The following is a 45,089-nucleotide window of genomic DNA, read 5'->3' as shown; positions in this document are numbered from 1 at the left end:
TGGCGAGCGAAATCGGAGCAGCCTGTGCGTGATAGTCGATTAGCTAGTGGAACGGTATGGAAAGGCCGGCCATAGAGGGTGATAGCCCCTTACACGAAAGCGAATCGGTGGTACTGAGCGTACGACAAGTAGGGCGGGACACGTGTAATCCTGTCTGAAGATGGGGGGACCATCCTCCAAGGCTAAATACTCGTAATCGACCGATAGTGAACAAGTACTGTGAAGGAAAGGCGAAAAGAACCCCGGGAGGGGAGTGAAATAGATCCTGAAACCGCATGCATACAAACAGTCGGAGCCTCGCAAGGGGTGACGGCGTACCTTTTGTATAATGGGTCAGCGACTTACGTTCAGTGGCAAGCTTAACCAGATAGGGGAGGCGCAGGGAAACCGAGTCCGAATAGGGCGCCATAGTCGCTGGGCGTAGACCCGAAACCAGGTGATCTATCCATGGTCAGGATGAAGGTTGGGTAACACCAGCTGGAGGTCCGAACCGACTAATGTTGCAAAATTAGCGGATGAACTGTGGATAGGGGTGAAAGGCTAATCAAACCTGGAAATAGCTGGTTCTCCCCGAAAACTATTTAGGTAGTGCGTCATGTATTGCTCCAGGGGGTAGAGCACTGTAATGGTTGTGGGGGCCATCGCGGCTTACCACGCCATAGCAAACTCCGAATACCTGGAAGTATGAGCATGGCAGACAGTCGCCGGGTGCTAACGTCCGGCGGCAAGAGGGAAACAACCCAGACCTACAGCTAAGGTCCCAAAGTGTGGCTAAGTGGGAAACGAAGTGGGAAGGCTAAAACAGTCAGGATGTTGGCTTAGAAGCAGCCATCATTTAAAGAAAGCGTAATAGCTCACTGATCGAGTCGTCCTGCGCGGAAGATGTAACGGGGCTAAGCCATGCACCGAAGCTTAGGCTGCACTCTTTGAGTGCGGGGTAGGGGAGCGTTCTGTAAGCCTGTGAAGGTGTCTCGTAAGGGATGCTGGAGGTATCAGAAGTGCGAATGCTGACATGAGTAGCGTTAAAGCGGGTGAAAAGCCCGCTCGCCGTAAGCGCAAGGTTTCCTACGCAACGTTCATCGGCGTAGGGTGAGTCGGCCCCTAAGGTGAGGGCGAAAGCCATAGCTGATGGGAAGCTGGTTAATATTCCAGCACCGATTTCTAGTGCGATGGGGGGACGGATCGTGGAAGGTTGTCCGGGTGTTGGAAGTCCCGGTTCCTGACCTGTAGGTGTCTGGTAGGTAAATCCGCCAGGCGTATGCCGAGGGGTTGGGACGAGCGAGCTTGCTCGCGAAGCAACTGGAAGTGGTTCCAAGAAAAGCCTCTAAGCTTCAGCTAGAAACGACCGTACCGCAAACCAACACTGGTGCGCGAGATGAGTATTCTCAGGCGCTTGAGAGAACTCGGGAGAAGGAACTCGGCAAATTGACACCGTAACTTCGGAAGAAGGTGTGCCTTGGTAGCTTGAGTGTGAACAACACAAGGGCAAAGAGGTTGCAAAGAATAGGTGGCTGCGACTGTTTATTAAAAACACAGCACTCTGCAAACACGAAAGTGGACGTATAGGGTGTGACGCCTGCCCGGTGCCGGAAGGTTAAGTGATGGGGTGCAAGCTCTTGATCGAAGCCCCGGTAAACGGCGGCCGTAACTATAACGGTCCTAAGGTAGCGAAATTCCTTGTCGGGTAAGTTCCGACCTGCACGAATGGCGTAACGATGGCCACACTGTCTCCTCCCGAGACTCAGCGAAGTTGAAATGTTTGTGATGATGCAATCTCCCCGCAGCTAGACGGAAAGACCCCATGAACCTTTACTGTAGCTTTGCATTGGATTGCGAACCGACTTGTGTAGGATAGGTGGGAGGCTTTGAAGTCAGGACGCCAGTCTTGATGGAGCCATCCTTGAAATACCACCCTGGTTTGTTCGCGGTTCTAACCTAGGCCCGTCATCCGGGCCGGAGACAGTGCATGGTGGGCAGTTTGACTGGGGCGGTCTCCTCCTAAAGAGTAACGGAGGAGTTCGAAGGTACGCTTGGTACGGTCGGACATCGTGCCTAAAGTGCAATGGCAAAAGCGTGCTTAACTGCGAGACTGACAAGTCGAGCAGGTGCGAAAGCAGGACATAGTGATCCGGTGGTTCTGTATGGAAGGGCCATCGCTCAACGGATAAAAGGTACTCTGGGGATAACAGGCTGATACCGCCCAAGAGTTCATATCGACGGCGGTGTTTGGCACCTCGATGTCGGCTCATCTCATCCTGGGGCTGTAGCCGGTCCCAAGGGTATGGCTGTTCGCCATTTAAAGAGGTACGTGAGCTGGGTTTAAAACGTCGTGAGACAGTTTGGTCCCTATCTGCTGTGGGCGTTGGAGATTTGACGGGGGCTGCTCCTAGTACGAGAGGACCGGAGTGGACACACCTCTGGTGTACCTGTTGTCACGCCAGTGGCATCGCAGGGTAGCTAAGTGTGGAAGAGATAACCGCTGAAAGCATCTAAGCGGGAAACTTGCCTGAAGATGAGATCTCCCTGGGGACTCGATCCCCCTGAAGGGTCGTCCAAGACCAGGACGTTGATAGGCCGGGTGTGGAAGCGCAGTAATGCGTGCAGCTAACCGGTACTAATTGCCCGTGAGGCTTGACCCTATAGTTTTGCGAGATCCAGCATGCTGCTGGGCCGCCATCAGTTGACTCGACATGACTCTGCACGCAGACTCGTTCGAGACTCAGTCACATCGTCGTCGGAAACCATGGACTCCTCATGAAACTTCCGATACACTCGTCGACTCCTATCAGACAACGGCAGCAAGCCTTGGCAACTCGCTAGGCTCGCCGCCAACAAGCTTTGTCTGACGACCATAGCGAAGTGGAACCACTCCTTCCCATCCCGAACAGGAACGTGAAACGCTTTTGCGCCGATGATAGTGGGCCCGCGCCCGTGAAAGTAGGACATCGTCAGACACCCTATTCATGAAAAAGCCCGTACATCGTACGGGCTTTTTTTTTCGTCTGTATGTCTCCTACGCCCCTCTCAATTAGTCCTCTGTATCTCATACGCCCCCTTCACATTCTGTTTGTCTCTTTCTGTATGTCTCCTTCGCCAGCCTGTTTTAAGTCAGCGGCGTAACTCCGAGGCGCGCTCCCGTCGGCGGTGCCCTTGTCTCCCCCTGTTTCTTTGCATGGCTCCCACGTCCGGTTTGGACGTGGGCCGTTTGCCGCGTTTTGCCTGCTCACCTTCGATCTGTTCTGCGCTGTCAGGACGTTGCGATGTCTTCGAACTGGATCCCCGAGCGCATGGCTGCCATGGCGACTTGCGCACGCGAGGAGATGCCCAGGATGCGAAGGATGCTGCTGACGTGGACCTTGACCGTTCCTTCTGCCAATCCCAGTTCTCTGCAGATGCTCTTGTTTGGCAGACCCAGCATCATGAGCCGAAGCACGCTGCGTTGGCGTTCACTCAGGCCCAGATGGCGCCCGTCCCGGTATTCACGGTGCGGTTGTGCAGGAGCGGTATTGCTGCCCGGATATACCGCAGGTTGAACACGCAGCCCTTGGGGTGCATTCGCTTTGGGGATACTGAGATGGTCCTGGAACTCAGGACGAACCACTGCGGCATGTGATGCAGGCGCGGATCCGCTTCCGGATTTGGGATCGTTGCTATTGCGGGCCAGCCGGATGGCAGTCCGGAGGCAGTCAGTGATGGGTTGGGTATCCGCGTTTTTCAGGACCAGTCCCAGAGTGCCGGCCACTTGGCACGCATGGGTCACTGCCTGATCTGCCCGTTCGATCATTGCGACGATGGGGAGACCCGGGCATTTCCGGCGGAATGTGTCCAGCGTGACGGTTCCGGTTGCGTCGGGCAGCTGGAGATCCAGGAGGGTCAGCAACGGCTGCTGCCCGCTATGAACATAGCGGATGGCTTCTTCTAGCGAGGAGGCGGCGATGATGATCAGGTTTTCATCGATCGACTCCAGGATGGAGCGAAGGGATTTGCGGATCAGGGGCTGGTCATCGACCAGGAGTACATTCTGAGCGTTCATTTCAGTCTCCTCCTTCCGTCCGCAGGCACTGAGTTGGTGTCCTGTTTCGGGATAGAAAGAGTTCCGGGTAGAGAGAAAAAAGGGGTTGTCGAGGTTGCAGGTGCTACGGAGTGCTGCTTGGGAGTCACGCGTTGTGCGTGATCCGTTGGGATGCATTGTTGCTGTTCGGCAACGGTTTGGCGTGGTCATAGTTCACGTCCTTCATGCAGACGATTCATGACAACGGACCGCATGTGGCTACTTTGTGACTTATGTCCGAATCCGGTGTTCTGTTTGCTGAAACACGCGCCGCTCTCGCCTGCGAGGAGGCGGCCTTCCGCTGCTGAAGGTTCGCCGCTTGGTAGGGGAGATCTGCTCATGGTGTCTGGCTCCAGGAAGATGTTTGAGCCGCGTGGGGCGGTGCATCTAGTCTGTATCGGAGGCGGGCGGGATGGGGTGACGCCATCCATTGGGTGGCTGCTTGGCCTATGCTGAAAGGAGGTGGTGCTGTTGATGTGATCCTCCTTGGGGGGGCAGCCAGGTTGTGAGGCTGGGCGGTGTGTGCGTCGCTCCCTTGGGTACTAGCCCCCTTGGGGCTCGGGCTATCAGGGCGCTCTGACTCTCAGGGGATCTCTCAGGGGATCTCCCAGGGGATCTCCCAGGGGATCTCCCAGGGGGAGCTCTCAGGGGGAGCTCTCAGGGGGGAGCTCTCAGGGGGAGCTCTCAGGGGGCTGGCTCCTCAGGGCTTGCGGTCGAGGTAGGGCGAAGTGCGGAGACCCAGGGGGACGCAAGGGGCCAGTGGCAGCGTGGGGAGAAGCTGTTCATCTGCCGCCAGAGGGATGCGTCACTGCACGTGGGAGCTACTGGAATGTGTGGCCAGGTGATTTGGATCTGCTTCGGCTCATGGAGCCTACCGGGGGCCCGCTTATCGCAGTACGGCAATGGTTGCCGTTATAAAGGCAAAAGGCGTTTTGTTATTTGCAAGTGCTGTTGTCGCACCTTCTGTGGCTGCTGGTTCGGAGTGTCCCGTGTTTCAGGGGGGCGGAGGACTGTTCTGCTGGGTTTGCGTTCCCCGGACACATACCGACAGTTTCCATGCCGGGCAAAAAAAATGGACACCTCCCTTGGGGCGGTGTCCATAAAAGTGCTATTTCCAGAGGACATTCTGAGTCCTGGTTCTGCAGGCCTGCGGGGCCTGCTGAGCAGGGGCTCGGAGTCCCGGGAGCCAGTCCCCGGCAAGAGGGGCTCCCGTGGAGCTATGAAACCATGGGAAGGTGCCAAGTGGCTGTCCGACAGACCGATGGGTTCTGGGGGCGGCCCAACGGTACTCATCTGGTGTTCATTTGTTCATGGGATCAGTTGCTTGGTCACTGGCGTATCTGTTCATTGGTGCATCTGGTATCCACAATCTGGACATTCAGGCTCCACCCCAGTATCCGAGAGCCGAGATAGGGGATAGTGAGAGTGAGGCAGCGGGGGCAGTGGGAAAGGCAGGAAAGGCAGGAAAGGCAGGAAAGGCAGGAAAGGCAGGGAAGACAGGGAAGACAGGGAAGACAGGGAAGACAGGGAAGACAGGGAAGACAGGGAAGACAGGGCAAGAGGAGGTAGCAGGGATTGGGGGATATCGAGGGCAGCTTAGCCGCACGACGGCTCATTGACTCATTGGGGCCGGGGGCATCCGATCATTCTTGAGGGGGCAGGCTTTCTCCTGTAGGTCTGGGTTGAAGGCCGGATTGAGGGCTGACTTGAGGGCTGACTTGAGGGCTGACTTGAGGGCCGGCCCATGATGGACCGGCCTGGTGTGGACGGATTAGCGGTGCAGGAATGCTTCGACGAGGCGGACCCAGAGGGTGGCTCCGACGGGGATGGCGTCGTCGTTGAAATCGTAGCTGGGGTTGTGCAGCAGGCAGGGGCCGTCGCCGTGGCCGTCGGCGCGGTGGGTTCCGTCGCCGTTGCCCAGGAAGAAGTAGCAGCCTGGGCGCTGGAGCAGCATGAAGGAGAAGTCTTCGGCGGCCATGACGGGATCGATGGGGGAGACGATGTTGTCGGGGCCGATGACGTCGGTGAGGACTTGTGTGACGAAGGCGGTCTGTTCGGGATTGTTGATGGTGGGCGGGTAGTTGCGCAGGAAGCGGAAGTCGACTTTGGCGCCAAAGCCGCTGCAGATGCTTTCGGCGAGGGCTTTCATCCGGGTTTCGATGAGGTCGATCATTTCGACGGAGAAGGTCCGGACGGTACCGCGCAGTGTGGCGTGGTCGGGGACGATGTTGACGGCGTCGCCGGTATGGATCTGGGTAACGGAAAGGACGGCGGCTTCGATGGGGTTGCGGTTGCGGCTGATGATGGTCTGGAAGGCCTGGACCAGGGTGGCTGCGATGGCGACGGGATCGATGCCGTTGTGGGGCATGGCGGCGTGGGAGCCTTTGCCGGTGATGATGATCTCGAAGGTGTTGGAGGAGGCGAGGATGGGGCCGGGGCGAATGCCGATTTGACCGATGGGCATGCCGGGCCAGTTGTGAAGGCCGAAGATGGCGTCGCAGGGGAAGCGCTCGAAGAGTCCGTCCTGGACCATGGCGCGACCGCCACCGAGGGATTCTTCGGCGGGCTGGAAGATGAGGTGGAGGGTGCCGTCGAAGTTCTGGTGGGTGGCGAGGTGTTTGGCGGCGGCCAGCAGGATGGTGGTGTGGCCGTCATGGCCGCAGGCATGCATGCGGCTAGGGTGGCTGGAGTGGTGGCCGAAGGTGTTGGCTTCCTGCATGGGCAGGGCATCCATGTCGGCACGGATGCCGATGCTGCGGGGGCTGTTGCCACGTTTGAGGGTGCCGACGACGCCAGTCTTGCCCAGGCCGGTAGTGACTTCGTAGCCCCATTCGCGCAGTTTGTTGGCTACCAGGGTGGAGGTGCGGGTCTCTTCGAAACCCAGTTCGGGATGGGCATGGATGTCGCGTCGCAGGGCGGTGAATTCGGCGTGCGAGGCCTGGATGTCGTCGATGATCTGCATGGTGGCTCCTTGTGAATGAGTAGAGATTAGCATCAGTGGGGCTGGGTAGGGAGCATGTGCAGGAAGCGCTGGATCCGAGTAGGCCCGGGGGGCGATGTGGCTGCGCATGGATGCGGCCGTGGATGGTTATGGCAGGGGTGGATATGGCGGGAGAGATGTGGCGGGAGAGATGTGGCGGGAGAGATGTGGCGGGGAGAGATGTGGCGAGGGAGGAATGGGGGAAGCGGCGTTTATTCGTTGTGCCTCTGCATCGGGTGTCGCGTAGGAGGATGTGTGAGGGCTGGCGGCATCCTGATGCGGGCGTGGGGTTGGGGATGAAGGGCCGTGAAGGTGTGGAGCGTTGGGGGCAGTGGTTGAAGAAAGGCGGGCAGGGGGTCTGTGTTGGGAATGGGGCGATGCGGTATCGTGTCTTGATGGAAGAAGCGATAATTTCACCGACAACTGCGGCCTTGTGGTTGTAAGCTGCGCGTGCAGCGTGCAGCGTGCGGCGTGCGGCGTGCGGCGAGGCCGTCGGGGCGTTTGGGATGTTGAAACCAGACGTTTTCTCTGGGGGCCCGGATAGGGTGTGATGGTGTCTGGTGTGGTTTGAGGGGGCCTGGTGGTGGAGCGCGTCTGGTTGAAACATTATCCGCATGGGGTTCCTGCGGAGATCGATCCGGACAGTTATCGTTCGCTGGCGCATCTGCTGGAGGACGTCATGGTCCGGCATGCGGAGCAGGCGGCGACGGTCTGTCTGGGGCGCACGTTGACGTATGGGGATCTGGACCGGCTGTCCACGCGGTTCGCGGCATGGCTTGGGTCGCTGGGGTTGCCCAAGGGCTCACGTGTCGCGCTGATGATGCCCAACTGTCATGCCTATGTGGTGTCGTTGCTGGGGACGCTGCGAGCGGGGATGACGGCGGTGAATGTCAATCCGCTCTATACGCCGCGAGAGCTGGAGAACCAGCTGCGGGATGCCCGTGTGGATGTGCTGGTGGTTCTGGAGAATTTTGCGCACACGGTGGAGAAGGTCGGGCCGGAGGGGATGGTCCGTCAGGTTGTCCTGGCCTCGATGGGAGATCTGCTGGGAGGGCTGAGGGGCTGGGCGGTGAACATGATGCTCCGTCATGTGCGGCGGACGGTTCCTCCTTTCAATTTGCCTGGGGCTGTCCGGTTTGCCGAGGTGATGCGGCAGGGCAAGGATCTGCCGTTCGAGCCGCCCCAGCTGAGTGGAGAGGATCTGGCCTTCTTGCAGTACACGGGCGGGACGACCGGTGTGTCGCGGGGGGCGATGCTGACGCACCGCAACATGGTGGCGAATGTGCTGCAGAGCTGTGCGTGGTTCCATCCGGCGATGGATCAGCCCGGAAAGCCGACGCCGGAGGGGCCGCCGGTGTTTGTGGGGGCGTTGCCGCTCTATCACATCTTTGCGCTGACGATCTGCCTGCTGGTGAACATGCAGCTGGGGGGCAAGCTGATCCTGATCCCCAATCCGCGTGATGTGAAGGGATTGGTGAAGGCGCTTCGGCCTCATCGTCCGGTGGTGTTTCCTGGGGTGAGCACGCTGTATGACATGCTGGTAGCCCATGAGGTGTTTCGGGGGCTGGATTTTTCGAACTTGCGAATCTCGCTTGCAGGCGGGATGGCTGTGCCGAAGGCGGTCGCACGGCGGTGGGAGTCGGTGACGGGGTGTCCGATCTGCGAGGGGTACGGTCTGACGGAGGCGTCACCGACGGTGGCTTGTTCTCCGACGAATACGACGACGCACGATGGGACGGTGGGAATGCCGTTGCCGTCGACCGAGATCGGGATCCGGGATGAGGCGCTGCGTCCGCTTCCATGGGGGCAGCCGGGCGAGGTGGTGGTGCGTGGTCCGCAGGTGATGGCTGGCTATTGGCAGCATGCCGAGGACACGCGTGCGGTCATGACGCCGGACGGTTTTCTGAGGACCGGGGATATCGGCGTGATGGATGAGCGCGGTTATCTGCGCTTGCTGGACCGGCAGAAGGACATGATCCTGGTGTCAGGCTTCAATGTCTACTGCAATGAGGTGGAGGATGTGGTCTGCAGCCACCCGGGGGTGAGGGCGTGTGCGGCGGTCGGTGTGCAGGATGAGCATGCCGGACAGGCGGTGAAGATCTTTGTGGTGCGCGAGGACAGGACGTTGACGTGTGAGGAGCTGTTGGCGTATTGCAAGGAGCGCCTGACGGGCTACAAGCGTCCCAGGATCGTGGCTTTCGTGAAGAGTCTGCCCAAGAGTGATGTGGGCAAGGTTCTGCGCCGCCCGCTGCGTGACGGGACGGTGGTGCCGGAGCCGGACGAGACGGAAAAACCGGCTTGAGGCGCTGATGCGGAAAGAAGAACACCCGGTACCGCGATGCGGACCGGGTGTTCTTTCATGGAGGCAAGCCCCATCTTGTTGCCCACCGGGGGCCCAGGAGGGGCGCCCGGCAACTGGGGGTATAGGCTGGCTGGCCGGTGACTGTGTCAGTCGATCAGCAGGATTTCGACGCGGCGGGCTTCCGCGTTGTTGCCGGAGCCGGTGGTCTGCTCGGGCTTGCGCAGGATGATGCGTTGCGCGGGGATGCCCTGTGCGATGAGGGCATCGCGCACGCCAAGGGCGCGGCGCTTGGCCAGATCGCGGTTGAAGTCGATGTTGCCGGTGGGATCGTGATAGCCAGCCAGCAGGACACGGCGGCCCTCGGCGGCCTTCAGGGCCTCGACCACGGTGGCGATGGCCTTCTGTGCGTCGGCGGGAAGGGTAGCAGAGGCGGACTCGAAGTGGATGGAGCCCGCGGGTTGTGCGGGAGTGGCCTGCTCAAAGGCAACGAACTCTTCGTTGACGGCTTCTGTCTGGGCGGAGGAGGCTGCGTTCTGGGCTGCAGCGGCGGCAGCGGTTTCCTGATCCGTGGTGCTGGTGCCTTGGCCATGGCCTGCGGCGCTCGTGGCAACCGCCGCGGCGGGGGCGGCCGGGGCTGCGACATCATTTGCACCATCGGCGCCTTTCAGGACCCAGATGATGACGGAAATGAGCAGGATGGTGACGGTGGAGAACACGACCCACAGGCCGGTGCGTGTGGAGGTGTCGTCGTCGAGTGGGTTCATGATGGATCCTTGTTAGCGTTGCCGACGCTCAATTCTACCAATCGTTTGCGCGGGGTTCGGGGGCTTGAGCAGGGAAAACGGCAAGGGGAAGGGGGCCTTGTGAACAGGGCGGGTGATGGGAAGCGCCGGCCGTGGTAAGAGGGGACCTGGTCGAGCCTGGCGGTGTTGCCCAGGAGAGGGACCTGGAGGGGGCTGGCCTCAGGGAAGGGGCTTAGGGACGGGGCTCAGAAAGACCTGATGCCGGAAAGAAGAGGATAAAAAAAGCCCCCAACCGGAAGGCAGGGGGCTTGGGGCGCCATCACGCAGTGCGGATGGCGCTGACCGCGCAAGGGGTATCAGAAGAAGTGACGGACACCCAGAGCGATACGACGCGGTTTGGTGTTGTCCTGACCCGGGACTTCGGCTTTGCCGATGCCGACAGCACCGTACACGAAGGTACGCTTGCTCAGACCGTGAGCGTAGGTCAGACCGACGCCGCTGGTCTTGTTGTTGTTGGCGCGCTTGAACTCTTCGCGACGGTACGTCAGATAGGCCGTGCCGTTGTCGGAGACCTGATAGCTCAGGTTGCCGAAGTAGCCCTTGTCCTTGACGCTGGAGCCAGCAACGGGTTTGGTCTCGTTCTGAGCGTAGGCCAGGCCGGCGCCGAAGGGACCGATCTTGGTGCCGATGGAGGCGCCCAGTTCGTTGGTGCGCTTCACGTTGTTGATCTTGCCACCGTCGACGGACAGGTAGCCGACGCCGAAGGTGAAGGCGCCCCAGTCGCCCACACCGGCGACGGAGTAGTAGTCACCCTGCTTGGCCACGTCACCAGCGGCGACGTTGGTGGCTTCGGATTCACCAGCACCGTAACCGGCGTACAGCTTGAAGCCGCCCAGCGAGGGGGTGACATAGCTGATGGTGTTGTCACGCTTGCTGGTGTAGCCAGCCAGCGCGTCGCTGCTGTAGTACCAGGACTGGCCGGTGAGGTCGGCTGCCTCGATGGCATAGCTCAGCGCCACAGCCTGACGACCCAGCTTGATGGTACCGAAACCACCGTCCAGGCCAACCCAGGACTGGCCCTGCCAGAAGCGGGTGCTGTTGGCCAGGCGGCCGGTATCGGCGCGAGCACGATACTCCAGGTTGAAGATGGCTTTCAGGCCATTGCCGAGGTCTTCGGAGCCGACGATGCCGACACGGGAACCGCCCCAGATGCCGTCATTGATCTGCAGGTCGCTCTTGCCGGAGCTGCTGGCTTCCTTGTTCAGGCTCTCGACGGCAACGTCGACGCTACCGAGGAGCTGGATGGAGGTCTGTGCCTGCGCGAAGGCGGGCACGGCGGCCGCAACGGCCAGTGCTACAAGCGATTTTTTCATGAATGAATCTCCTGGGTTTTTGGATTCGATCGATGGGACCGCCGCCAAAGCAAAGGATTGGTTTTATAGCTGAGCCGGTCTGATCGTTCAGATGGTTCGTGAGATAAGTTTAGCAACCTATCGATGTGGGCACGCTTCTCTGCGTTGTATCCGAGACATATGTGGCGTCTGGAACGTCAGAATCCGGGCGGGTGTGTTTGAAAAAAGACGATTCGTAAGCTGTTTCGACTGAATGGCGTTCTCCGAGGCGTGCTGCATCGGACAAGGAGACGCGCTTTCAGAGGCGGAGTCCGAGGGGGCGGAGGTGCTGAGGGGCAGGGTGCGGAAAGAACGGGAAAATCAGGGAGCGGAAAAGAAAAACCCCCGGGTTTGAGGCCGGGGGTTTCGGGTGTCACCTGCCCGGAGGCAGGTGAGACTTCTGTCAGATCAGCAAGGATCAGAAGAAGTGACGGACGCCCAGAGCGATGCGACGCGGCTTGTCGTCGTTCGCATCGTTCTTGCCGATGCCGACAGCACCGTAGACGAAGGTACGCTTGCTCAGACCGTGGGCGTAGGTCAGGCCGACACCGCTCTGGTTGTTCTTGTCGCCTTGCGGATCCAGACGCACATAGTTGAGGTAGGCGGTACCGTTGTCGGTGACCTGATAGCTGAGGCTGCCGTAGAAGCCTTTGGTCTTGTTGCTGGTGCCTGCCTGAGCTTTCAGTTCGGACTGGCCATAACCCAGACCGGCGCCGAAGTCACCCAGTTTCATGCCAATGGAGGCGGCCAGTTCGTTGCGACGCTTCAGGTTGTTGATCTTGCCACCGTCGAACGACTGATAGCCGACGCCAACGGAGAAGCCGCCCCACTCACCGATACCGCTGACGGCGTACATGTCGTTCAGCTTGTTCAGGTTGTCGCTGGCGCCAGCTGCTGCACCGTTGACAGGGGTGTTGGCGGTGGCTTCACCGGCGCCATAGGCTGCCTGCAGCTTGAAGCCGCCCAGGCTGGGGGTGGAGTAGACGAGCAGGTTGTCGGTCTTGCTGACGATGCCGGCCAGACCGTCGCTGCTGTAGTACCAGCTTTGACCGGTCATGTCACCCAGTTCAATGACGTCGGACATGGGGGTGCTCTGACGACCCAGCTTGATGGTACCGAAGCCGCCATCAAGGCCGACCCAGGATTTGCCCTGCCAGAAGCGGTTGGCGTTGGCCAGGCGACCGGTATCGGCGCGAGCACGATACTCCAGGTTGAAGATGGCTTTCAGGCCGTTGCCGAGGTCTTCGGAACCGACGATGCCGACCCGGGAACCACCCCAGATACCGTCATTGATCTGCAGGTCGCTCTTGCCGGAGCTGTTGGCGTCCTTGTTCAGGCTCTCGACGGCAACGTCGACGCTACCGGTGAGCTGGATGCTGGTCTGGGCCTGAGCGAAGGCAGGCACGGCAGCCGCAACGGCCAGTGCTACGAGCGTTTTTTTCATGGCTGAATCTCCTGAGTTTCCCTGGATTCGATCGGTCGGGACCTCTGCCAGGATCATTGATCATGTCTGTCTGAGCCGGACAGCTCAGACCCTACATGGCTGCAATTTTATCAATCCGCATAGCACTAGGGGATGGTTTTAGATCAATTGACGACAAATAAGGGTGACGAATGACTTAATTGTGAAGGCGGTCGTGGTAAACGAGCGAACATGCAAGGTGAGAGGCAAGGGCGAGCATTCGGCACCAAAGAAAAACCCCCGGTTTGAGGCCGGGGGTTTCGGGTATCACCTGCCCAAGGGCAGGTGAGCCTTGCTTCCGATCAGCAGGGATCAGAAGAAGTGGCGGATACCCAGTGCCACGCGACGCGGCTTGCTGTTGTCCTGACCCGGGACTTCGGCTTTGCCGATGCCGACAGTACCGTAGACGAAGGTACGCTTGCTCAGACCCTGAGCGTAGGTCAGGCCGATACCGTCTTCGGTGTTCTTCTCGCCCTGCGGGTCGTTGCGCACATAGCTGAGGTAGGCCGTGCCGTTGTCGGTGACCTGATAGCTCAGCGTGCCGTAGTAGCCCTTGGTCTTGTTCTTGGCGTTGCCGGTTTCATACTTCACTTCCGACTGGCCATAGCCCAGACCGGCACCGAAGGCGCCCAGCTGCGTGCCGACCGAAGCGGCGATCTGACGGGTGTTCTTGATGTTGTTGATCTTGGCGCCGTCGATGGACTGATAGCCCACGCCAGCACGGAACGAACCCCAGTCACCCAGCAGGCCGACGCTGTAGGCGTCGTTCAGCTTGTTCAGGCGATCGTTGCCAGCCGGTGCGGTGGCTTCGCCGGAAGCGTAGGCAACAGCCAGCGTCAGGCCGCCCATGGAGGGGGTGGCGTAGCTGATGGAGTTGTCGACTTTGTCGACGATACCGGCCAGGCCGTCGCTGCTGTAGTACCAGCTTTGACCCGTCACGTCACCGGATTCGATGGCGCCCTTGATGGGGCTGTCCTGACGGCCCAGCTTGACGGTACCGAAGCCGCCGTTCAGGCCGACCCACGATTCGGACCAGAAGCGGCTGGAATCAGCCAGACGGCCGTTGTCGGCGTTGGCTTCGTATTCCAGGTTGAAGATGGCTTTCAGGCCATTGCCCAGTTCCTCGGAACCGACGATGCCGACCTTGGAACCACCCCAGATGCCATCATTGATCTGCAGGTCGCTCTTGCCCGAGCTGCTGGCGTGTTTGTTCAGGCTCTCGACAGCCACATCGACGCTACCGGTCAGCTGGATGCTGGTTTGAGCTTGGGCGAATGCAGGCACAGCTGCCACAACGGCCAGCGCAACAAGCGATTTTTTCATTGGTCAATCTCCTAGGTTTCTGAACTCGATCGGTTGAAGGCCACTGCCGGGCACGTTACCGAAACGAGACTCCCCGAGGCTGGCTCGGCAGGAAGTCAAAATCTATTCTCCGCAATTTCCGGGAGCGGTCAAAGATTAGGAGCGTTTCACGGGGCAAAAACGACGCGACTGTTGCTTTTTTGGAACGCCGTCGGCGCCGGACGGCGAGATTGCGCGCATGAATGGCGCGGGGCGGAAGTGTCCGGTTCGTGCGTGTTCTTCAAGCTGTTTGCAAGGAAAGGAGGCTAGTGCCCGGTGTTTCCGGGGAGGTTTGGCTCAGGAGAAGGGTGCGGGTGGCTGTGTTGTTTTCGTGGCCAAGGGGGTTGATCCAGGGGGGCAGGAGGGATCTGAGGTCGGTGCTGGTGCGAGGTGCCGCGAGGCGGGGGGATAGGCTGGGCCCTGGCACAGAAGGGCCAGGGGACGGTCCGTCACAGGCGCCGGGGCGTGCATGGCGTGTGCAACGGCCCCGGCAGGAGAACGGATCAGTCTTCCAGGTCCTCGACGATTTCCCAGCTGGTCTCGATGGCAGCTGTCTTGGCCAGCATGGCGGTGGCGGAGCAATACTTGTCGTGGGAGAGCTTGATGGCGCGCTCGACATGGGCGGGGTTGAGCTTGCGGCCGCGCACGATGAAGTGCAGCTTGATGCGTGTGAACACCTTGGGATCGGTGTCGGCACGGTCGGCTTCCAGCTGAACCTGGCAGCCGCGGACGTCATGGCGTCCTTTCTTCAGGATGAGGACGACGTCGTAGGCCGTGCAACCGCCGGCGCCTGCCAGCATCAGTTCCATCGGACGGGCTGCGAGATTGTCTCCGCCGCCTTCCGGTGCACCGTCCATGCCGATGAGATGGCCGCTGCCGGTGTCGGCGATGAAGCGCATGGTGCCCGGGCCCATCCAGCGAACGTTGGTTTTCATGGTTCTGTCCTCGATCCTAGAAAGAGACTGTCAATATGTGGGAAAGCCGTGTCCGCGAAGGCAGCCGAGGCTTTGGGGGCTGATGGTCTCCGAAGTTCTGCTGTCTTTGCGTCGGAGCTGATTCTAGTGAGTGGGGCACGGCGAAGTGAGGGGCATGACGAGGTGAGTGGGGGGCATGACCACGCCGCATGCTTTGGGTTTTGACGAGTGAGGGAAGTTGCGGCTAGAATCAAGGGCTTTCCGAATCGAAGTACATTGCCGGGCGCGCCGTAGGCGCAGACTCTGGTTGATTCCCGGCCCGCGGCGCCATCGACAGCGTCGTCTGGGGGCTTGCCCGGCAGGGTGCCCCATGGCCGCCACGCTTCGGCACAGACCCAATTAAAGGTGGCGTTTCTAGCGCCAGGCAACATGAAGACTTTCTCCGCTAAAGCACAAGAGGTTCAGCGCGACTGGTATGTGGTCGATGGTACTGACCAGGTGCTGGGCCGTCTCGCTGCCGAGATCGCCCGACGCTTGCGTGGCAAGCACAAGCCCGAATTCACCCCGCACGTCGACACCGGCGATTACATCGTCGTGGTCAATGCGTCCAAGATCCGCGTGACCGGTACCAAGGCCGACAACAAGGTCTACTACCGCCACAGTGGCTACCCGGGTGGCATTTCCTCCACGACCTTCTCCAAGATGCAGGACCGTTTCCCCGGCCGCGCCCTTGAGAAAGCCGTGAAAGGCATGCTGCCGAAAGGCCCGCTGGGTTACGCCATGATCAAGAAGCTGAAGGTCTATGCTGATGACACCCATCCGCATGCCGCTCAGCAACCCAAGCCCCTGCAGTTCTGAATACCGGAGAGTCAGATCCCATGATCGGCGAATACAACTACGGCACTGGCCGTCGCAAGACTTCCGTCGCCCGGGTCTTCATCCGGCGTGGCACTGGCAAGATCACCGTCAACGGCCGTGATCTGGACACCTATTTCTCGCGCGAGAGCGGCCGCATGATCGTCCGCCAGCCGCTGGCTGTGGCCGATGTGGCCACCACCTTCGACATCCGTGTCAACGTGCACGGCGGTGGTGAGTCGGGTCAGGCCGGTGCCGTTCGTCACGGCATCACCCGCGCCCTGATCGACTTCGACGAGACGCTGAAGCCGGCCCTGTCGTCCGCCGGTCTGGTGACCCGCGACGCCCGTGAAGTCGAGCGTAAGAAAGTCGGTTTCCGCAAGGCACGTCGGCGCAAGCAGTTCTCGAAGCGTTGATGTCAGCGGCTGCCATCTTTGCGTATTGCGCAAGGATGGCGGTATCTGGCTGTTTTCTGGCGAAGGGCGCACGAGGCGCCCTTTGTCGCGTCCAGCAGATGCATCTTTCAACCAGTCTGGTGTGGCTGACGGCATGAAGCGTGATCGACCCCGAACCCTGCATCGCATTGGCCGTGGGGCCCGTGTGGAGGGCACCGTGCGCTTTTCGGGGCGGCTGGAGGTGGAAGGGCGCGTCCAGGGCACCATCATGGCCGAGGACGTGCGCAGCAGTGCCGTCCGGATCTCCGCTTCCGGTCAGGTGGACGGCGCCATCGAGGCGGCTGTGGTGCATGTGGCCGGCACGGTCAATGGTCCCATTCGGGCCAGCAAGCGGCTGGTCGTGCAATCCGGTGCCCGGCTCAACGGCGATCTTCTGTACCGGGATCTGCAGCTGGAGTATGGCGCATTGGTGACAGGGTCTCTGAAATCGCTGGACAGCGATGAGGTAGGCTTGAAACTGGTTGCCGTCGGTCGCAAATGAGATGTCTGGACGCCGAAAGTCATCTATGATGACTTTCAGATGCGCCGAGACTCATGTTTAGCGCTTTATCAGGAGTAGACATCCATGTCTGAAGTATCAGAAATGCCCCCCCCGCTTCTCTTTACGGACAGCGCCGCCACCAAGGTGGGCGAGCTGATCATGGAAGAGGGCAATCCGGATCTGAAGTTGCGCGTGTTCGTGCAGGGTGGCGGCTGCTCTGGCTTCCAGTACGGGTTCACGTTCGACGAAGATGTGGCCGAAGATGACACCGTGATGGAAAAGAACGGGGTTACGCTGCTGATCGATGCCATGAGCTACCAGTATCTGGTGGGGGCAGAGATCGATTACAAGGACGATCTGCATGGATCGCAGTTCGTGATCAAGAACCCGAATGCTGCGACGACCTGCGGATGCGGTTCGTCGTTCTCGGCCTGATCAAGGCCGGTTGGAGCGGATCCAGGAGGTATTGTCAGGGCGGTCGGTGTTGCTGGCTGCTCAGGAATGAGAAGGGGGCATGGCGTGAGCCATGTCCCCTTTTTGTTGGCTGCGGGGCTGTCGGGAGGGCGCAGGGAAGGCGTCTTGTCAGTCCCTGCGTTGGTGTGATGAGGCCCTGCGTCATGCGGAAGGGACCGTACCAGTTTGTGAGGTCTCAGGCGTGAAGGTGGTGAGGCCTTGCGTTGTGATGCTTCAGCGCTGGCGCGCCGGAGCCTTGTGCCAGGCCCCCAGAATGCTGTCGTGGCGTGAACCGGTGATGCGGGTGAGCGGGATGGGGGCTTCGTGCACGCGCTGCCGTGCCAGCCAGGCAAAGCCGCTGGCTTCCACGGCCTGAGGGGCAATGCCCAGGGCGTGGGTGCTCTGCACGAGGGTCTCGGGGCCAACGGCTTGCTGGATGGCTTGCGCGAGTCCGGCGTTTTCTGCGCCGCCGCCACACAGGTAGACGGCCGACAGCTTCTGGGCACGGATGGCCTGGGCGGTGCTTTCTGCGGTGAGGGCCAGCAGGGTGGCCTGCACGTCGGCGGCAGCGGCATCCGGGTGTGCCTGCAGGTGCTGCTTCAGCCAGGACAGGTTGAAGAGGTCGCGCCCGGTGCTCTTGGGAGCAGGGCGGGCGAAGTAGGGCTCAGCCAGCAGGCGTTCGAGCAACGCAGGAATGGCACGGCCGCTGGCGGCCCACTGGCCGTGGTGGTCATAGCGGTGGCCGTGGTGGGCCTCGATCCAGCCATCGAGCAGGGTGTTGGCCGGGCCGGTGTCGAAGCCGATGACCGTGGGGGTGGACTGCTGCGTGTCGATGACGGTGAGATTGGCGATGCCCCCCAGGTTGAGGATGCCGTAGCGGCCCTGCAGGCCGGCAAAGACATGGGCATGGAAGGCCGGCATCAGCGGAGCGCCCTGGCCGCCGGCGGCAACGTCGGCGCTGCGCAGGTCGGCAACGACATCGATGCCGGTGGCTTCGGCCAGGCGTGGGGCGTCAAGCAGCTGCAGGGTGTAGCCTTCGGCGGGCACGTGGCGTACGGTCTGGCCATGGGCGCCCAGCGCGCGCACCTGCCGGGACGAGACGCCGCTCTGTTGCAGCAGCTGTTGCACGCATTCGGCGTAGAGGTCTGCCAGTTGCTGACCTGCGCGCGCGGCGGCAGCCAGTTCATCGGAGGCAGGGTGCTGCAGGCCCGTGAGCTGACGGCGCAGCGGTTCGGGCATGGGCACGAAGGCGCTGGTCAGGGTCTGGCGAATCCTGCCTTGCTCGTCGAAGGCGATCAGCACGCCATCGACGCCATCCATGCTGGTGCCGGACATCAGGCCGGCGTGTATCTCGTCCGTGTGGGTGAAGACTGCCTGGGGAGCGGGGCGGATGGGGGCGTCGTGCTGCATGGGGCCTGGATGGAATGAAAAGCGCCCGTCAGGCGGGCGCATGGTGTGGGTTCCGGGACCTCGGTCAGCAGCCTCCGGCCTGGTCTGGCCAAGGGCCGCCACGCGGCACGCTGCCGGCGCTTATTCGAACGAGGCCACCGTGGTGGATTCCTGCCAGCGCATCAGGTCGATGACCTGTTCGGCCTGGGCGCGCAGCTGGTTGCGGCTTGCCGTATCCAGGGCGGGGGCAGGCTGGGGCAGCATGGTGTTGGGGTCGATCTGCTGGCCGTTGACCTGGAACTCGAAGTGCAGGTGCGGACCGGTAGCCCAGCCGGTCTGGCCGACCTCGCCGATGACCTGGCCCTGTTTGATCTTGTCGCCCAGGCGCAGCTTGGGCGAGAAGCGCGACATGTGGGCGTAGAGGGTGCGCTGGACGTCGTCGTGCTTGACGATGATGACATTGCCGTAACCACGCTGAGTGCCCAGGAACTCGATCGTGCCGTCGCCGACGGAACGGATCTTGGTGCCCGTAGGTGCGGCGTAGTCGATGCCCTTGTGGACGCGCCAGTCACGGAAGACGGGGTGGCGGCGGCCCAGGCTGAAGCCGGAGCTGATGCGGGTGTACTCGAGCGGCGAGCGCAGGAAGCGGCGCTTGAGGGCCTGGCCGTCGAAGCTGTAGTAGTCGCCTTCGCCGTCAGGGCGGGCAAACCACAGCGCGTCCAGTCGGCGGTCGCCGGAGACGTACTCGATGGCGAGGATGCGGCCAGGCTGGCCTTCACCCAGCGAGGCGGGGTCGACAAACATCTCGTAGACGAGCCGCAGGCGGTCGCCTTTCTTCACCTCACGGTGGAAGTCGATGTCGGACCCGAAGACTTCGGCGATGCGGCTGGAGACGGCCGACGGGATGCCGGCGGCATCCGTGGCGGCGAACAGGGTGGTGTTGACCCGGGCCGAGCGCGTGATGAGGCGGCGCTCCAGTACGTGGTCCTGGATGCGGGCTTCCCACTTGCCGTTCTTGAGCGACAGCACCAGCTGCTGCGGCGGGGTCTTGCCCTGGCTGTTGTAGGGCAGGGGATAGGCCAGCGACTGGATGCGGTTCTGCTGGTCGAGCGTGGCGTTGACGGTGCTGCCCGGCGTGAGGCTCAGGAGCTTGCGTGCCGTGGCGTCACGGCGAACGAACTCGATGAGCGACATGTCCTGCTGGCCGAGCTTGCGCAGCAGGCTGCCGACCGACTCGCCGCGGGAGATGGTGATCTCGCGGTGGAAGGCGCCGGTGGTGGGCAGCGGCTGGGGGGCAAGCGACACGGGTTCGATGACACGGGCGTGCGGCGGCGGTTCCTCGGTCAGCGGCGCGACCGCAAAGGCGGTCAGCGTGGCGACGGAGAAGGCAGCGCCCAGGGCAGAGGCGAGTCGTTTACCGGGAGAATTGTGCATGCGTGGCGTGGGAATCGGGCTGCCCGGCCTCCGGCAGTCGGAGAACCGGGGGAAGAACTGGGCTGCCGCCTGGTAGCCTCGGATAGAATCTTCCAGAAGCGGCGGCATGCCCGGTTGATCTGGCTGCCGTTCCCGACCGCTTTGGCGCGTGCGACGCCCGGAGGCTGCTGCACGCACCGAAGCCCGAGCTTGCTGCGGCAAGTCCCTTGTCGACGCGCCGGCGGACGCGACCGACGAGTGGCGGCCAGGGTGTCGCAAAAAGCTTCGAATGTTCGGGAACAGGCTTATGAGCCCAGATTCTAACGTCAAACGCACGTTGGTAAGTCGTCTTTTCTGCCCGTTCGTGAGAACGCGCACCTGCAAACCCCCTAAGCTCTCACATTTTGTCCCTCTCATGTCATCCAGTGATCCGATCGAAGAGACCGTCCAGCAGTCGCTGGCCATCATCAAGCGTGGAATCGACGAGCTGCTCGTCGAGACGGAGCTGGCTGCCAAGCTCCGGCGCAGCCTGAAGGAGAACAGGCCGCTGCGCATCAAGCTGGGGCTGGATCCCACGGCGCCGGATCTGCACCTGGGCCACACGGTGGTGCTGAACAAGATGCGCCAGCTCCAGGACCTGGGGCACCAGGTGATCTTCCTGATCGGGGACTTCACGGCCTCGATCGGTGACCCCTCGGGGCGCAATTCGACGCGCCCGCCGCTCACCCGTGAGCAGATCGAGCAGAACGCTCAGACCTACTTCCGGCAGGCAAGCCTCGTGCTGGACCCGGAGCGGACTGAGATCCGCTACAACTCGGCCTGGTGCGACAAGATCGGTCTGCGCGACATGGTGCAGCTGGCCTCGCGCTACACGGTGGCGCGCATCCTGGAGCGTGACGATTTCACCAAGCGGCTGAAGGCCGGGGTGCCCATCTCGGTGCACGAGATGCTGTACCCGCTCCTGCAGGGCTACGACTCGGTCGTGCTGGAGGCGGATCTGGAGCTGGGCGGTACTGACCAGAAGTTCAACCTGCTGGTGGGGCGCGAGCTGCAGCGCGAGTACGGCAAGGAGCCGCAGTGCGTGCTGACGATGCCGCTGCTGGAAGGGCTGGATGGCGTCGAGAAGATGTCCAAGTCCAAGGGCAACTACGTGGGCATCACCGAGCCGGCCAACACGATGTTTGCCAAGGTGATGTCGATTTCCGACGCCATGATGTGGCGCTATTTCACGCTGCTGTCGTTCCGGCCGATGAGCGAGATCGACGCGCTGCGGGCCGAGTGCGAGGCCGGCCGCAACCCGAAGGAAGCCAAGGTGCTGCTGGCCCGCGAGCTGGTGGAGCGCTTCCACGGGGCGGGCTCCAGCGATGCGGCGGTGGAGGACTTCGAGCTGCGCGCGCGGGGCGGGGTGCCCGACGAGATCGAGGAGGTGACGCTTTCCGGCGCGCCGCTGGGCATCGTGGCCGTCCTGCGTGACAGCGGGCTGGTGCCGTCGGCCTCGGAGGCGGGACGGATGCTGGCCCAGAACGGCGTGCGCGTCGACGGCTCGGTGGTGACCGACCGGGGCCTCACGCTGCCGGCCGGCACCTACGTCGTGCAGGTGGGCAAGCGCAAGTTCCGCCGGGTGACGGTGGCATGACGGCTGCTGCATCGGAAGGTGCTGCACCTGCGCTGGAGGGGCTGGAGGCCGGTACGCTGCCCGACGGCGTGCGCCTTGTGCTGGTGCGGCACGGCGAGACCGACTGGAACATGGTGCGGCGCATCCAGGGGCAGCTGGACGAGCCGCTCAACGCGGTGGGTGTGCAGCAGGCGAAGGCAGCCGCGGCGCGCTTTGCACCCGGCATGGTGGATGCTATCCATTGCAGCGACCTGCTGCGTGCCAGCCAGACAGCGGCGGAAATCGGCGCCGTGACCGGCGTGCCGGTGGTGCCGGAGACCGTCTGGCGCGAGCGGCATTTCGGGCGCTTCCAGGGCTGGGTCTATGCCGACATCCAGCGGGAGGATCCCGAAACCTATCGGCGGATCGAGGCGCGGGATCCGGATCTGGACCTGCAGGGGGGCGAGAGCCTGATGCAGGTGCGTGCGCGCATCGAGGCGGCACTGGCCGGGCTGGTGCAGCGCTATCGCGGCCAGCGCGTGGTTGTGGTGAGCCATGGCGGCGTGCTGGACGCGATCTACCGGCTGGTGACGGGCAAGCCCGTTTCTGAGCCGCGCGACTTCCCCATCCACAACGCCTGCATCTGCCAGCTGCGCTGGCAGGCCGGGCGCTGGGAGATCCTGCAATGGGCGGACATTGCGCATCTGGTGGCCAGTCGGGACGAGATCGACCCGCGGCAGCGGCCGGCGGCGCTGCTGGGCCGGATCGGCTGAGGTTTTTCTGAACGCGCGGGGGCTGAGCCGGGCCTCGCTGGCGTGGGCTGACGGCTTTGGCTAAACTCATTGGTCCGGCCGTGACTGGCGATCGGGTAGAGTACTACCGGGAAGCGGTCGGGTTCCTTCGTCGCCTGCCGTCCGCCTGGGCAGGGTTCTTCTCATAACTGTCTGGCTGCCCTGCAGCCTCGGAGTGCATCACATGTTTGATCGCAAACAGACGCTTGCCCAGGTCGATCCCGCCCTCTGGGATGCCATCCGCAACGAGAACCGCCGCCAGGAGGCTCACATCGAGCTGATCGCGTCGGAGAACTACACCAGCCCGGCGGTGATGGAAGCCCAGGGCAGCCAGCTCACCAACAAGTATGCCGAGGGCTATCCCGGCAAGCGCTACTACGGTGGCTGCGAGTGCGTGGACGTGGCCGAGCAGCTGGCGCTGGACCGCGTGAAGCAGCTCTTCGGGGCCGAGGCCGCCAACGTGCAGCCCAATTCGGGCTCGCAGGCCAACCAGGCCGTGTTCCTGGGGCTGGCCAAGCCGGGTGACACCATCCTGGGCATGTCGCTGGCCATGGGCGGTCACCTCACGCACGGCTCGCCGGTCAACATGTCGGGCCGCTGGTTCAACGTGGTGTCCTACGGCCTGAACGAGAAGGAAGAGATCGACTACGACCAGATGGAGCGTCTGGCGCACGAGCACAAGCCGCGCATCATCATTGCCGGCGCCTCGGCCTATTCGCTGGTCATCGACTGGGCGCGCTTTGCCCGGGTGGCCAAGGACGTGGGCGCCATCTTCATGGTGGACATGGCGCACTACGCCGGCCTGATCGCCGGTGGCGTGTACCCCAACCCGGTGCCGCACGCCGACGTGGTCACCTCTACCACGCACAAGAGCCTGCGCGGCCCGCGTGGCGGCTTCATCCTGATGAAGCCCGAGCACGAGAAGGCCATCAACTCCGCCATCTTCCCCGGCCTGCAGGGCGGCCCGCTGATGCACGTCATCGCCGGCAAGGCCGTGGCCTTCAAGGAAGCGCTGGAGCCCGCCTTCAAGACCTACCAGCAGCAGGTGGTGGCCAATGCGAAGGCGCTGGCCGAGACGCTGGTGGAGAAGGGCTTCCGCATCGTGTCGGGGCGGACCGAATCGCACGTGATGCTGGTGGATCTGCGTTCGCGCGGCATCACCGGCAAGGACGCCGAGGCCGCTCTGGGCCGGGCGCACATCACGGTCAACAAGAACGCCATCCCGAACGACCCCGAGAAGCCCTTCGTCACCAGCGGCATCCGTGTCGGTTCGCCGGCCATGACCACGCGCGGCTTCGGCACGCAGGAAGCACGCCTGGTGGGCGAGCTGATTTCCGACGTGCTGGACAAGCCGAACGACGAGGCACACCTGGCCGCCGTCCGCGAGCGAGTGGATGAGCTGACGGCGCGTTTCCCGGTCTATGGCTGAGATGCGCTGACCGAATGGGGATGAGGCCGCATGCATTGCCCATTCTGTAACCATACCGACACCCAGGTGATGGAAACCCGGGTGCTCGACGGCGGCGATCGCATCCGCCGCCGCCGCCGCTGCACGGCCTGCGACCGGCGCTTCACGACCTATGAGCGCGTCGAGCTGTCGATGCCCGATGTCATCAAGAGTGACGGTCGGCGCGTGCCCTACGAGCGCTCCAAGCTGGAGTATTCGATGCGGCTGGCGCTCCGCAAGCGCCCGGTGTCGGATGAGGCGCTGGAAAATGCGCTGGATCAGGTCGAGACCCGGCTCTTCAAGCTGGGCGTGCGCGAGATTCCCAGTCAGTCCATCGGCGAGCAGGTGATGGGCGTGCTGCGCGAGCTGGACACGGTGGCCTACATCCGCTTTGCCTCGGTCTATCGACAGTTCGAGGACATCGAGGCCTTTGCCGACGCCATCCAGGAGATCGGGGGCCGGCAGGAGTCCGCCGGACAGGCACAGGCTGCCGACCCGACGCTGGCCGATGACGACACGCCCCGGAATGACGCCTCGGGCCTGTCGGAGGCCTCGGTCAGGAAGAAAAACTGACATGTACACCGAAGACGATCGCCGGGCCATGCAGCGGGCCATCGACCTGGCCTGGCAGGGCGTCAATACCACCATGCCCAATCCGCGTGTGGGCTGCGTCATCGTGCGGGATGGCGAGGTGGTGGGCGAAGGCTGGCATCGGCGGGCCGGCGAGCCCCATGCCGAAGTGCTGGCGCTGCAGCAGGCCGGCGAGCGGGCGCGTGGCGCGACGGCCTATGTCACGCTCGAACCCTGTTCCCATCACGGACGGACCGGGCCCTGTGCCGACCGTCTGGTCGAGGCCGGGGTGGCGCGCGTGGTGGCAGCCATGGAAGACCCCAACCCGCTGGTCAACGGGCAGGGGCTGGGCCGGCTGCGGGCAGCAGGCATTGATGTTCGCTGCGGGCTGCTGGAAGAAGAGGCCCGGGCACTGAACGAGGGGTTCATCTCGCGGATGCAGAGGGGCAGGCCCTGGGTACGCCTGAAGGCGGCCACCTCGCTGGATGGCTTCATCGCCTTGCCGGATGGCGAAAGCCAGTGGATCACGGGGGAGGCAGCGCGCACCGATGGCCATGCTTGGCGGGCGCGGGCTAGCGCCATCCTCACGGGCAGCGGCACCGTGCAGGCCGACAATCCCGCGCTGACGGTGCGCCACGTGGCGACAGAGCGCCAGCCGGTGCGCGTGCTGGTGGATGCCCGGCTGCAGGTCAGCGAGCACGCCGCCATCTTCGGCCCGGGCGAGACCTGGGTGGCTCATGCCATGCCGCCCGATTGGCCTGACGATGGTCACCGCCAGCGGCTGCTGGATCGTGGCGTGCGGCTGCTGTACCTGCCGGCGGCGGATGGTCGGCATGTTGATCTGCCGGCGCTCATGCGCGCCATGGGCGAGGCTGGCTTCAACGAGGTGCACGTGGAGGCCGGTGCGGGGCTGAATGCGGCGCTGATCCAGGCCGGCTGTGTGGACGAGCTGCTGCTGTATGTGGCGCCCGCGTTGCTGGGGCAGGGGCTGCCTGCCTTTGCGCTGCCGGCCGTGCCGGGCCTGGATGATCGCATCCGGCTGGCGTGGCGGGAGGCCACGCCGGTGGGTGATGATCTGCGTCTGCGCCTTCGGGTGCTGACCGAGGCCCAGGACGAATCACCTGCCTCGTCCGGCGCAAATGGGGCAGTCCGTGCTTCATGATACATCTTCGGTGCATGATGCACCGTCACCGCAGCAAGGATATTGATCCCGGGGCAGGGCGCGGCGACGCTTTTCTCTTTATCATCCTCTTATTCAGGCTGCGGATGATGTCCGTCGGCCTTCCCTTTCCAAGCGCAGGAAGCAGACCATGTTCACAGGTATCGTCGCCGCCATCGGCAGCATCCGCCAGGTATCCCCGCTGGGAGAGGATGGCGTCAGGCTGGATGTCGCCGCCGGAGAGCTGGACATGTCGGATGTTGCCATCGGTGACTCCATTGCCATCCAGGGCGCCTGCATGACGGTGGTCGAAAAGACGGCCGACGGCTTTGCCGTGGATGTGTCGGCCGAGAGCCTGCGCCGCACCACCGGCCTGGCCGGCAAGGGGCCGGTCAATCTGGAGAAGGCCATGCGCCTGTCGGACCGGGTGGGGGGCCACCTGGTGTCGGGGCACGTGGATGGTCTGGGGGTGGTGCGCCGCTTCGAGCCGGTGGGCGAGAGCCACCTGCTGGAGATCCTGGCGCCGCAGGCCCTGGCCGGTTTTCTCGTCTACAAGGGATCCATCACCGTCGATGGTGTCAGCCTGACCGTCAACCACGTGGAAGACCTGCCGCTGGCCAAGGCTGCGGACCCGGCCTGGCCGGAGGCGGCCCGCGCCGTGCTGGCCGGGCGCGGCCCCTCGGTTGCCTCGGCGGGTGCCCCGGGCACGGCGACCGGCGCCCACGGTGGCGCACATGCCGAGTCGGAACCGTGGTGCTGCGCCTTCCAGATCAACCTGATCCCGCACACGGTGGCGCAGACCACGCTCAAGCACCAGGCCCCCGGCAGACTGGTCAACCTGGAAATCGACACGGTGGCCCGCTACCTGGCACGGATGCAGGAGGTGGCTGGCAAGCTGCCCGCACAGAATTGAGGAAAAAAGCGCACACGCGCAGGAGATACACGTGACCAAGAACGAGATGCTGTCGTCCGTGGCAAGCACCGCCGAGATCCTGGCGGACTTCCGTGCGGGCAAGATGGTCATCCTGATCGATGACGAGGACCGCGAGAACGAAGGCGACCTGCTGATCGCGGCCGACTTCGTCACGCCCGAGGCGATCAACTTCATGGCCCGCCATGCGCGGGGCCTGGTCTGTCTGACGCTGACCGAAGAGCGTTGCCGCCGGCTGCGGCTGCCGCTGATGACGGCCGTCAACGGCACCAAGATGAGCACCAACTTCACGATGTCCATCGAGGCGGCTGAAGGCGTGACCACCGGCATCTCGGCGGCCGACCGGGCGCGCACCATCCAGGCCGCCGTGGCCGCGGACGCCAAGCCCTCCGACATCGTGCAGCCTGGCCACGTCTTCCCCGTCATGGCGCGCCCCGGTGGCGTGCTGACACGTGCTGGCCATACCGAAGCCGGCTGCGACCTGGGGGCACTGACGGGCCTCACGCCTTCCGCCGTGATCTGCGAGATCATGAAGGAAGACGGCACCATGGCGCGCCTGCCGGACCTGATCGAGTTCGCCCGCGAGCATGGCCTGAAGATCGGCACCATTGCCGACCTGATCGCCTATCGCAGCGCCCATGAATCGATGATCGAGCGCATCGGCCAGCACAAGGTGCAGACCGTGGTGGGTGAGCTGGACCTGATCGCCTACCGCGACAAAACCGTGGGCCAGCCGCATCTGGCGCTGGTCGTGGGCAAGCCGCAGCCCGACCACGAAGCCTGGGTGCGCGTGCACGAGCCGCTCTCGCCGCTGGATCTGCTGGGCGTGGCCAGCCGCCATGCCTGGCCGCTGGATCCGGCGCTTCAGGCCATCCAGTCCCACGGCAACGGCGTGCTGCTGATGCTCAACTGTGCCCCCGATGCCGAGACGGTCACCGACCAGATCGAGCAATGGGCCAATCCCGAGCCGGGTGCCGGCCGCGCCGGCAGCGCCAATGACTCGCGCACGTTGCGCAGTTACGGCATCGGCGCCCAGATCCTGCGGGACCTGGGGGTGGGGCGCATGAAACTGTTGACACGCGAGCGCCGGATGCCGAGCATGGCGGGCTTCAACCTGGAAGTGACCGGCTATCTGGAAGCGGACGCCGACGGCCGTCCAGCCGGATCAAACTGACATAGACCAACGCATACAGCGGAGAAAGACACATGAGCGTCGATCAAATCAAGGGATCGGAAAACGGTCAGGGCCTGCGCATCGGCATCGTGCAGGCGCGCTTCAACGAGGAATTCGGCAAGGAATCGCTGGAAGCCTGCCTGGCCGAGCTGAAGAAGCTGGGCGTGGCTGAAAGCGACATCCTGGTCTGCAGCGTGCCGGGCGCCCTGGAAGTGCCGCTGGTGCTGCTGCAGCTGGGCAACTCGGGTGAATACGACGCCCTGATCGCCATCGGCACCATCATCAAGGGTGAGACCTACCACTTCGAGGTTGTCTGCAACGAGAGCGCCGCCGGCGTGAGCCGCGTGAGCCTGGAGCTGGGCATCCCCGTGGCCAACGCCATCCTCACCACCTACAACGAAGAGCAGGCCCGTCAGCGCACCGCCGAGAAAGGTGCCGAGGCTGCCAGGGTGGCGGTCGAGATGGTTCGCCTGGGCGAGTCGCTGGACGCACTGCACGGTGACGACGGCGACGACGAGGAGTGAGCAGCATGCAGGGACGTTCTCCGGCCGCCGCCGCAGGAAATCGCACACGCAGCGCGCGGCGGCGCTCGCGGGAATTCGCCATGCAGGGCATCTACCAGTGGCTGCTGTCGGCTGAGGACATCGGTGCCATCCAGGCCCACATCGAGACCAGCCCCGGTTTCGACAAGGCCGATCGCAGCCACTTCGACACCCTGCTCAAGGGGACCATCAGCCAGGCCAGCGCCCTGGAGGCCATCCTGCTGCCCAGCCTGGACCGGCCGCTCAACCTGCTCAGCCCCGTCGAACGGGCCATCCTGATGCAGGCCACCTTCGAACTGAAGGACCTGCAGGAGATCCCCTACCGCGTGGTCATCAACGAGGCAGTGGAGCTGGCCAAGAACTTCGGCGGCACCGACGGCTACAAGTACGTCAACGGCGTGCTGGACCGCATCGCGCCTTCCGTGCGACCCCATGAGGTGCGGCCGGCCGGCTGAATGAACGAGTTCGCACTGATCCGGCAGTACTTCGAGCGCCAGCCGGCGCCGTTGCCTGCCGGACACCCGCAGTCCCTGCTGCCGTTGCCTGCCTCGACAGGCCCGGCGGCCGAGAGCCTGGTGAAGCTGGGCATCGGTGACGACTGCGCGCTGCTCGATCCCGTGCCCCCTGGCCAGCAACTGGCCATTTCCACCGACATGCTGGTGGCGGGGCGTCATTTCTTCGAGGGTACCGACCCCGCAGCCATCGGCCACAAGGCCTTGGCCGTCAATCTGTCGGACCTGGCTGCCATGGGTGCGCGACCCGTCGGCTTCACGCTGGCGCTGGCGCTGCCGACGGCCGATGCCGCCTGGCTTCAGGGCTTTGCGGATGGCCTGTTCAGGCTGGCCACCCGGGCAGCCTGCCCATTGATCGGGGGCGACACCACTCGCGGCCCGCTCAACATCTCCATCACCGTCCTGGGGCAGGTGCCTGCCACGCATGCCCTGCGTCGCGACGGAGCCCGCGTGGGCGATGCCATCTGGGTGAGCGGCCCGCTGGGGGCCGCGGCTCTGGCCGTGGCACGGCGCAGCCAGGGGCAGCCCGTACCCGACGCTGCAGCCCGTCGCCTGGACTGGCCCGAGCCTCGGCTGGCCGCGGGCCTGGGACTTGCCGGCGTCGCCAGTGCCGCCATGGACATCTCTGACGGCTTGGCCGGGGATCTGGGGCATCTGCTGACCGCTTCGGGCCGCCGACAGGGCCTGTCCCTGGGGGCCGAGCTGTGGGAAGACCGCCTGCCGCTGGACCCGGTGCTGCGTGAAAGCGGCGTGGCACATGATGAGGCCCTGCAGCTTGCCCTGCATGGTGGTGATGATTACGAGCTGCTGTTCACCGCACCGACAGCGCAGACCGATACCATCTTGCAATGCTGGCCTGATGCCCGCATGATCGGAAGGATCGTGGCTGAAAGCGCTATGCTTCTGGTTGACGCCAAAGGCCAGTCCCGGCCACTGGCAGCTCGTGGACATGACCATTTCTCGACATGAATGACAACAAGGTAGAGGACGTGACCGATCTGGTCCGCGCCGACGGAACCTTCGGCCGGATCCGGCCGACCTTTGAATTCATGAAGCCGCGCCTGTCGCGGTGGATCGCCTTTGGCCTGGGCAGCGGCCTCAGCAACGTCGTGCCCGGCACCATGGGCACACTGTTCGCGTGGGTCGCCTTCGCCATCCTGGCGCCGCTGCTGGGTGATACCGGCATGGGCGTGCTCATTGCCCTGAGCCTGGTGGTGGGGCACTGGGCCATCGAACGTACCGGCCGCGACGTGGGCGTGCATGACCATAGCGCCATCGTCTGGGACGAGATCGTGGCCTTCTGGCTGGTGCTGTGGGTCATCCCGCAGGACTTCTCCGACCAGTTGGTGGGTTTCCTGCTGTTCCGCCTCTTCGACATCACCAAGCCGGCGCCCATCCGCACCATCGACAGCCAGTGGCAGAATGCCACCGGTGTATTGCTGGACGATCTGCTGGCCGCTGCCTACACCCTCATCGTCATGGCGGTCTGGACCCGGCTGTTTGGCTGATGGCGGGCTTTCCGGGAGCCGGATTTTTCGGCTTTCGGGGAAGCAGAGCAGCCTGTGCTCCAGGGGGGTGTCTCGCCCTGATGTGAGGTGTCACCATAGACTGGCAGCAGGCAGCAGGCAGCAGGCAGCAGGCAGCAGGCAGCAGGTTCACAAGCGGCATGTCCGGTGCAACCGGATATGCGGATGGAGAAAGGGGAGGACGCGATGAAAGATGTTGATCGACAGAACGAGCACCCCGACCCGCAGGGCGACCTGGTTGCCTGGGCACGCCTGCTGGGCCAGCGCGTGGCGACACTTGGGGCAGGGCTGATCACCACGGCAGAATCCTGCACCGGCGGCCTGATTGCCGCGGCCCTGACCGAGACCGCCGGCTCCAGCGCCTGGTTCAGCCGGGGTTACGTCACCTACGCCAACCAGGCCAAGATCGAAATGCTGGGCGTGAATGCCGCCACGCTGGAAACAGAAGGCGCTGTCAGCACCTCGGTGGCCAGCCAGATGGCGCTGGGCGCACTGCGCAGCAGCGATGCCCTGCTGTCGATGGCCGTCAGCGGCATTGCCGGTCCGGACGGTGGCACGGCTGAAAAACCCGTCGGTACCGTCTGCTTTGGCTGGGCGCTGCGCTGGCCGCCCGGCACGCCCGAACCGCTGGTGCTGACCGAAACACGGCACTTCTCCGGTGACCGGGCCGACATTCGTCGTCAGACCGCCATCCACGCCCTGCGGCGTGCCCTGCAGTTGCTGGACCAGGCGCAGGACCAGCAGCCTGTCGTGGTCTGACTTACCTGCGCATCGGGAGACAATCATGACCGCTTCACTTTTTTCCCTGCAAGGACAGACCGCGCTTGTCACCGGTGGTGCGAAGGGTATCGGCAAGGGCATTGTTTCCGTGCTGAGGCAGGCGGGGGCCAATGTCGTCATTGCCGACATCGACCGTGAGCAGGGTCAGGCAACGGCCAAGGAGCTGGGCGCCCATTACCAGCACACCGATGTCCGCGTGCAGCAAAGCTGCCAGGATGCCGTGGCAGCCGTCGTCGAACGTTTCGGCGCACTCGACATCCTTTGCTCCAATACCGGCATCTTCCCGCAGAAGAAACTGGCCGACATGACCGAGGCGGACTGGGACCAGACGCACGGCATCAACCTCAAGGGCACCTTCCTGATGGTGCAGGCTGCACTGGCTGCCATGCAGCCGCGCGGCTATGGCCGCATCGTCATCACGTCCTCCATCACCGGGCCCGTCACCGGCTTCCCGGGCTGGAGCCACTACGGCGCCAGCAAGGCCGGGCAGCTCGGCTTCATGCGCAGCGTCGCGCTTGAATATGCGCGATTCGGCATCACCATCAACGCCGTCATGCCGGGCAACGTGCTCAGTGAAGGCCTGATTGCCCAGGGCGAGGAATACCTGAACCAGATGCGCGCCGCCGTGCCGACGCACACCCTGGGCACCCCGCAGGACATCGGCTACGCCGCCTGCTTCCTGGCCAGCCGCGAAGCGGCCTACATCACGGGACAGACCATCATCATTGACGGCGGCCAGATCCTGCCTGAATCGGCCGAAGCCCTGCTGTGAGCGTCTGAAAAGGCCGCTTTGCCGTGGCCTTCTCAAGTCCCTTGTTGCGCGGACATCATCCATCCGGCCGATTCGCTCACCTGATGGCTACCATCATCCGGCCGAGACCAGAAGACTGATTGTATGTACAGTGGTCTGGTGTCATAATCGGGGCTGCTTCAATCTCCTCACAGGACATCCGTCATGGACGACAAGGCACGCGCAGAGAAGGCCAAGGCACTGGCTGCCGCTCTGGCACAAATCGAAAAGCAGTTCGGCAAGGGTTCGGTCATGCGCATGGCCGACGGCGAAGTCGCCCCGGACATCGAAGTGGTCTCCACCGGTTCGCTGGGGCTGGACATCGCACTGGGCGTTGGCGGCCTGCCGCGTGGCCGCGTCGTCGAGATCTACGGGCCGGAGTCTTCAGGCAAGACCACTCTCACGCTGCAGGTCATTGCCGAGATGCAGAAGCTGGGTGGAACCTGCGCCTTCATCGATGCCGAGCACGCACTCGACGTGCAGTACGCCGCCAAGCTGGGCGTACGCCTGCCTGAACTGCTCATTTCCCAGCCGGACACCGGCGAGCAGGCTCTGGAAATCTGCGATGCCCTGGTCCGTTCCGGTTCGGTCGATCTGGTCGTGGTCGACTCGGTGGCTGCGCTCACGCCGCGCGCCGAAATCGAGGGTGACATGGGCGACGCGCTGCCCGGTCTGCAGGCCCGTCTGATGAGCCAGGCGCTGCGCAAGCTCACCGGCTCCATCCAGCGCACCAACACGCTGGTCATCTTCATCAACCAGATCCGGATGAAGATCGGCGTCATGTTCGGCAACCCCGAGACCACCACCGGCGGCAATGCACTCAAGTTCTACGCCTCCGTGCGTCTGGACATTCGCCGTACCGGTTCCATCAAGAAGGGCGACGAGATCATCGGCAACGAAACCCGCGTCAAGGTCGTCAAGAACAAGGTCTCGCCCCCGTTCAAGAGCGCCGAGTTCGACATCCTCTACGGCGAGGGCACCTCGCGTGAGGGTGAGATCCTCGACCTGGGCGTCACCCATGGCTTCGTGGAAAAGAGCGGCGCCTGGTACAGCTACAACGGCGAACGCATCGGTCAGGGCAAGGACAACGCCCGCGAATATCTGCGCGAGAAACCCGAGCTGGCGCTGGAGATCGAGAACCGCATCCGCGAGGCTGTCGGTGTCTCCACCCGTGGTGAGGCGCCGCAACCTGTCGTCGATGCCGAGGGTGCCGAGCCCGCCGCCGAAGGGCGTCGTCCGCGCGTCGCCAAGGACAAGGACGCCGAGTGAGGCCGTGAAGCAGGCGGGGCAGCATGAGCTTTCGTGATCTTCAGGCGCTGGTGCGGGCCGACGAATCCGAGTCGGCCCAGCGCAGCGCACTCAAGCGGCGGGCCATTACCCTGCTGGCCCGGCGTGAGCACAGCCGGGCCGAACTCACGCGCAAGCTGCTCACACCCCCGCCTGTTCGCCGTCGCCGGCGTGCTGGCGGCAGGGCAGGGGGCCCGGGTGACTACGAAGGCTCACCGGCGCCTGACGATTCGTTCGACCGCCCATTCGGTGCCCGGGGCGGTGCTGCCTCGTTCGACGGTGCTGAGGGTGGCAGCCCGGCGCCGCGTGCTCCGTCACCTGAACTGGTCGAATCGGTTCTGGACGAACTGGAGGGCATGAAGCTGCTGTCCGATCGTCGCATGGCCGAATCCCTGGTGCGAAACGGGGCAGAGCGTTTTGGTCGCGCCCGCCTGTCGCAGGACCTGCAGCGCAAGGGGCTGGATGAAAACCTCATTTCCAACGTGCTGCAGCCGCTGGCCGAGGACGAGAAGAGCCGTGCCCAGGCCGTCTGGCAGCGTCGTTTCGGAAAGCCCCCCACCAGCCTGAAGGAAAAGGCCCGGCAATATCGCTTCCTGGTGGGGCGGGGGTTTGCACCGGGCATCGTGTCTGCCGTCGTGCCCCGCATCGTCGATGCGCCCGACGAGGATGAAGATTCATCGGCATTCGATGCCGGCTTCTGAGACGCACCGAATTCATATTCGGACATTCCCTTATATCCGGGTATTCCCTTATTCATGGTGCGACGGGCCACGTGGCGCGTTTTCTCCGGGTTAATCGTCATGACCGCTGTGATAGCATCAACGCGGCATATGTGACCCAACCGAGATCACCATGAAAATCCACGAGTATCAAGGCAAAGAAATCCTGAAGCGCTATGGTGTAACGGTGCCCCGGGGTATTCCATGCTTCAATGTCGAAGAAGCGGTCAAGGCGGCCGAGCAGCTGGGCGGCCCCGTCTGGGTCGTCAAGGCCCAGATCCACGCCGGTGGCCGCGGCAAGGGCGGCGGCGTCAAGCTGGCCCGTTCGCTGGATGAAGTTCGTCAGCACGCCACTTCCATCCTCGGCATGCAGCTGGTCACCCACCAGACCGGCCCGGAAGGACAGAAGGTCCGCCGGCTGCTGATCGAGGAAGGCGCCGACATCAAGAAAGAACTCTACGTCGGTATCGTCATCGACCGCCAATCCCAGAAGATCTGCGTCATGGCCTCCAGCGAAGGCGGCATGGACATCGAGGAAGTGGCTGCCAAGACGCCCGAGAAAATCCACAAGGTCTTCTGCGACGTGGCCCAGGGCCTCACCGACGCCGAGGCCGATGATCTGGCCACCCGCATCGGCATCCCGGCCGCCAGCCTGCCCAAGGCCCGTCAGGTACTGCAGGGTCTGTACAAGGCCTTCTTCGAGACCGATGCCTCGCTGGCCGAGATCAACCCGCTGATCCTCACCGGTTCGGGTGATGTCATCGCGCTCGACGCCAAGCTCAATTTTGATTCCAACGCCCTGTTCCGCCACGCCGACATCGTCGAGATGCGCGACCTGGACGAGGAAGACCCGGCCGAGGTGGAAGCCTCGAAGTTCGATCTGGCCTACATCCAGCTCGACGGCAACATCGGCTGCCTGGTCAACGGTGCCGGTCTGGCCATGGCCACCATGGACACCATCAAGCTGTTCGGCGGCTCGCCGGCCAACTTCCTGGACGTGGGCGGTGGCGCCACGGCAGAAAAGGTCACCGAGGCCTTCAAGCTGATGCTGAAGAACAAGGGTGTCAAGGCCATCCTGGTCAACATCTTCGGCGGCATCATGCGTTGCGACACCATCGCAGCCGGCGTCATCGCTGCCAGCAAGGCCGTCAATCTGAGCGTGCCGCTGGTGGTGCGCATGAAGGGCACCAATGAAGAGCTGGGCAAGCAGATGCTGGCCGACTCCGGCCTGCCGATCATCGCGGCAGACACGATGGCCGACGCCGCGCGCCAGGTGGTTGCCGCTGCAGCCGGTAAATAACAACAGCCCTGAACTTCGAGGACAATCGCAATGTCGATTCTGATCAACAAGGACACCAAGGTCATCACCCAGGGCATCACCGGCAAGACCGGCCAGTTCCATACGCGCATGTGCCGGGACTATGCCAATGGCAAGAACTGCTTCGTGGCAGGCGTCAATCCCAAGCGTGCCGGCGAGGATTTCGAGGGCATTCCCATCTACGGCTCGGTGAAGGAAGCCAAGGCCGAGACCGGTGCCACCGTCTCCGTCATCTATGTGCCGCCGGCAGGCGCTGCCGATGCCATCTGGGAAGCGGTCGACGCCGACCTGGATCTGGTCATCTGCATCACCGAGGGCATCCCCGTGCGTGACATGCTGGTCGTGCGTGACAAGATGCGCAAGGCCAACAAGAAGACGCTGCTGTTGGGCCCCAACTGCCCGGGCGTCATCACGCCTGACGAGCTGAAGATCGGCATCATGCCGGGTCACATCCACCGCAAGGGCCGCATCGGCATCGTGTCGCGTTCCGGCACACTGACCTATGAAGCCGTTGCGCAGGTCACCGACCTGGGCCTGGGCCAGTCCACCGCCGTCGGCATCGGGGGCGACCCCATCAACGGCCTGAAGCACATCGACGTGCTGCAGATGTTCAACGACGATCCCGACACCGACGCCGTCATCATGATCGGCGAGATCGGCGGACCGGACGAAGTGAACGCCGCGCGCTGGGCCAAGGACAACATGAAGAAACCGGTGGTCGGCTTCATCGCTGGCGTCACCGCGCCTCCGGGCAAGCGCATGGGCCACGCCGGTGCGCTCATCTCCGGTGGTGCCGACACGGCCGACGCCAAGCTGGAAGTGATGGAAGCCTGTGGCATCCGCACGACCCGCGACCCGTCCGAAATGGGGCGCCTGCTGAAGAAGGTGCTCTGAGGCCCGCCGTCGGGCCCATGGTGCCGGCCGTTGGCGCCGGCACCCTTTCCCCTTCCGCCTCCCGGCGGCTACAGTCGCTGCCGGGAGCGTCGACGGTCTTTTCTGCCCAGGCTCCCGGGGTCAGGGGATGCAGATGGGCGCCGATCACCAGGACGGGGAAATGCAGCAGCAAGGCAGCAGGTACGGGCAGCTCGTGCTGTCGGCAGCCGGCCAGCCGCTGCGCACCTATTGGCTGACACAGACACGCACGGTCATTGGCCGGCGTGCCACCAATACCCTGGTGCTCGATGACCTGACCGTCTCCGGCGAGCACGCCGTGCTGATGGCCGGCCAGCAGGATGTGGTGATCCAGGATCTGGGCAGCCGCAATGGCACCCTGGTCAACGGCGCCCCCGTGGCGCGCGCATTGCTCAACGACGGCGACAGCATCGACATCGGCATCTATCGCCTCGTCTATCGACGTGCCGGAACCATCGGCCCAACGGATGCCCATGAACAGGGCGCGCCGTCCGGCAGCGCCCAGCCCCCCGATGCGTCAGGACACGACGCCTCGTCTCGGGACGCTTCCGTTTCCGACACATTCCCGCTGCTTTCCATGGGCGATACGGCCTTCCTGCTGGACAGGCTGGCGCCGGACTTTCCACTTTTCCAGACGCCGGGGGCGCCCAACCCCTCGGCCTCCCTGCCGCCGGTCGATCCGTCGTCCTTGCCGCCGTCTGGCACTCCGGACTCACGGCGGGGCGGCACATCCTCGCTGAGTGGTACTCCCTCGGAACCGCCCCGGGTGCCGGGCAGACTGCCACCCTTGTCCGGGGGCTCGCAACAACCAGCCTCGCAACAATCAGTCTCGCAACAACCAGGCATCTTTTCCTCCCCGTTGCCGCCCGCACCGGAAGAGGGTGGCCCGGCCGGCTTCATCGAAGGCTTCAACCGCGCCCCGCGCCTGCCGCCCACGCCGATGCAGGGGCAGGCCGCGTTGCCGCCCGCCATGCTGCCCCATGCGCCGCCGCCCATGCCCAGGGCCCGGCCGGCGCTGGATCGTCCCGCCGACTTCCAGGGCGTCTCGCTGCGCTTTCTGGGCGGGCATGACGCCGGGCGGCTTCTGATCATCGACCGCCCCATTGTCAGCATCCGCAATGGCTGCGGACAGGTGGCGGTCGTCACCAACCGCAACGGCAACTTCTTCCTGACGCACGTCGAGGGCAGCGCCTATCCGATGGTCAACGGCGAATCGATCGGCCTGGGGGCGCACCCCTTGCGCAACCATGATCTGATCGAGCTGAGCGGCACCATCATCCAGTTCAGCCAGTCCCCGGCAGGCAGCCAGCCTCCGTCGGGGCCACCGCGATGAACCGCCTGCTGCAGTCGGTGCATGCGCTGTTGCGCTCGTTCCGGCTGTGGGCCTCCGTCGGGGGGCTGGCCATCACGGCACTGGCCATCCTGGTGCTGCTGGGCCATGTGCCCATGCCGGCCGTGCAGACCTTCGACCGACTGAACCAGGATCACCGGCTGCGCTGGCAGCCACCGGAATTCGAACCCCGGGTGCTCATCGTCGACATCGACGAGAAGAGCCTGCAGGAGCAGGGGCGCTGGACCTGGCCGCGCCGGACGCTGGCCAGGCTGGTCGAGCGCATCGTCGATGAAGGGCGGGCCCGCGTGCTGGGCTTCGACATTGTGTTTGCCGAGCCCGAGCCGGCCGGGGATCTGTCGCTGGCCGAGGCCATCCGCAGCCGGCCGGTGGTGCTGGGCTACTACTTCTCCCGTCAGGCCGGTGCCCGCCGCATCGGCCGCCTGCCGTCCTCGGTCTTTGAAGGGGATGTCTTCGATGGCTGGTTGCTGCCCCAGTGGGATGGCTTTGGCGCCAGCCAGGAGCGCCTCAGCGACGCCGCGCGCAGCAGCGGTTTCTACAACGCCCAGCTCGACGACGACGGCGTGGTCCGTTCCGTCCCGGTGCTCACGCTCTTCAATGGTCAGGTCTACGAATCGCTGGCACTGGCCATGCTGCGCGTCTACGGCGACAACCCGCCCATCGCCCTGGACGGGCAGCTGCTGTCGCTGGATGCCCAGACCCGGCTGCCGCTGGCGCGCGACCTGACGGCGCGCGTCCCCTTCGCCGGTCAGGCCGGCCCGCAGGCCGGGCGCTTCGAGTACATCTCCGCCACCGATGTCATCGAGGGCAGGGTGGACCCGGCGCGTTTTCGGGACCGCATCGTGCTGGTGGGCGCCTCGGCCCCCGGCATCGGTGACCGGCACACCACGCCGGTCAGCATCGACACGCCGGGCGTGGAAGTGCAGGCCACGCTCATCGCTGGTGCTCTGGCCGGACACATGCCTTACGTGCCCTGGCATGCCGAGCTGACGGTTTCCCTCATCACCCTGCTGGTGGCCGGGGCCGCCGCACTCGTCATGCCCCGGCTGGGGGCGGCCGGCATCGTGCTGCTGGCCGCTGCGCTGTTGCTGGTGCTGCAGTCTGCCAACGCCCTGATGTTCGGTGTGCTGGACTGGATCACCCCGGTGGCTGCGCCCATGATGGCCGTCGTGCTGATTGCCATCCTCAACCTGGCCACTGGCCATTTCATCGAGAGCAAGGCCCGCCAGGCCGTCGTGGCCCTCTTTGGCCAGTACGTCTCGCCCAAGCTGGTGCAGCGCATGGCCCGCGAGCCCGCGGCCTATCCCATGGAGAGCCAGAACAAGCGGCTCACCATCCTGTTTGCCGATATCCGCGGCTTCACGCGCATTGCCGAATCGATGGACCCGCAGGTGCTGCGGGAATACCTGAACACCTTCCTGACCCGGATGACTGAAGTCATCCACCAGCATCAGGGTACCGTCGACAAGTACATGGGCGATGCCATCATGGCCTTCTGGGGCGCGCCGGTCGATGACCTGGAGCAGGAAGACCACGCCGTCGTCGCCGCCATTGCCATGCAGGATGCCGCCGAGGAACTGAGCCGCGACTTTGCGCGGCGCGGCCTGCCCCCGCTGGTCATCGGCATCGGCATCAACTCCGGCACCGCCCGTGTCGGGGACATGGGCTCCCAGCTGCGGCGTGCCTACACCGCCATTGGCGATGCCGTGAACCTGGCTGCCCGGCTGGAAGCGCTCACCAAGCGCTTCGGCCTGCCGGTGCTGCTGGGCGAGATGACGGCCCGCCAGGTGATCCGTGTCGAGCTGGCGTCGTTGGGTGAAGCAGACGTTCCGGGCAGGACCGAAAGAGTGCGTGTATTTTGCCCGAGACGCTATGTCAACAGGGTGTCGCCGGAGGGCACGGCAGTGCTCTAATGCGATCCATGCGCTTCCATATCCTCGGCTGCAGCGGTGGACTCGGTGGCACGCCGGGAACGGCGGGCAGGCCGGGGCGTCCGGCTCGCACATCATCCTTCCTCGTCGACCACGACATCCTGGTCGATGCCGGCACCGGCGTCGAGGACCTGTCCGTCGAGGACATGCGGCGCATCGACCACGTCTTTCTCACCCACTCCCACCTTGACCACATCTGCGCGCTGCCGCTGATGCTCGACACCGTGGGCAGCAGCCGGGAACGGCCCATCATTGTCCATGCCCTGCCCGAGACCATCCAGGCGCTGAAGGACCACATCTTCAACTGGGTCATCTGGCCCGACTTCACCGAGATCCCGCACTTCGAGCGGCCGTGGATGGTCTACAGCCCGCTGCAGGTGGGCCACCCCGTGCAGATCGGCAACCGCACCATCCGCCCCATCACGGCCAACCACACCGTGCCGGCCGTGGGCTTTCACATCGGGGCCACGGCCGGCAGCCTCGTCTATTCGGGCGACACGCTGCCCACCGAGGAATTCTGGCGCACCGTCAATGGCATTTCGGACCTGCGCCATCTCATTCTGGAAACGGCCTTCGCCAACCGCGAGCGTGACCTGGCCGTCACCGCCAAGCACCTGTACCCCATCCAGCTTTCCGAAGAGCTGGCCCGGCTGTGTGTCGATCCCCAGATACACATCACGCATCTCAAGCCCTCCGACCGCGAGCTGATCGCCCGCGAGATCGAGACCTGGGCCGGGCGCTTCCAGCCCCGCATCCTGCAGACCGGCGACGTGCTGGTCATCGACTGACTGTCGTCTCTGTTGCATCACCGCACCAGCCTCCGGACGACAGCCGCTGCCAATAGCCGTCCGTCCGCCCGGCGCTGCCCGTCTGCACCCCGGGGATTAGCCTTGCCCGCCGTGTTCAAGATGCAACCTGAAGGACTGGCTGACCATGGCACATGCAAGCTCCGCAGCGACTTCCACAACCCCTCCACAGAAGCTGCCGTGGCGGGACAGCTGGCGTGGTGATGCCCTGCGGGCACGATTCCGTGCAGCAGGCTGCCACCTGGGCATCTCGCTGGCCATCGCCAGCCTGGTGCTGCTCGTCGTCTACCAGTACTGGTACGCCGGACCGCTGGCGGCCGTGGCCGGCGTGGGCACCATCCTGGTGCTGCTGCTGGCGGTGGACGTGAGCCTGGGCCCCATCATGACCTTCATGGTCTTTGATCGGCGCAAGAAGAGCCTGCCGATGGACCTGGCGCTGATCGGCCTGGTGCAGCTGCTGGCCCTGGGCTATGGCCTGCACACCGTCGAAGCAGGGCGCCCGCATTATCTCGTCTTCGTGAAGGACCGCTTCGAGGCCGTCTCGCGTGCCGACCTGCAGGCCGAAGACCTGCAGGCCGCTGCCAGCAACCCGCTGGCACAACGGGACTGGTTCGGTCCCCGATGGTCGGCAGCAAACCCGCCTGCTGACGAGAAGCTGCGCCAGGACGTGCTGGTGGAATCGGCCTTTGGCGGCCGTGATCTGCAGCACTTCCCGCAGTGGTACGAACCGCTGGAAAACCAGAAGGAAACCGTGAAAGCGCGGGCACTGGACCTGAAGGCGCTTCGGGATCTCAACCCGGATGACCAGACCGTGCTGGACGCCGCACTGAAGAAGGCCGGCCTTTCCGACACCGAGGCCGGCTACCTGCCGCTGAAGGGTGAGGAAAGCGACGCCACCGTGCTGCTGGATCGCAAGGATGGCCGCGTGCTGGACGTGCTGCCGCTGAAACCCTGGTGATCAGGGGCGGGCTGCAGCGGCCACCAGCCGCTGCGCGGCCGCCCGAATATCCCCCTGCCGGAACAGCGAGCCGATGACGGCGGCAGCATCGGCCCTGGCAGCCAGCACCAAACCGATGTTGTCGGCATCGATGCCGCCAATGCCCACCAGCGGGCGCGCCAGAGACAGCGCCTGCACCTCCCGAAAGACCGACAGCGGGGCAGGGCGCGCCAGCGGCTTGGTGCCCGACGCAAAGAGCGCCCCGAACGCCAGATAGTCGGCCACTGGTGCCAGTGCCCGGGCCCGCTCCACGCTGGCATAGCACGACACACCGATCAGCGACCCGGGCCCCAGCGCCCGACGGGCCTCCTCGATATCGCCGTCGTCCTCACCCAGATGCACGGCATCAATGCCCAGCTCGGCGGCCAGCTGCCAGTCATCGTTCACGATCAGCAATGCCTGATGGCGGGCACAGACGCCTTTCAGGGCTTCCAGCTGCTGCCGCTTCAGCGCCCTGTTGGCATGCTTGTTGCGGTACTGCAGGATGCGGATGCCGCCTGAGAGCGCAGCCTCCACGTCGGCAAGAAGACGTGTTGTGTCCCCTTCGTCGGCAGTGATGGCATAGACCCCGCGGATGAGGGCGCGGCGAGCCTGTCTTTCCGGATGGTCGGGGGAAGAGGCGGGAAGCATGGCGGTCTCCATGAATGATGGTGGGCAAGGATGACGGCGGCAGGGGTCGAACGGGGCATGAAATGGCTTGTCAGCCTTCCGGCCGCCACCCCACCCAGCGCAGGAAAGCAGGCCGGATCGCGGGCCAGGCAGCTCCGTTCCGGCACGCCTGATCATACCGGAGCCGGCCGTGCCGGCCCCTGTCTTCTGCCCCGCCGATGGGGCGAAGTCCGTGCCACGGCGCGCCACAACCCGTCAACCATTGGTCCGGCACTGTTGCGGGCTCGTCGGAGATGGGGGGCGAGGCGTGACATCTTTCCCTTTAATACGCGGAAGTGACCGATGCGGGAATGCCTGGGAGTCGGCTTGCCGGCTTTCCGAAAGGCGTGCAGCGGCGCTCACATCGGTATCAACTGGACTTGAGGGCAGGAAATGAGCGGCACCCAAAGCATCGCCGGACTGACGGTCATGGTGATCGACGACAGCAACACCATTCGCCGGAGTGCGGAGATCTTTCTGAAACAGGCTGGCTGCGTGGTCGTGCTGGCCGAGAACGGTTTCGATGCGCTGGCCAAACTGTCCGACCACGGGCCGGACATCGTCTTCTGCGACGTGCTGATGCCGCGACTGGACGGGTATCAGACCTGTGCGCTGATCAAGAAGAGTCCGCGTTTCAAGAACACCCCGGTCATCATGCTCTCCAGCAAGGATGGTCTCTTCGACCGTGCGCGCGGTCGCCTGGTGGGGTCTGAAGAGTATCTGACCAAGCCCTTCACCAAGGACAGCCTGCTCAAGTGCGTGCAGTCGCACAGCCGTCGCGCCGATCAGGAGCTGGCTGCAGCAGGCATGCCGAACTGATTGGCGGAGAAACAGCATGAATGCACAGACTGCGCGCAAGATCCTGATCGTTGACGATTCGCCCACCGAGCGCTTTTTCATGGCCTCGCTGCTGGTGAAGGAAGGCTATGAAGTGATCACGGCCGAAAACGGTGATGAAGCGCTGGAGAAGGTGCAGGCCGAACGACCCTCCATCGTCATCATGGACGTGGTGATGCCCGGCAAGAGCGGCTTCCAGGCCACGCGTGCCATCGCCCGGGATCCGGCGATGAAGGACGTGCATGTGATCCTGTGCACCAGCAAGAACGCCGAGAGCGACCGCATCTGGGGTCTGCGCCAAGGGGCGCGTGACTACCTGGTCAAGCCGGTCGAGCCGGAGGTGCTGCTGTCCAAGATCGCTGACCTGGCCACGGAGCAGTGACATGAGTGCCATCGAGACCCTGGGTCAGGAAGCCGGTCAGGTCGCCAAGGCTGCCGCCATCCCCACCCATGCAGGTGCAGCGAAGGATGGGGCAGAGAAGGGGAGCAACGGCGCTGCAGCATCGCATCTGGCGCTGATGATCGGAGAGGATCGCTACCTGGTCGAGCTGGCTGAAGCCGGCGAGATCGTGCCGATGCCGTCCACCTCGATCATGCAGGTTCCGCTGACGCAGGACTGGTTCCTGGGCGTGGTGAACGTGCGCGGTGCACTCTTCACGGTGGTGGATCTGGCCCGCTTCATGGGTGGCAACTTCACACCCGTGTCCAAGGAATCGCGCCTGCTCACGCTGTCGCCTGCACTGACCTTCAACGCCACGCTGGTGGTGAGCCGGATGCTGGGCCTGCGCAACGTGGCAACCATGACGCCGGTTCCAGAGAAACAGACTTTCGACAAGCCCTGGCTGTCCGAGCAGTTCCGTGACGCAGAAGGGCAGACGTGGCGTCGGCTCAGCCTGTCCAAGCTGGTGTCGTCGTCGTCGTTCCTGATGGTGGGTCGCTGACCCGAGCGCAGAAAGAGGAATAGGGCAAATGTCGGCATTGTCTTCGTTGCAGGGATCGATGGACGGGGCACAACCCGCCGTCCCCGCGTCGCCTGCACCTGTGGCCGCCGGAAAGGCATCCGGCAAGGCGGCTGCCGCTGCAACCCCGGCACGTGCGCGTGTGCGCACCACCCCGCTGCTGGGCAGGCTCAGCCTGAAGTGGCAATCGATCATCCTGCTGGGGGCGCTGGCCATCACCGTCGGTGCGGCCATTGCGATCAGCGCCTACGAACGCCAGTCCGACCGTGTCAATGCCCTGCAGAACGAAGTGGTGGGCGATGCGTTGATGCACTCGCAGCGCCTGGCCAAGGCGGCCAACATGGCGGTGCAGGGCAACGAAGAAGCCTATGATCAGCTCAAGAGCAGCCGGGCCTTCCTGTCGGATGCCGTCAAGGCGCTGAAAGAGGGCGGCGAGGTGGATCGCCTGCGGGTCTCGCCCCTGCCGGAAAGCTACCGGACGGAAGAGCAGCGCTTCAGCAAGGCCTGGGATGAGATCTCTCCTTCGGTCAAGGCCCTGATTGAGCAGCAGGATGTGCTGGTGCGCTTTGACAGCCTGGTCAACGAAGTGGCTGCGCTGGAGCGTGAACTGTCCGCCTCGCAGCGTGCCGCAAGGGCCAATATTCGTGATGGCGCCGGAAACGCGCCCGACCTGCTGCTGTTCTCGCGTCTGAGCGCGAAGATGCGCACCATTGTGGGCGAGATCATCCGCATGCACGGCAGCAGCCAGTTTGATAGTCGTGATGCCGTGTCGCTGGCTGATGCGATCGAGAGCTTTGCCGTGACACGCGAGACGGCACTCGATGGCGACGCCAGTCGCAACATCGCCCCGCTGAAGAACACCGAGGCGCGTGAAGCCCTGCGCAAGAACAATGCGCTGGCTGCGAAGTTTGTCCGGCTTGCGCTGGAGGCGCAGAAGGCACTGCCGGCCCTGGCGCAGGCACGTCATGCCGGTATGGACGTTTTCAAGAAGAGTGATGTGCTGATGGGCGCGGCCAACGCGCTGCGGGCACGTCTCATCGAGCAGCGCAATACGCAGAACTCGATGCAGTGGGCCATTCTGGGCTTTGCGTCGGCCGCGGTGCTGTCGCTGCTGCTGCTGTGCAAGGCCTACTATGACGATTCCAAGATTCAGGCGGACCGCTCCATCGACAAGCGGTTGGAGGCCGAACGACTGGAGCAGGAAGCCAGCCGCATCAACGACCAGAACCAGGCTGCCATTCTGCGCCTGATGAACGAACTGCAGAACGTGGCCGACGG

The 45,089-nt window shown here is 63.9% G+C and carries 39 protein-coding genes, 2 rRNA genes, 1 pseudogene and 1 riboswitch (2 of these 43 only partly in view); of the genes and pseudogenes, 32 read left to right on the top strand and 10 right to left on the bottom strand.

Annotation, left to right across the window (positions count from 1 at the left end; all coding sequences use genetic code 11):
- Both EL249_RS13025 and rrf read left to right on the top strand, forming a co-directional pair.
- Window positions 1-2,639 (top strand): 23S ribosomal RNA (locus tag EL249_RS13025); it begins 239 nt to the left of the window's first position.
- 202 nt (window positions 2,640-2,841) lie between these two features.
- Window positions 2,842-2,954, top strand: a 5S ribosomal RNA gene (rrf, locus tag EL249_RS13020).
- A 293-nt stretch (window positions 2,955-3,247) separates the two neighbouring features.
- On the opposite strand, the gene EL249_RS13270 is transcribed toward rrf, so the two are convergent.
- Window positions 3,248-4,033 carry a response regulator transcription factor gene (locus EL249_RS13270; protein WP_005671653.1) on the bottom strand — a complete coding sequence of 262 codons (786 nt, stop codon included), beginning with the start codon at window positions 4,031-4,033 and terminating at the stop codon, window positions 3,248-3,250.
- A 1,789-nt stretch (window positions 4,034-5,822) separates the two neighbouring features.
- Window positions 5,823-7,013 carry a M20 aminoacylase family protein gene (locus EL249_RS13005; protein WP_005671656.1) on the bottom strand — a complete coding sequence of 397 codons (1,191 nt, stop codon included), beginning with the start codon at window positions 7,011-7,013 and terminating at the stop codon, window positions 5,823-5,825.
- 601 nt (window positions 7,014-7,614) lie between these two features.
- On the opposite strand from EL249_RS13005, the gene EL249_RS13000 reads away from it, so the two are divergent.
- Window positions 7,615-9,333 carry an AMP-binding protein gene (locus EL249_RS13000; RefSeq protein ID WP_050782002.1) on the top strand — a complete coding sequence of 573 codons (1,719 nt, stop codon included), beginning with the start codon at window positions 7,615-7,617 and terminating at the stop codon, window positions 9,331-9,333.
- Between the two features lie 146 nt (window positions 9,334-9,479).
- Here EL249_RS13000 and EL249_RS12995 read toward each other — a convergent pair whose 3' ends face one another.
- The 5 genes from EL249_RS12995 to EL249_RS12975 all read right to left on the bottom strand — a co-directional run bounded on the left by EL249_RS12995 (window position 9,480) and on the right by EL249_RS12975 (window position 15,205).
- Window positions 9,480-10,097 (bottom strand): OmpA family protein, encoded by a 618-nt coding sequence (locus EL249_RS12995; RefSeq protein ID WP_005671663.1) that lies wholly within the window; start codon window positions 10,095-10,097, stop codon window positions 9,480-9,482.
- Window positions 10,098-10,432: 335 nt separating this feature from the next.
- Window positions 10,433-11,449 carry a porin gene (locus EL249_RS12990; protein WP_005671665.1) on the bottom strand — a complete coding sequence of 339 codons (1,017 nt, stop codon included), beginning with the start codon at window positions 11,447-11,449 and terminating at the stop codon, window positions 10,433-10,435.
- Between the two features lie 436 nt (window positions 11,450-11,885).
- Window positions 11,886-12,911, bottom strand: coding sequence for a porin (locus EL249_RS12985; RefSeq protein WP_040529550.1), 1,026 nt, complete (start codon window positions 12,909-12,911; stop codon window positions 11,886-11,888).
- A gap of 330 nt (window positions 12,912-13,241) precedes the next feature.
- Window positions 13,242-14,252, bottom strand: a complete 1,011-nt coding sequence (locus tag EL249_RS12980; protein ID WP_005671669.1) for a porin — start codon at window positions 14,250-14,252, stop codon at window positions 13,242-13,244.
- 521 nt (window positions 14,253-14,773) lie between these two features.
- A complete protein-coding gene (locus EL249_RS12975) occupies window positions 14,774-15,205 on the bottom strand; it encodes an OsmC family protein (RefSeq protein ID WP_005671671.1) in 432 nt (143 codons plus the stop codon).
- Window positions 15,206-15,613: 408 nt separating this feature from the next.
- On the opposite strand from EL249_RS12975, the gene rplM reads away from it, so the two are divergent.
- From rplM to erpA, 4 genes are all read left to right on the top strand, one after another.
- Entirely contained in the window at window positions 15,614-16,042 is a 429-nt protein-coding gene (rplM, locus tag EL249_RS12970; RefSeq protein WP_005671673.1) for a 50S ribosomal protein L13, read from the top strand.
- A gap of 20 nt (window positions 16,043-16,062) precedes the next feature.
- Complete coding sequence (gene rpsI / locus EL249_RS12965; protein WP_005671676.1) at window positions 16,063-16,455, top strand: 30S ribosomal protein S9; 393 nt, start codon at window positions 16,063-16,065, stop codon at window positions 16,453-16,455.
- Between the two features lie 133 nt (window positions 16,456-16,588).
- Window positions 16,589-16,975 (top strand): bactofilin family protein, encoded by a 387-nt coding sequence (locus EL249_RS12960; RefSeq protein ID WP_050781735.1) that lies wholly within the window; start codon window positions 16,589-16,591, stop codon window positions 16,973-16,975.
- Window positions 16,976-17,059: 84 nt separating this feature from the next.
- A complete protein-coding gene (gene erpA / locus EL249_RS12955) occupies window positions 17,060-17,410 on the top strand; it encodes an iron-sulfur cluster insertion protein ErpA (protein WP_005671680.1) in 351 nt (116 codons plus the stop codon).
- Between the two features lie 252 nt (window positions 17,411-17,662).
- Here the strand turns inward: erpA and EL249_RS12950 are convergent, their stop codons facing one another.
- Together EL249_RS12950 and EL249_RS12945 are read right to left on the bottom strand one after the other, a co-directional pair.
- The gene (locus EL249_RS12950; RefSeq protein WP_050781736.1) at window positions 17,663-18,838 is read right to left on the bottom strand and encodes an anhydro-N-acetylmuramic acid kinase; all 1,176 of its coding nucleotides are present in this window, start codon (window positions 18,836-18,838) and stop codon (window positions 17,663-17,665) included.
- 120 nt (window positions 18,839-18,958) lie between these two features.
- Entirely contained in the window at window positions 18,959-20,251 is a 1,293-nt protein-coding gene (locus tag EL249_RS12945) for a M23 family metallopeptidase (protein WP_050781737.1), read from the bottom strand.
- A 394-nt stretch (window positions 20,252-20,645) separates the two neighbouring features.
- On the opposite strand from EL249_RS12945, the gene tyrS reads away from it, so the two are divergent.
- The 21 genes and pseudogenes from tyrS to tfpZ all read left to right on the top strand — a co-directional run bounded on the left by tyrS (window position 20,646) and on the right by tfpZ (window position 41,328).
- Window positions 20,646-21,866, top strand: coding sequence for a tyrosine--tRNA ligase (tyrS, locus tag EL249_RS12940; protein ID WP_005671684.1), 1,221 nt, complete (start codon window positions 20,646-20,648; stop codon window positions 21,864-21,866).
- On the top strand, window positions 21,863-22,597 hold the full coding sequence (locus tag EL249_RS12935; RefSeq protein WP_005671685.1) for a histidine phosphatase family protein: 735 nt from the start codon (window positions 21,863-21,865) through the stop codon (window positions 22,595-22,597). The genes tyrS and EL249_RS12935 overlap by 4 nt, the downstream gene beginning before the upstream one ends.
- Before the next feature lie 70 nt (window positions 22,598-22,667).
- Window positions 22,668-22,755: riboswitch (ZMP/ZTP riboswitch) on the top strand.
- Between the two features lie 44 nt (window positions 22,756-22,799).
- Complete coding sequence (gene glyA, locus EL249_RS12930) at window positions 22,800-24,044, top strand: serine hydroxymethyltransferase (RefSeq protein ID WP_005671687.1); 1,245 nt, start codon at window positions 22,800-22,802, stop codon at window positions 24,042-24,044.
- 30 nt (window positions 24,045-24,074) lie between these two features.
- Window positions 24,075-24,515, top strand: a pseudogene (gene nrdR / locus EL249_RS12925) (transcriptional regulator NrdR); the annotation flags it as partial.
- A 121-nt stretch (window positions 24,516-24,636) separates the two neighbouring features.
- On the top strand, window positions 24,637-25,794 hold the full coding sequence (ribD, locus tag EL249_RS12920; RefSeq protein WP_005671689.1) for a bifunctional diaminohydroxyphosphoribosylaminopyrimidine deaminase/5-amino-6-(5-phosphoribosylamino)uracil reductase RibD: 1,158 nt from the start codon (window positions 24,637-24,639) through the stop codon (window positions 25,792-25,794).
- A 148-nt stretch (window positions 25,795-25,942) separates the two neighbouring features.
- A complete protein-coding gene (locus EL249_RS12915) occupies window positions 25,943-26,704 on the top strand; it encodes a riboflavin synthase (protein WP_005671691.1) in 762 nt (253 codons plus the stop codon).
- A gap of 46 nt (window positions 26,705-26,750) precedes the next feature.
- Window positions 26,751-27,896, top strand: a complete 1,146-nt coding sequence (gene ribBA / locus EL249_RS12910) for a bifunctional 3,4-dihydroxy-2-butanone-4-phosphate synthase/GTP cyclohydrolase II (protein WP_040530281.1) — start codon at window positions 26,751-26,753, stop codon at window positions 27,894-27,896.
- Between the two features lie 32 nt (window positions 27,897-27,928).
- On the top strand, window positions 27,929-28,420 hold the full coding sequence (ribH, locus tag EL249_RS12905) for a 6,7-dimethyl-8-ribityllumazine synthase (protein WP_005671693.1): 492 nt from the start codon (window positions 27,929-27,931) through the stop codon (window positions 28,418-28,420).
- Between the two features lie 5 nt (window positions 28,421-28,425).
- Window positions 28,426-28,893, top strand: a complete 468-nt coding sequence (nusB, locus tag EL249_RS12900; protein WP_040530282.1) for a transcription antitermination factor NusB — start codon at window positions 28,426-28,428, stop codon at window positions 28,891-28,893.
- Complete coding sequence (gene thiL / locus EL249_RS12895; protein ID WP_005671695.1) at window positions 28,894-29,919, top strand: thiamine-phosphate kinase; 1,026 nt, start codon at window positions 28,894-28,896, stop codon at window positions 29,917-29,919. It begins immediately after the preceding gene.
- A complete protein-coding gene (locus EL249_RS12890) occupies window positions 29,916-30,458 on the top strand; it encodes a phosphatidylglycerophosphatase A family protein (RefSeq protein ID WP_005671697.1) in 543 nt (180 codons plus the stop codon). Before thiL ends, EL249_RS12890 begins: the two co-directional genes overlap by 4 nt.
- Before the next feature lie 204 nt (window positions 30,459-30,662).
- Complete coding sequence (locus EL249_RS12885; protein WP_050782006.1) at window positions 30,663-31,235, top strand: CinA family protein; 573 nt, start codon at window positions 30,663-30,665, stop codon at window positions 31,233-31,235.
- Window positions 31,236-31,260: 25 nt separating this feature from the next.
- On the top strand, window positions 31,261-32,028 hold the full coding sequence (gene fabG, locus EL249_RS12880; protein ID WP_005671700.1) for a 3-oxoacyl-ACP reductase FabG: 768 nt from the start codon (window positions 31,261-31,263) through the stop codon (window positions 32,026-32,028).
- Between the two features lie 183 nt (window positions 32,029-32,211).
- Entirely contained in the window at window positions 32,212-33,315 is a 1,104-nt protein-coding gene (recA, locus tag EL249_RS12875; RefSeq protein ID WP_005671701.1) for a recombinase RecA, read from the top strand.
- Window positions 33,316-33,338: 23 nt separating this feature from the next.
- Complete coding sequence (locus EL249_RS12870; RefSeq protein ID WP_005671702.1) at window positions 33,339-34,034, top strand: regulatory protein RecX; 696 nt, start codon at window positions 33,339-33,341, stop codon at window positions 34,032-34,034.
- Between the two features lie 151 nt (window positions 34,035-34,185).
- The gene (gene sucC, locus EL249_RS12865) at window positions 34,186-35,352 is read left to right on the top strand and encodes an ADP-forming succinate--CoA ligase subunit beta (protein ID WP_005671703.1); all 1,167 of its coding nucleotides are present in this window, start codon (window positions 34,186-34,188) and stop codon (window positions 35,350-35,352) included.
- Between the two features lie 30 nt (window positions 35,353-35,382).
- Window positions 35,383-36,264, top strand: a complete 882-nt coding sequence (gene sucD / locus EL249_RS12860; RefSeq protein WP_005671704.1) for a succinate--CoA ligase subunit alpha — start codon at window positions 35,383-35,385, stop codon at window positions 36,262-36,264.
- Between the two features lie 133 nt (window positions 36,265-36,397).
- A complete protein-coding gene (locus tag EL249_RS12855; protein WP_170169609.1) occupies window positions 36,398-37,615 on the top strand; it encodes an FHA domain-containing protein in 1,218 nt (405 codons plus the stop codon).
- The gene (locus tag EL249_RS12850) at window positions 37,612-39,546 is read left to right on the top strand and encodes a CHASE2 domain-containing protein (RefSeq protein ID WP_005671708.1); all 1,935 of its coding nucleotides are present in this window, start codon (window positions 37,612-37,614) and stop codon (window positions 39,544-39,546) included. The genes EL249_RS12855 and EL249_RS12850 overlap by 4 nt, the downstream gene beginning before the upstream one ends.
- 8 nt (window positions 39,547-39,554) lie before the next feature.
- Window positions 39,555-40,352, top strand: a complete 798-nt coding sequence (locus EL249_RS12845) for a 3',5'-cyclic-nucleotide phosphodiesterase (RefSeq protein WP_040530295.1) — start codon at window positions 39,555-39,557, stop codon at window positions 40,350-40,352.
- 145 nt (window positions 40,353-40,497) lie between these two features.
- Window positions 40,498-41,328 (top strand): TfpX/TfpZ family type IV pilin accessory protein, encoded by an 831-nt coding sequence (gene tfpZ / locus EL249_RS12840; protein WP_005671711.1) that lies wholly within the window; start codon window positions 40,498-40,500, stop codon window positions 41,326-41,328.
- On the opposite strand, the gene thiE is transcribed toward tfpZ, so the two are convergent.
- Window positions 41,329-41,997, bottom strand: a complete 669-nt coding sequence (gene thiE / locus EL249_RS12835; protein ID WP_050782008.1) for a thiamine phosphate synthase — start codon at window positions 41,995-41,997, stop codon at window positions 41,329-41,331.
- Between the two features lie 411 nt (window positions 41,998-42,408).
- On the opposite strand from thiE, the gene EL249_RS12830 reads away from it, so the two are divergent.
- The 4 genes in view from EL249_RS12830 to EL249_RS12815 are tightly spaced (at most 28 nt apart) and all read left to right on the top strand, a layout consistent with a single transcriptional unit that may run on beyond the window.
- Window positions 42,409-42,834 carry a response regulator gene (locus EL249_RS12830; RefSeq protein WP_005671714.1) on the top strand — a complete coding sequence of 142 codons (426 nt, stop codon included), beginning with the start codon at window positions 42,409-42,411 and terminating at the stop codon, window positions 42,832-42,834.
- A 16-nt stretch (window positions 42,835-42,850) separates the two neighbouring features.
- Window positions 42,851-43,234, top strand: coding sequence for a response regulator (locus EL249_RS12825; protein ID WP_005671715.1), 384 nt, complete (start codon window positions 42,851-42,853; stop codon window positions 43,232-43,234).
- Between the two features lies 1 nt (window position 43,235).
- Window positions 43,236-43,793 carry a chemotaxis protein CheW gene (locus EL249_RS12820; RefSeq protein WP_005671717.1) on the top strand — a complete coding sequence of 186 codons (558 nt, stop codon included), beginning with the start codon at window positions 43,236-43,238 and terminating at the stop codon, window positions 43,791-43,793.
- Window positions 43,794-43,821: 28 nt separating this feature from the next.
- Window positions 43,822-45,089: the 5' portion of a methyl-accepting chemotaxis protein gene (locus EL249_RS12815; protein ID WP_005671718.1), read on the top strand. It continues 934 nt past the right edge of the window; 1,268 of the gene's 2,202 nt are visible here — the first part of the coding sequence; the start codon lies at window positions 43,822-43,824; the stop codon falls past the right edge of the window.

It is taken from the genome of Lautropia mirabilis (assembly GCF_900637555.1).
Classification (GTDB): domain Bacteria; phylum Pseudomonadota; class Gammaproteobacteria; order Burkholderiales; family Burkholderiaceae_E; genus Lautropia; species Lautropia mirabilis.
Note: the sequence above shows the minus strand (reverse complement) of the source record. Positions and strands in the feature narration are given on the sequence as shown.

What these genes read in the sequence shown, in the direction of transcription:
- EL249_RS12950 (WP_050781736.1), bottom strand. Translation starts at nt 18,838, where the DNA reads ATGCAGCACGACGCCCCCATCCGCCCCGCTCCCCAGGCAGTCTTCACC.
- EL249_RS12975 (WP_005671671.1), bottom strand. Translation starts at nt 15,205, where the DNA reads ATGAAAACCAACGTTCGCTGGATGGGCCCGGGCACCATGCGCTTCATC.
- erpA (WP_005671680.1), top strand. Translation starts at nt 17,060, where the DNA reads ATGTCTGAAGTATCAGAAATGCCCCCCCCGCTTCTCTTTACGGACAGC.
- ribH (WP_005671693.1), top strand. Translation starts at nt 27,929, where the DNA reads ATGAGCGTCGATCAAATCAAGGGATCGGAAAACGGTCAGGGCCTGCGC.
- glyA (WP_005671687.1), top strand. Translation starts at nt 22,800, where the DNA reads ATGTTTGATCGCAAACAGACGCTTGCCCAGGTCGATCCCGCCCTCTGG.
- thiE (WP_050782008.1), bottom strand. Translation starts at nt 41,997, where the DNA reads ATGCTTCCCGCCTCTTCCCCCGACCATCCGGAAAGACAGGCTCGCCGC.
- ribD (WP_005671689.1), top strand. Translation starts at nt 24,637, where the DNA reads ATGTACACCGAAGACGATCGCCGGGCCATGCAGCGGGCCATCGACCTG.
- rplM (WP_005671673.1), top strand. Translation starts at nt 15,614, where the DNA reads ATGAAGACTTTCTCCGCTAAAGCACAAGAGGTTCAGCGCGACTGGTAT.
- nusB (WP_040530282.1), top strand. Translation starts at nt 28,426, where the DNA reads ATGCAGGGACGTTCTCCGGCCGCCGCCGCAGGAAATCGCACACGCAGC.
- EL249_RS12990 (WP_005671665.1), bottom strand. Translation starts at nt 11,449, where the DNA reads ATGAAAAAATCGCTTGTAGCACTGGCCGTTGCGGCCGCCGTGCCCGCC.
- EL249_RS12935 (WP_005671685.1), top strand. Translation starts at nt 21,863, where the DNA reads ATGACGGCTGCTGCATCGGAAGGTGCTGCACCTGCGCTGGAGGGGCTG.
- EL249_RS12845 (WP_040530295.1), top strand. Translation starts at nt 39,555, where the DNA reads ATGCGCTTCCATATCCTCGGCTGCAGCGGTGGACTCGGTGGCACGCCG.
- EL249_RS12820 (WP_005671717.1), top strand. Translation starts at nt 43,236, where the DNA reads ATGAGTGCCATCGAGACCCTGGGTCAGGAAGCCGGTCAGGTCGCCAAG.
- EL249_RS12855 (WP_170169609.1), top strand. Translation starts at nt 36,398, where the DNA reads ATGGGCGCCGATCACCAGGACGGGGAAATGCAGCAGCAAGGCAGCAGG.
- EL249_RS12960 (WP_050781735.1), top strand. Translation starts at nt 16,589, where the DNA reads ATGAAGCGTGATCGACCCCGAACCCTGCATCGCATTGGCCGTGGGGCC.
- EL249_RS12980 (WP_005671669.1), bottom strand. Translation starts at nt 14,252, where the DNA reads ATGAAAAAATCGCTTGTTGCGCTGGCCGTTGTGGCAGCTGTGCCTGCA.
- EL249_RS12945 (WP_050781737.1), bottom strand. Translation starts at nt 20,251, where the DNA reads ATGCACAATTCTCCCGGTAAACGACTCGCCTCTGCCCTGGGCGCTGCC.
- sucC (WP_005671703.1), top strand. Translation starts at nt 34,186, where the DNA reads ATGAAAATCCACGAGTATCAAGGCAAAGAAATCCTGAAGCGCTATGGT.
- EL249_RS12995 (WP_005671663.1), bottom strand. Translation starts at nt 10,097, where the DNA reads ATGAACCCACTCGACGACGACACCTCCACACGCACCGGCCTGTGGGTC.
- EL249_RS12850 (WP_005671708.1), top strand. Translation starts at nt 37,612, where the DNA reads ATGAACCGCCTGCTGCAGTCGGTGCATGCGCTGTTGCGCTCGTTCCGG.
- EL249_RS12915 (WP_005671691.1), top strand. Translation starts at nt 25,943, where the DNA reads ATGTTCACAGGTATCGTCGCCGCCATCGGCAGCATCCGCCAGGTATCC.
- EL249_RS13005 (WP_005671656.1), bottom strand. Translation starts at nt 7,013, where the DNA reads ATGCAGATCATCGACGACATCCAGGCCTCGCACGCCGAATTCACCGCC.
- EL249_RS12890 (WP_005671697.1), top strand. Translation starts at nt 29,916, where the DNA reads ATGAATGACAACAAGGTAGAGGACGTGACCGATCTGGTCCGCGCCGAC.
- EL249_RS12870 (WP_005671702.1), top strand. Translation starts at nt 33,339, where the DNA reads ATGAGCTTTCGTGATCTTCAGGCGCTGGTGCGGGCCGACGAATCCGAG.
- fabG (WP_005671700.1), top strand. Translation starts at nt 31,261, where the DNA reads ATGACCGCTTCACTTTTTTCCCTGCAAGGACAGACCGCGCTTGTCACC.
- EL249_RS13270 (WP_005671653.1), bottom strand. Translation starts at nt 4,033, where the DNA reads ATGAACGCTCAGAATGTACTCCTGGTCGATGACCAGCCCCTGATCCGC.
- ribBA (WP_040530281.1), top strand. Translation starts at nt 26,751, where the DNA reads ATGCTGTCGTCCGTGGCAAGCACCGCCGAGATCCTGGCGGACTTCCGT.
- EL249_RS12885 (WP_050782006.1), top strand. Translation starts at nt 30,663, where the DNA reads ATGAAAGATGTTGATCGACAGAACGAGCACCCCGACCCGCAGGGCGAC.
- EL249_RS12830 (WP_005671714.1), top strand. Translation starts at nt 42,409, where the DNA reads ATGAGCGGCACCCAAAGCATCGCCGGACTGACGGTCATGGTGATCGAC.
- tfpZ (WP_005671711.1), top strand. Translation starts at nt 40,498, where the DNA reads ATGGCACATGCAAGCTCCGCAGCGACTTCCACAACCCCTCCACAGAAG.
- EL249_RS12985 (WP_040529550.1), bottom strand. Translation starts at nt 12,911, where the DNA reads ATGAAAAAAACGCTCGTAGCACTGGCCGTTGCGGCTGCCGTGCCTGCC.
- recA (WP_005671701.1), top strand. Translation starts at nt 32,212, where the DNA reads ATGGACGACAAGGCACGCGCAGAGAAGGCCAAGGCACTGGCTGCCGCT.
- sucD (WP_005671704.1), top strand. Translation starts at nt 35,383, where the DNA reads ATGTCGATTCTGATCAACAAGGACACCAAGGTCATCACCCAGGGCATC.
- thiL (WP_005671695.1), top strand. Translation starts at nt 28,894, where the DNA reads ATGAACGAGTTCGCACTGATCCGGCAGTACTTCGAGCGCCAGCCGGCG.
- EL249_RS12825 (WP_005671715.1), top strand. Translation starts at nt 42,851, where the DNA reads ATGAATGCACAGACTGCGCGCAAGATCCTGATCGTTGACGATTCGCCC.
- tyrS (WP_005671684.1), top strand. Translation starts at nt 20,646, where the DNA reads ATGTCATCCAGTGATCCGATCGAAGAGACCGTCCAGCAGTCGCTGGCC.
- rpsI (WP_005671676.1), top strand. Translation starts at nt 16,063, where the DNA reads ATGATCGGCGAATACAACTACGGCACTGGCCGTCGCAAGACTTCCGTC.